This window comes from Mucilaginibacter sp. P2_A5 (assembly GCF_056404995.1).
On sequence record NZ_JBFUCY010000026.1, the window covers coordinates 1 to 56,815 of the forward strand.

The following is a 56,815-nucleotide window of genomic DNA, read 5'->3' on the forward strand; positions in this document are numbered from 1 at the left end:
TCAATACTCAATACCACATAATGCAGCGGCTATAGTAATTGTAATGATATCTGTTAGTAGATGTTGCTTTTTTCTGTCAATGCGGAAGTCTTGCATTTCGCTAAAATAAGCGAAAATAGTACTTGTCTTATTTTTTGTATCCATCTGATTGTCAGATAAATATACATAAATACAATCACAAAAACAACATAAATATCTGACTATCAGGTGTTTATTTAATCGCCAATTAGTGAATCATTTTAATGCGTTTGCCCTGCTGTTAATCCTGCAAAATCCTTAAATCGTGTAAATAAATACTAACTTTGTTAGCATGAAGCGATCTGGCAGTGCTGACTTACCTTTACACTACGGCTATGTACCCACATGGCTTGCCGAGCGTATGGCGAAATTGGGCCTGGCAGTTATCGAAAACATTGTAATGGATTATGGTAAGGACGAAGTTTTACGCCGCCTGAGCGATCCTTTTTGGTTTCAGAGCCTCGGCGCCGTGATGGGGATGGATTGGCATTCGTCGGGTATAACAACCTCCGTAATGGGCGCTTTAAAGCGATCAGTAAACCCCCATAGCCGGGAACTTGGTATTTACATTTGCGGCGGCAAAGGCAAACACTCCAAACAAACCCCTGCCGAGCTATTAAAAATTGGCGAAACTACGGGGCTTGACGGCAACTACCTTGTACGATGCAGCAAACTAAGCGCTAAAGTTGATAATACAGCCATTCAGGATGGCTTCCAGTTATATACCCATAATTTTATCCTGAGCGATACGGGCAAATGGGCCGTTGTACAGCAAGGCATGAGCGATGCCAGCAGCACCGCCCGCCGCTATCACTGGCATTCGGAACAATTAACATCGTTTGTTGATGATCCGCATACTTCGATCTATGGAAAAAACACGGGGATGATCCTGAACATGACAGATAAGCTGGCAGATCCATCAAGATGCGGGGTAATGCAAATAGCCGGGGAAAACCCGGAAATGATGATCCGTGAAATAGGCAAGCTGGTGATGCCCAATCATCATGAGGTAAAAGCAAAAGACGTTGATTTGAAACGCTTAGGCGCTGTTCTTTGGCTTGCCCATGAAAAACAGCCTGCCGATTTCGAAGATTTGCTGCTTTTGCAGGGATTAGGGCCACGCACCTTACAATCGCTGGCTTTGGTAAGCGAAGTAATTCATGGCACCCCCTCCCGGTTTAAAGATCCGGCAAGGTATTCTTTCGCCCACGGCGGCAAGGATGGTCATCCCTTCCCGGTACCTACCAAAGTATATGACGAAACCATAGGCGTTCTCCAAAACGCCATACACAAATCGAAACTGGGGGTATCGGAACAAAATGAAGCTATTAAACGCCTTCATAAAATAGCCGAGAATGCCGAAAAAGATTTTACACCCAACGCCAATTTTGACCAGGTAATAGCCAAAGAGCGCGAAGATTCCTGGAAATACGGCGGCCGGACAGTATTTGGAAAAGCAAAGCCGCCAGTACAACAGCAATTGAAATTGTTTTAAAACGTACGCTCCCGCGAGCTTCCAGCTCGTGGCTTACATGGTTTCAGCTTTCAGCTGAAGTAGTCAAGCCACAGACTTAAACAAACCGGTGCACCCCGAAAGTTAAGCAACCGCTAACCTCTCGTAAGTTAAAAAGCGAGTATTACTTATCATCAACATATTTCCACTCACCCGTTTTTACATCTATCTCCCAGGGCTGTGGCTTTGGCAGCCATAACTTGCCGTCGCCTATCTCCAAAGGCATCCACAGGTAACGCGAATCCCATTGGGCTTTTGGGCGCCACTGATCGGCCATAAAAATAACGGTGGTGCTTTTTGTACCAACAACTTTAACCATCATGGTAGATTGCGATCCATAAGTATTTGTTTCGGGCGGGGCGATATCCTTAAACTCCGACCATGGCCCGCTTAACGATGTTGCCGTAGCATATTTGTTAGGATTAGGATCCCAACCGGTGAGCGCCGAACCAATGGCATAATAAAGCCCTTTGTAATGCACCAGGGCGCCACCTTCTAAAGGTGCTTTAATTAGGCAAATCTCTTTTTCAACGCTCAGGTAATCATCTGACAACTGTGCTATATGAAAGCCCTTGGCCCTATCCTCAAATATAAGGTATGCAGAACCATCATCATCAACAAACTGGCCAATATCACGGCTTTGCTCACCCAAAGGGCGAAAGCTTTTGAGGTACTTATAGTCGCCGTCAACCTTATCACAAACCGCAACGCCAACACGGGCGGCTTTATAATTGGCGCTATCCATATGCAGGTACATCACATATTGCCTGTTCTTTTTGTTGTAAAAAACTTTCGGCCGTTCTAAAACAAAGCCTTTACCGAAGTTTGCCGGGTCGTCTGTTTTGATCACTTTGTTCCGGAATGTCCAATTCGTAAGGTCGGGCGACGAATAGCAGGCTACGTAGCGTTTAGCCGGATCATTATCCTCTGCCCTATCCTCACCAAACCAATAATACAACTTGCCAATTTTGATAATGCCGCCGCCATGGGCCTGCACATGTTCGCCCCGGTTATCGGGCCAAACTTCGCCCGGCTTAATTACAGAAATCTGTGCGGAAACCTGCACCTGGCAGGCCGTTAAAACAAAGAAAAAGGCTATAACGGTGCGTATTTTTGATTGCATCATTTAAACTTGTTTCCCGGCAATTTAAGCATTAATAAGTGAACTATTTTATTGCCGTCACGATCATTTTAGCCGAATCAAGATGTGCTTGTAACGACGGCATACTTTTGTGGGCAAAATCAGATACGTTAGGATTTTTATTAAGGGTGGCGGTTTTAAACAGGGCTATTTCCTGTTCATGTTGGTTTACAATAAGTTCCATATAAGCCTTATCAAAATCGGCTGCTTTTTTTTGTGCAAGGGCGGTAATTACTTGTTGATGGCCGGCATTTATGGTATCGTTGGAGGTTACAAAATTGTCAATCTCCAATTTTCTTAAATTATCGGCAAGCAAGGTATGATCGTCAATCATCGCTTTGGCAAACTGAATAACCTGTTGATTTTTTGAGTTGGAGATAGCCAAACCGGAAGCCTTTACAGTTGCCAGGCTGGCCTCGGTGCCATTTTTTAAAAAGAGCATTCCGCTATCGTCAACAAGCGCTTTGTTATTGTAATTATTTGCACGTTTGTTGCTTTCGCATGATGGCATCCAAATGAGGGTAACCAAAATCAATAATAAGCCGCTGAAATACTTCATTTATAAATTGATTATGACTTGTTTAGGTTTAACAACAAAAGTGATAACTGGTTTACCAAAGTAGCATAATTATATTGATTTACAATAAGTAAACAATATAACTATTATAAATAACCTAATAACATACAACAAAAAACCACGCTGCAATCCCATAACGGGGTATACAGCGTGGTTATATATCTTCAGCAGATACGGGTTTCTCTTAAAACACCTGGTCAAACTGATTAACGGCATCCTTGCTTTCCAGCAGGGAATGTCCCATTAAAAATTCATCTATTTTGCGGGCTGTTTCTCGGCCTTCAGAGATAGCCCAAACAACCAGTGATTGACCGCGGCGCATATCACCGGCAGCAAATACTTTACTTACATTAGTGCGGTAAACGCCTTCTTTGGCTTTAACGTTTTTACGGTCATCCAGTTCAACACCTAATTGAGCTAAGAGGCCGGCAGGCTGCGGATACAGGAAACCCATAGCCAGGAACACACGCTGACAAGGTATTTCGCGTTCTGATCCTTCAACTACATGGAATTTCACAGGGCGGCCCATAAAATCCTGCTCCCACTCTACATCTACCACTTTTAAAGCCCTCAGGTTACCTTCGTCGTCGCCTAAAAACTCCAGGGTATTTACGCCCCAGAAACGATCAGCCCCTTCCTCGTGCGAACTGGTGGTTTTAAGCACCATAGGATATGTTGGCCATGGCATGTGCTGTGTACGCTGTGCAGGTGGCTGAAACATCACCTCAAACTGCTTAATTGATTTTGCTCCCTGGCGGTTTGATGTACCAACGCAATCGCTGCCGGTATCGCCGCCGCCAATTACTACTACATCTTTGCCTGTGGCCAAAATATCATCACCATCTACAGTAATATTACTTACGCGTTTGTTTTGCTGTTTCAAAAAGTCCATCGCGAAATGGATGCCTTTTAATTCTCTGCCGGGGATCATCAGGTTACGAGGCACTGTTGAACCGCCAGCCAGTACTACTGCATCATTGCTGCGCAGTAATTCATCGGCAGCAACATTAACGCCTACTTCGCTGTTTAGTTTAAATACAACTCCGTCCTTTTCCATCACTTCAATACGGCGTTCCACAACAGTTTTCTCTAACTTAAAATCAGGGATACCGTAGCGCAATAAACCTCCCGGTTTATCATCGCGCTCGTAAACAGTTACCGCATGTCCTGCCTTTACCAATTGCGCTGCAGCAGCCAATCCGGCCGGACCAGAGCCTATTACAGCTACTTTTTTGCCCGATTTGACTAAAGGTGCCGTTGGTTTTACCAGGTTTTTCTGGTAAGCAATTTCGATGATATGTTTTTCAATCTCTTCTATAGCTACAGCCGGCTTATTAATACCTAATACACAGGCAGATTCGCAAGGTGCAGGACAGATACGACCTGTAAACTCCGGGAAATTATTAGTTGATGATAAAATATGGTAAGCTTCTTCCCAGTTTTGACGATACACCGCATCGTTAAACTCCGGGATGATATTACCCAGCGGGCATCCCGAATGGCAAAAAGGGATACCGCAATTCATACAACGGGCCGATTGCTGGTTAAGCTTCTCGTCGGTATATAAATTAACAAACTCTTTATAGTTTTTTACGCGTTCAGCAGCGGGAACCTTAGTTGGTAATTCCCTGTTAAACTCCTGAAATCCTGTTGGTTTTCCCATTGAAATTTAGCCTATTGTTTGATATTGTAACTTCTCTACTACTTTTTTATACTCTTTTGGATACACCTTCACAAACTGTGTAGATGCTTCGGCCCAGTTAGCCAGGATCTGCTGTGCAAGTTTGCTGCCAGTAAGGCTTACGTGCTTACGCAGTAAGGTAAGTATCTGCTCTTCATCCTGCAACGATAGCGGATCCAGGTCAACCATCTCGGTATTACAGTTCTCGGCAAAGCTGTTATCCGGGTTATAAATCCACGCTAAACCGCCGCTCATACCAGCCGCAAAGTTACGGCCTGTTTTACCAAGGATAAGTGCACGACCGCCGGTCATATACTCGCAACCGTGATCGCCGATACCCTCTACAACTGTAGTGGCACCAGAGTTACGTACCGCGAAACGTTCGCCTGCCATACCACCTATAAATACCTCACCGGATGTGGCACCATATAAAGCAACGTTACCTATGATGATATTATCTTCAGGTGTGAAAGTAGCTTTCTCTGATGGATAAATGGCCAGTTGCGCGCCCGATAAGCCTTTACCTACGTAGTCGTTGGCTTCGCCCTCCAACTCAAAAGAAATACCTTTGGTTGCAAAAGCACCGAAACTTTGCCCGGCCGAGCCTTTGAATTTGTAGTTAATGGTATTATCGGGTAATCCCGCAGAACCATAGATCTTCGAGATCTCGTTTGACAGCAATGTGCCTATGGTACGGTTAACGTTAATGACATCAAAAGATGCAAATACCGGTGTTTTATCTTCAAGGGCAGGTTTAGCTGCCTCTAACAACTGCCAGTCGAGTATCTCGGTCATTCCGTGGTCCTGCTTTTCGCTGTTATACAGCGTCATGCCTTTGGTATTGGTAACCGGGTGTAAGATGCCACTCAAGTCAATCTTTTTGGCTTTCCAGCTTTCCAGGTGATCTTTCACCTTCAGGAACTGAACACGGCCAACCATTTCGTTGATGGTACGGAAACCTAACTCGGCCATAATCTCGCGCAGTTCTTCGGCCATAAATTTAAACAGGTTCACTACGTGATCTGCTTTACCACTAAACAGTTTCCTTAATTCAGGATCTTGCGTAGCAACACCTACCGGGCAGGTATTCAGGTGACACTTACGCATCATGATACAACCACCGGCTACAAGCGCAGCTGTTGCAACACCCCATTCTTCGGCACCCATCAAAGCTGCAATGGCCAAATCGCGACCGGTTTTTAGCTGGCCATCTGTTTGCAATACCACACGGCTCCGTAATTTATTGCGTACCAATGTTTGGTGAGCCTCGGTTAAACCAAGTTCCCATGGCAAGCCGGCGTGTTTTACCGAACTTATTGGCGATGCACCTGTACCGCCATCATATCCGGCAATAAGGATAACATCGGCATGTGCTTTGGCCACACCTGCGGCTATAGTACCCACACCTGCTTTTGATACCAGTTTTACATTGATACGTGCTGCTCGGTTGGCATTTTTTAAATCGAATATCAATTGCGCCAAATCCTCGATAGAGTAAATATCGTGGTGCGGCGGAGGCGAGATTAAGCCTACACCAGGTGTTGAGTGACGGGTTTTAGCAATCCAGTCATCAACTTTATGACCCGGAAGCTGTCCGCCTTCCCCTGGTTTAGCGCCTTGCGCCATTTTTATCTGCAATTCATCGGCATTGGTCAGGTAATTTGAAGTTACCCCAAAACGTGCAGATGCTACCTGTTTAATAGCCGAACGCATGGAATCGCCGTTGGCCATTTTTTCATAACGCATCTCATCCTCACCACCTTCGCCGGTATTGCTTTTACCACCAATGCGGTTCATGGCAATGGCCATGGTGCTATGCGCCTCGTGAGATATCGAGCCGAACGACATGGCGCCTGTTGCAAAGCGTTTCATGATATTTTCGGCCGGTTCAACCTCATCAATGCTGATAGCCTCGCGGTGATGGGCAAAGTCAAGCAATCCACGGATGGTAAAGTGCTTTTCGGTTTGCTCGTTAATTACTTTAGCGTAGTTTTTATATACGTTGTAATCATTACTACGGGTGGCATGTTGTAATAAGTGTACCGTGGTAGGGTTAAACAAGTGCGCTTCGCCCCTGCGTTTCCATTGGTAAATACCACCTTCGGGCAATAAATTGTCGGCACCCTTGGTGTTAAAGCCCATACGGTGTTTGCATAACGCTTCGCGGGCTATTTCGTCAAGGCCCAAACCACCAATACGGGTAACAGCTCCGCAGAAATATTTATCTACAACCGTTTTATTCAAACCTAATATTTCAAAAACCTGCGAACCATGGTATGATTGTAAGGTTGAGATTCCCATTTTAGAGAAGATCTTCAACAAACCATCATTTACAGATTTTACGTAGTTTTTTTGTAATGTTTTAATATCATGGCTGGTTTCTAAACTGCCGTTGTTTTTAACGGTTTCGATAGTTGCCAAAGCCAGGTACGGGTTGATGGCAGTAGCGCCAAATGCCAGCAAACAGGCAAAGTGATGTACTTCCCATGCATCGCCGGTTTCAACAACCAAACCTACAGCGCCGCGACGACCTTTTTTAATCAGGTGGTGATGCACCGCAGATACCGCCAGCAACGTTGGGATAGGCGCGTGTTCCGAATCAACCGCACGATCCGACAGGATCAGCACTTCAAAACCATCATCAACAGCATCCTCGGCATAGCGGCAAAGCCTTGCAATACCTTTTTCTAACGAGCCGGGCATGCCGTCGGCCACAAAATAAGTTTGCAACGTTTTGGCATGGAAAAGGCCGGTATCAATACTCCGCAGTTTTTCTAACTGGTGGTTTTTTAATATCGGGTGCTTTAAAACTACGCAATGGCAGTGCATTTTATCTTCGTCCAGCAAGTTACCGTTGTTACCGATAAAGGTTGCCAAACTCATTACCAGGCGCTCGCGGATCGGATCGATAGGCGGGTTGGTTACCTGGGCAAAAAATTGCTTAAAGTAGCTTGATAAGTGTTGGGGCTTGTCGGACAAGATGGCCAAAGGCACATCTGTACCCATGGAGCCCACAGGTTCTTTACCATCAACAGCCATTGGCTTAATAATGGTATCAATATCCTCACGGCTGTAACCAAATACCTGCTGGTAACGGAATACAGAAGCTTCTGATAGCTGAGCGAATGCCAAACGGGGTTCGGTAAGTTCGCTCAGGTTTATTTTATAATTCTCCAGCCAGCGGCCGTAAGGCTGCCTTGAGGCAATTTGTTTTTTAATTTCATCATCGGTAATTATCCTTCCTTTTTCGGTATCTATCAACAGCATTTTACCAGGCTGTAAACGGCCTTTACGTACTACAGTGCTTTCGTCGATAGCCAGGGTACCAGCTTCCGATGCTGCTATAACGCGGCCATCATTGGTAATTACATAACGCAACGGGCGAAGGCCATTCCTATCCAGCAAAGCACCTACCAGTTTACCATCGGTAAAGGTGATAGCGGCCGGGCCATCCCATGGCTCCATCAATGTAGCATGATACTCGTAAAATGCCTTTTTAATAGGATCCATATGTACGTTGCCATCCCATGCCTCGGGTACCAGCATCATCATTACGTGTGGTAATGAGCGGCCTGAGTGCAACAGGATTTCGATGATATTATCCAAACAGGCAGAGTCTGACTGGTTGTTATCAATCACCGGCATAATCATTTCCATTTCTTCGGCCGTGAAGTACGATGAAGCATATGATTTTAAACCGGCATAAAACCAGTTTAAGTTGCCCGTTAAGGTATTGATCTCGCCATTATGGGCAATCAGGCGGAAAGGCTGCGCCAGTTTCCATGATGGAAAAGTATTGGTAGAGAAACGCGAGTGGATCATGGCGAAGCCAGATGCAATGCGCGGATCAGTTAAATCAGCATAATATTTACGCAGCTGGTAAGTAGTTACCTGGCCTTTGTAAACAATTGTTTTGCATGATAACGAGGTAAAATAAAAATATTCAGATGCACCCGGGATGGTATCTGTAATAGTTTTATTAATGTACCTGCGTAATATAAAAAGCTTACGCTCAAAGTCATCGGCATTGGTAATGTGGTGCGGACGGGCAATAAATATCTGCTCTACATCGGGCTCTGCCTGGCGGGCTGTTTCGCCAACCGCCATTGAGTCAACGGTTAATTTACGGTAACCTAATTTTACAAGGCCCAGCTTTTCAATCGCGTTGGTAATTACAATGCGGCAAGCCTTCTTTTGCGACGAATCTTTAGGGAAAAAGATCATCCCAACACCATACTCACCCGGTTCGGGCAGGCTGATCTCGAGGTTTGAGCATTCTTCCATCAAAAACTCATGGGGCAGTTGTATCAATATACCGGCACCATCGCCGGTTTCAGGATCACATCCGCACGCACCGCGGTGTTCCATGTTCTCGAGCATTGTAAGCGCATCATCAATAATCTGGTTACTTTTATGACCATTTATGTTGGTTATAAATCCAGTTCCGCACGAATCGTGTTCAAATTCTGGCCTGTAAAGGCCCTGGTTGTTATCAGTTTGATTCATTTTAAATTAAACCGTTTATAAAAGGGTGTAACAACGAAGTTACTGATATCTAAATAAATTATAAAATTTATCGGAATTTTTAAAGATTTCTAAAAAATCGATTATTTAGATCATATTTATTTAACAAAATGACAACATATACAACCAATTATTATGATTAAGCAAATGAAATATGTTGTTTTCTTATTTAGAATCGGTATAAAGTTGCACCAATTTACTGCTATTCATTTATACAATCGGTAAATATACCAATAACAGAATAAAATTTTGTTGGTTAAATCCATGTGAAGAGTAGACTATTTTGGGGGAGTTCATGGCTCATAGATCATAGTTCATAGCCTGATACATAAGACGGCAAATTTAGTTGTACCAAACCACTTACTTTAAGCAAAAACGGCCATGAACTATGAACCATTAACTATGAACAACTAAATCAACTATGAACAAACAAAAAACTACTAACTTCGCCAAAAAATTAAAATAGATGTCTGCAAAAGTTAAAGCCGTTTTTTTAGATCGCGATGGAGTATTGAACCAGGAAATGGGCGATTACGTTCGCCGTTTTGAGGATTTTCATGTACTGGATAATTTTGATGCCCTTAAAACTTTGCAGGACAGGGGTTATATGCTGTTGGTTGCCACCAACCAGGGCGGCCTGGCCAAAGGTTGGTATACTGAAGAAGAGCTGGCAAAAATGCACAACCATTTAAAAACAGTATATGCCGAGCATGGCGTGGTGATAACCGACTTTTTTTACTGCCCGCACCATCCTAACTTTACCGGCGACTGCGACTGCCGCAAGCCAAAACCAGGATTATTGCTGCAAGGCATCGCCAAATACAACATTGACCCTGCCCTATCCTATTTTATTGGCGACCGCGAGCGTGATGTAGAGGCCGGAACCCAGGCGGGTGTGAAAGGTATTTTGATCGACAGCGATCAACCGATTAGTACAGTGTTGGATTTGATAGCTTAACCTCAAAGCCCTACCCAAACCCTACCCGGTAAGGAGGGCTTAAAAAACTTACAAAGTTAAATCTACCCCAACGGAGGAGATTTAGAGGAGGCTTGGGCTGCGCTTTTTTACTATTTTTAAAACATTTTAGCCACTTCCAACTTTTACCAACATCCAACAGCAAAAAAAACGTATGCAATTAAACCGCTATTTAAAAAACTACGACACCTTTATTGCCGCGGTACTTGGTTTTATTGCTATTCAAATGTTTTGCAGTTATAGTGGCATTGGCGTATCGCCCGATTCTATTATGTACACCAGCGCTGCCCGGAGCCTGAACACTAATGGTACGCTGCAAACATTTAACCATATCCCTATTGTTGATTTCCCGGTTTTTTACCCCATGTTTTTAGGGGGAATTATGTTTATTACCCGTATTGATCCCGTTGTTTTTGGGGCAATATTGAACGGGCTGATGTTTGCCACGCTTATTTATACCGCCGGGTGGATCATGCAGCGTTTTGTGCCAACAAACCGCGTTTACAAATGGCTGATGCTGGTGGCCATTATATTAAGCCCGGCATTGCTGCAGGTATACTCCTATTTATGGTCAGAGACTTTGTTTATAGTCGAGACATTGTTTTTTATTGTAGCGTTTAGGAATTATCTTTTAAAACACACCGTTAACGCCTTAATTATAGCAGCGTTGATAGCCGCTATAGGCTGCGTTACACGTTATGCAGCTGTAACAATTGTGGGCACAGGTGGATTACTGTTACTTTTGGACAGAACGTTGCCTGTTAAAAAGAAAATAACGCATATAGTTATATATGGCTTTGTTTGTATCTCGCTATTGGTAAGTAATTTGCTGTATAACCGGTTCATGTCTGGCACGGTAACCGGGCCGCGGGAACCTTCAATTACTTCGTTTGGTAAAAACCTGTATTACTTTGGTAACGTGGTTTGCGATTGGATGGGACTTACGCCAAACCAATACTGGCTGTCTGTTCCCCTGGCAACCATCATATTTGTGGGCTTTATAGCTGCATTGGCTTATAACTACTACCGCAGGCATCTGGATAGCTTTGAAAACCTGGCCATTACATTTGCTTTAGTGTATGGCTTATTTATAGTGGTGTCGTCTACCTTTTCGCGGTACGAACGTATTAACCATCGCCTGCTGGCGCCTATGTACATCCCCGCGCTTTGGGGTTATACCAGTTGGGGATTGCTGCTGCTTAAAAAAACAGTTAATGATAATACCCGCAAAATAGTGGGCGCTATTATGATTGTCCTGATGCTGGGCTTTGTAACCAAAGAATTTTTTATCGACAAGCACCGCTATGACGACCAGGTGAGAGACGAGTACGGCAACCCGGGCTATACCGACGAAAGCTGGATGGATTCGCCATTTGCGGCTTATCTTAAAACCATGGACAAAAGCCAATTCGACCCGAAAGTTACTATTTATACCGACGCGCACGAGGCGGTTTACTTTTTCTCGGGCATGTCATCCTACCTGGTGCCCCACCGGTTCTTTAAAAAGGATATAGCCAAATTTTACACCTTTAAGCGGTATTACCTTATCTGGTTTAAAAGCCTTGAGAACCCCGAGCTGATCAACTTAAAGGATATCCAAAAGGTAAAACAGCTGAGGCTGATTAAGGATTTTGGGGAAGAGGGTGGCATTTATGAGTATGATGAAAGTCGTATTCAGAATCAGAATTTGCAGAATTAAAGAATGGACAGAATTAAAAAGACTTTAATTCCATAGTCCGTTGGATTCTGATTCTGACAAAATCCTGAAAATTCTCAAATTCTGTAAATTCTGATTCTGACAAATTTAATTTTGATTTAAAAAACATCTGTCTATATTTGCGCCAGACTTACCCGTATACTATAAAAAAATGAACGGTATCGCATTACATCATCTTCATCTGCATCACCACCATGTGGTGATCAGCTAAATGTATGTTTCTACGCGAAATAACAACCTCCGTTTGCACTCTTTTTATTTATAGTTCATAAATTCAATTCTTTTGAAAACACTTAAAATAGCGATCCAGAAATCTGGTCGTCTCAACGAAAAATCTGTCGAATTATTAAAAAATTGCGGCTTAAACTTCGAAAACTACAAAAGCTCACTAATCTCGCCCGTTTCCAACTTCCCTTTAGAGATCCTTTTTCTGCGCGATGATGATATCCCCGAATATGTTCAGGATGGCATTGCCGATTTGGGTATAGTAGGCGAAAACGTAATAGAGGAAACCGAAGTAGAGGTAAGCTACCTGCAGCGCCTTGGTTTTGGCAAATGCTCGCTTAAAATAGCGGTGCCAAACAATAATGATATTGCAACCCTTGCCGATTTAAACGGCAAAGCCATAGCCACCACCTACCCCGTTATATTAGGCAAATTTCTGAAAGCCCAGGGTATCGAGTCTGACATCCGTACCATTTCCGGTTCAGTTGAAATTTCTCCGGGACTGGGTTTGTCTGATGCTATTTGCGACCTGGTATCAACCGGTGGTACATTAAAAAGCAACGGACTGAAAGCGTTTGCCGATGTAATGTCGTCAGAAGCCATTTTGATTAGCAGCAAAGCTACCGAAGGCAACGACCTGGTACAGGAATTAATCCAACGTATCCAATCCGTTTTACGTGCCAAAGAAACTAAATACGTGGTACTTAACGTTCGTAAAGACAACCTCGATTCAGTGATCGCTTTATTGCCAGGGGTTAAAAGCCCGTCGGTTGTGCCATTGGCAGAAGCTGACTGGGTTGCGGTGCACACCGTTATCCCGGAGCGCGATTTTTGGGACAGGATAAGCCAGCTAAAACAAGCCGGCGCGCAAGGTATTGTAGTAATGCCGATTGAGAAGATAATTCTTTAGTTTGCAGTAGGCAGTTTGCAGTGGGCAGCAAGATATTTAGCACAAGTTTGCAATTAGATTGCAGTCTTGTAAGTCAAATACATGCTAAAAACTGTAAACAAACATGCCAACTGTAAACTGATAACTGCAAACTGAAATGAAGACATACAAGTATTCAGAACTTACATCATCGGATATCCAGGAACTGGTTCAACGTAATGTAGACCCGGCTAATGAGATTCGTGCCGTTGTGGAGGAAGTGATTGCCAACGTGCAACAGCATGGCGACAGCGCTTTGATTGATTATGCCCAAAAGTTTGATAAGGTAGCGTTAACTAAGCTTTTTTTGAACAAGGTCGAGTTGGAGGAACTGGCTGAAGCTATTACGCCAGAACAAAAAAATGCCCTGGAAACCGCTTACAACAACATCTATAAATTTCACCAAACACAGCTAAAAACCGAGGACAAGGTAGAAACCATGCCCGGCGTTACCTGCTGGCGCGAGTTAAGGCCGATTGAAAAAGTTGGTTTATATATCCCCGGCGGCTCGGCTGTGTTGCCAAGCACATTTTTAATGCTGGGCATCCCTGCACGCATTGCAGGTTGTCATGAAATTGTTGTTTGCTCGCCTCCGCAAAAAAGCGGCAAGGTAAATGCATTTATAGCCTATGTGGCGCTATTGTTAGGTATCGATAAAATTTATTTGGTGGGTGGTTCGCAAGCAATAGCAGCCATGGCTTACGGTACAGAAAGCATTGCCAGGGTTGATAAGATCTTTGGCCCCGGCAACCAGTTTGTTACCAAAGCTAAAACCCTTATCCAATCAACAACTACTACGGCCATTGATATGCCTGCCGGGCCATCAGAAGTTTTGGTTATTGCTGATGATACCGCTATTCCGGCCTATATAGCTGCCGATTTATTGGCGCAGGCCGAGCATGGCATTGATAGTCAATCGGTTTTAGTTTGCACATCGGCTGCTATTGCAGAGGCTACTTTGGCAGAAATAGAAAAGCAATTACCCGTGTTACCAAGGGCCGAAATTGCCGGTTTAGCGTTGGATAACTCCTACACTGTAGTAACATCCAGCCTGGCCGAAGCCATGGATTTCAGTAACCGGTACGCACCTGAACATTTAATTTTGGCAACCCATAGCTGGGAGCAGATAACCGGCAGTATCATTAATGCCGGCTCGGTTTTCCTGGGCAATTTAACGCCCGAGAGTGCCGGCGACTATGCATCGGGCACCAACCATACTTTGCCAACCAGCAGTTATGCAAGGGCTTATTCAGGCGTATCGGTAGATTCGTTTGTAAAAAAGATCACATTCCAGCACATCACCCGCGAGGGAATTCAAAATATCGGCCACACGGTTGAAATTTTGGCCGAGATGGAAGGGTTGCACGCGCATAGGAATGCGGTATCGATAAGAAAAAGTTAGTTAAAAAATAAACAGGCGTTTCCTTAAACAATATGTCATTGCGAGAAGGAACGACGAAGCAATCCCGTAGCCATGCATATTCGCCAGGCAAGCGACGAGATTGCCACGCTACGCTCGCAATGACATAGTATGAATAATGTACAATATCAATAATATACTCAGAGAGAACATCAAAAAGCTTGTCCCCTATTCGTCGGCACGTGATGAGTACCAGGGCGAGGCCAGTGTTTTTTTAGATGCTAATGAAAATGCCTACGGTTCGCCGTTGGATAAACAATTTAACCGCTACCCTGATCCTATGCAATACGCCATAAAGACGCGTTTAAGCGAGATCAAGGGCGTACCGGCCCGCAACATATTTATAGGCAACGGCAGCGATGAAGCCATCGATATCCTGTTCCGTAGCTTTTGTAATCCCGGTGTTGATAACGTGATCCTGGTGCCGCCTACTTATGGTATGTACGAGGTATCGGCCAACATCAACGATGTAGAGGCCCGCAAGGTTTTGCTTAGCGAAGATTATCAGCTGAACTTAGAAGGCATTGCTGAAGCTATTGATGAGCATACCAAGCTGATATTTATCTGTTCGCCAAATAACCCTACAGGTAATTCCATCAACCGCGCGGATGTTGAAACACTGCTGGCCAACTTCAATGGCATTGTAGTGGTTGATGAAGCGTATATCAATTTCAGCCGTCAAAAGACATTTATTCAGGAACTTACCGAATATGCCAACCTGGTTGTGATGCAAACCTTATCTAAAGCATGGGGACTTGCAGGCTTGCGCGTAGGTATGGCCTTTGCCAGCGAAGAAATTATCGAGGTGATGAATAAAGTTAAACCACCTTATAATGTTAACGAATCATCGCAGCAACTGGCTTTGGAAGCCTTGTCAAACGTTGACCAGGTAAACGGCTGGATAAAGGAAACCCTTTTGCAACGCGACAGGCTGGTACTTGCTTTAAAGGAATTTGGTTTTGTGGTAGATATTTACCCATCGGATGCCAACTTCATTTTGGTAAAAACCACTGATGCCAACGGCATCTATAAATTCCTGGTGGGTAAAGGCATCATTGTACGCAACCGCTCGAAAATTGAATTGTGCGAGGGCAGCTTACGCATCACTGTGGGCACCCCCGAAGAAAATTCGATTTTATTAGAGACCTTAAAAAGCTTTGATAAGCAGTAGAAAAACATATTCACTAATTCAATAATTCATTAAATCAATAATTATATTGATGAGCAAGCTGCAAAAAATACTCTTTGTTGATCGTGATGGCACCATGATTAACGAAACGCCAGATGAGCAGATCGATTCGTTCGAAAAACTCACCTTTTACCCCGGCGCATTAACCTACTTACCCAAAATAGCCAAAGAACTTGATTTTGAACTGGTAATGGTTACCAACCAGGATGGTCTGGGTACTTCGGTTTACCCCGAAGATACTTTTTGGCCGGTGCATAACTTCATCCTCAAGACGTTTGAAAGCGAGGGCGTAAAATTTGCCAACCAAATTATCGACCGCACCTTTGCAGCCGACAAAGCACCGACCCGCAAACCGGGAACTGCCTTGCTTACACAATACTTCGACATCCAAAAATATGACCTTAAAAATTCATTTACCATAGGCGACAGGAAGAACGATGTATTGCTTGCTAAAAACCTGGGCGCAAAGGCTATCTGGCTAAATAACCAATCAAATTTAGGCGGAGGTGAATTTACAGAAGCTGATCATATCGGCGATACAATTGCCTTGGAAACTACAGATTGGCAACAGATATATGAGTTCCTGAAATTGGGCGAACGTGTAATTGAGCACCGCCGCAGCACTAAAGAGACAGATATCTACATCAAAATAAACCTGGATGGTACCGGCGAAGCCAAAGTATCAACCGGTCTGCATTTTTTTGACCACATGCTTGATCAGATTGCCCGCCATGGCAGTATCGACCTGGAAGTTATAGCCAATGGCGATCTTCATATTGACGAACATCACACTGTTGAAGATACCGGTATCGCTTTAGGCGAGATTTTTGCCACGGCTTTGGGCAACAAAATGGGTATCGAACGTTATGGCTTTTGCCTGCCTATGGACGATTGCCTGGCGCAGGCAGCTATTGATTTTGGCGGCCGTAACTGGATAGTTTGGGATGCCGAATTTAAACGCGAAAAAGTTGGGGATGTACCAACCGAGATGTTTTACCATTTCTTCAAATCATTCAGCGATGCGGCAAAATGTAATTTGAACATAAAAGCCGAAGGACAGAACGAACATCACAAAATAGAAGCTATATTTAAAGCCTTTGCGAAAGCAATAAAAATGGCCGTTAAACGTGATGTAAATAAGATGGTTTTACCATCGACCAAAGGATTACTTTAAGTTGGCAGCAGGCAGTTTTCAGTAGGCAGTGATAAAGCATTGTCAATTAAAACTGCAGCTAAATGCAAACTGCCAACTAATAACTGCAAACTAAATGATTGGTATAATAAGATACGGCGCCGGAAATATTTTCTCACTCACTGCAGCGCTCGACAGATTGGGGATTGCGTATGGTATGGTGAATACTGTGGATGACCTTGAACTGTACGACAGGTATATCATTCCTGGTGTAGGGCATGCCGGGGCTGCAATGAAAAAGCTGGAATCTACCGGGTTGGTGCCTGCCATTAAAGCTTTAAAAAAGCCCACACTGGGAATTTGTGTGGGAATGCAATTGCTCACTTCGTACTCCGAAGAAGGAGATTCTACCATGCTTGGCCTGTTCCCTATTAAAACTTTAAGGTTTAAAGACAGCAATTTATACAAGGTACCGCATACCGGATGGAACCAGGTTTACGCCGAAAAGGAAAACCCATTATTTGAAAATATACCGTCAGGATCACATTTTTACTTTGTACATTCATACTTTATTGAGTATGATAAAGCGTACACTTTACTATCGGCCAATTATAACAACGAATTTTCGGCATCAATTTGGCGGGATAATTTTTATGGCGTACAATTTCACCCCGAAAAATCGGGTGCGTACGGCGAAACACTTTTAACAAACTTTTCAAAAATATAAAAGACATGTACATAATTCCCGCTATCGATATTCTGAATAAAAAAGTAGTTAGGCTACGTGAGGGTGATTACCAACAGGTAACAGAATATGATGTAACGCTTGAAGAAATGATTGAGCGCTACCAGAGCAATGGCACCAATTTCATCCATATCATTGATTTAAACGGCGCTAAAAACGATTTCAGCAATCAGCAATACCTGTTTGATGTGATCCGTAAAACCGACATGAAGGTGCAATACGGCGGCGGTATCCGCAGCATCGAAAAAGTAAAAGAGTTGATTGATTCGGGCGTTCACCGGGTTATTGTGGGCACACAGGCATTAACCAATCCCGAATTTTTACCCGAACTGAGCAAATCTGTTTGCGGCCGCGATAAATGTTCCGACCAGGTGGTTGTAGCTATCGATGTGCTTGATGAGGTTATCAAATACTCCGGCTGGATGGAAAGCTCGCCTATTAAATTGATGGACTATGTTGATAAATGCCTTGCTTTAGGCTTTTTCCGTTTTTTATGTACCGATATCAACAAAGACGGCAAACTGGGCGGCGCAGGAATTGAGCTTTACGAAAAACTGCTCGATCATTCACCGTTCATTAAACTGATAGCTTCCGGTGGTGTAAGTTCGATGGATGACGTAGAGAAACTGAGCCGTTTGAAGGTAGAGTCAGTTGTTGTAGGTAAGGCGATCTATGAAAACCGGGTTACTATCGAAGATGTGAAAAACTGGAATTTAGAAGCCCTTATTTCCATATAATATAAATTATTAGCACTGTCATTGCGACTTATAAAAGCCGTGGTCTTTGAAAGAAAAAACCACTTCAAACAATTCTGTCATGCTGAGGAACGAAGCATCTATTCGCGAACTTTTCTGGAGGCTATGTATGTCGGTGAATAGATTCTTCGCGATGCTCAGAATGACAAAATTTTTAATTGGGGATGGCTTCATTCCTCGCAATGACGATCTCATAAAGCAGTATGCTAAGTAAAAGAATTATCCCTTGTCTCGACGTTAAGGACGGCCGCACCGTAAAGGGTGTTAACTTTGTTGACCTGCGCGATGCGGGCGACCCGGTTGAACTGGCCTGGAACTACTCGAGGCAAGGAGCCGACGAGCTGGTATTCCTTGACATTACCGCAACAGTTGAGCGCCGCAAAACAATGGTGGAGCTGGTGAAATCCGTGGCCAGGCAAATAAATATCCCATTCACCATAGGTGGTGGTATTAACGAAATTGCAGATGCCGATGCGCTTTTAAACGCCGGCGCCGATAAGATCTCGATCAACTCGGCCGCAGTACGTAACCCGGCTTTAATTGATGAACTGGCTAAAGCCTTCGGCGTTCAGTTTGTGGTTATTGCTGTTGACACCCGCAGCATTGGCGACAAAAACGTTGTGCACCTGAATGGCGGCAGATTGCCTACTGAACGTGAAACATTGGAATGGATTTTGGAAGCTGAAAGCCGTGGTGCCGGCGAAATTTTGCTTACATCAATGGATCATGATGGTACTAAAGCCGGTTTTGATAACAAGCTATTAAAAATTGTTAACGATGCGGTACACATCCCTGTAATAGCCTCGGGCGGAGCAGGGTCGGTACAGCATTTTGTTGATGTATTTGAAAAGACAAATATTGACGCAGCTTTAGCAGCGTCGGTATTTCACTATGGCGAGATATTGATACCGGATTTGAAAGCGGTATTGAAGAGTAATAATATAGAGGTGAGGATATAATAGGCGTTGCGGGGAGCACGGTGTGGGTTGTGGGATTCGACTTGAATTTTGCCACCATGTCATTGCGAGGAACGAAGCAATCCCCGACGTGCGTAATCGCTTTGCATCCTTGCGATTGCTTCGTTCCTCGCAATGACATAGTTGGTTAACCCGCGTTAGGGATTGCAGCGGATACCGGCCCGTGATTAAGGCCTGTGCAGTATGAGCGTAAAGCCCGGGCCGGAGGTAACGCCATTGACACTAACAATTGGGGTAGCTGCCTGTGAGGACACAGGCAGCGGGACAGGCATGAATGCATGGTGTAGAACACACCCCTGCCAGCGCTCAGGGCTCACACGCCCCCTCTCGAGAGGGGAATTTAAAAAAAACACGAACCTGGCAACCCGCAACAGGAACCAGAACAACAGATATGAATATAGATTTTAACAAAACAGACGGTTTAGTACCGGTTATTATACAGGACGAGCAAACTTTAGAGGTGCTGATGCTGGGTTATATGAACCAGGAGGCCTATGATAAAACCGTACAGGAAAATATAGTTACATTTTTCTCCCGCTCAAAAAACCGCTTGTGGACCAAAGGCGAAACCAGCAGTAACTTTTTGCATGTAAAAAACATCAGCATTGATTGCGATAACGATACTTTGCTGATTAAAGTTAAAGCAGACGGCCCTACCTGCCATACCGGCTCGCGCAGTTGTTTTAACACCGGGTATAACCAAAACTTTATTTTGGAGTTGGAAAATATTATTGCCGATAGGTACGAAAATCCGGTAGAAGGATCATACGTAAACAAGCTGCGGAATAAGGGACTCAACAAAATAGCTCAAAAGGTTGGCGAAGAAGGCGTTGAAACCGTTATAGCCGCTTTGGCAGAAACAGAAACCGACTTGATTAATGAATCGTCCGACCTGGTTTTTCACCTGTTGGTTTTACTTCGCGAAAAGGGTATAACATTGGAAACCATTGCTAAAAACCTGGAAAAAAGGCATAAATAGTCATTAGTCATTAGTCATTAGTCATTAGTCATTAGTCATTAGTCATTAGTCATTAGGGGAACTTATGGTGAGGTCTGTTGTTTTTTATAGTTTGTTGTTATGCTTCCTTTTTATTGGCAATGCCAATGCGCAACAAGATGGGCTTAGGGGGAAGATTGCTGAAATTGCTAAGGATGCCAAAGGTACTGTTGGGGTTTCGGTATTAAACATTGAAACGGGTGACACGTTAACTTATAACGGCCACCTGCATCAGCCGATGCAGAGTGTGATGAAATTCCCGATTGCCATTACCGTTTTGCATGAGATTGACGAAGGCAAATTTACGTTAGATCAGCAGGTTCGCCTTGATAAAAGCGATTTATTTAAAACTTATAGCCCCTTGCAGGATAAATATCCGGACGCAAACGTGGATGTTTCGATAAGGGAGTTGTTAAGCTACATGGTATCGTTAAGTGACAATGTTGCCTGCGATAAGTTATTAAAAGTTTTAGGCGGAACGGATGTTGTAGATGCCTATATCCACCATATCGGCATCAAAAACTTTTCGATAAAAGCCTCCGAATATCAAATGGCGCAAGCCTGGGACGTACAGTTTACCGATTGGGTAATGGCTGTCGAACTTACTCATTTATTGAATGTGGCCTTTAAACCCAATTTCCTTTCGGCGGCAAGTCATGCCTATTTATGGAAAATTATGCAGGAAACATCAACCGGCCCCAACCAGATTAAAGGCTTGTTGCCCGTTGGTACAATAGTATATCATAAAACCGGCCGCTCGGGCACCAACGAAAAAGGAATTTCGGCAGCTACCAACGATACCGGTATTATTACGCTGCCCAACGGCAAACACCTGGCTATTGCCATTTTGGTTACCAATTCTCCCGTCGATTTAAAAGCCCGCGAATTGGTTATTGCCCGCATAGCAAAGACCGCCTATGACGAAGCCGTGAAATAGATTGCGTCAAGGCTAATATCAAAACAACTCATCTTCGTCAAAAATCTTACTTTTGCCTACAGCCCAATATCAACTGCAATTAAAAATCTTGCTACTTGATACTTGCTACTTGATACTAACAAAATGATTGCAGAAAAAATAGCCGAACTCACCGGGCATGGCAACCCTATTTTTACTTTGGAGTTATCACAAAAACCGGGGATATTGTTTACCGGCGGTAATGATAAAGGTTTAGTGGAGTGGAGCCTGAAAACCAATGCTTTCATCAAAGTAATGTTCCCGGTTAATGCATCAATTTATGCCATCCATTGCCCGGCGGGTTATCCGTTAATGTTTGCAGGCTTGCGCAGCGGCCAGGTGCTGGTTTTTGATTTTATCCAGCAAAAGGTTATTAAGTCGCTTAATCATCACCTAAAGCCGGTGTTTGATATCAAGTCTGTCAATAGTAAAAAAGAGCTGCTGATAGCTGCTGAGGATGGCACAGTGTCTGTTTGGAGCCTTGATACCTTGGATATGGTGCACAGCATCAAAATATCGGCCGATACGGTTCGTTGCATAGCAGTTTCGCCGGATGAAAAACAGGTTGCTTTTGGCTGCAGGGATAATACGATCAAAATTTACGACTTGGAGGATTACACCTTGGTTAGAGCACTGCATGGGCATACCATGTCGGTTTTTGCCTTGGCTTACAGCACCGATGGCAGTTACCTGGTATCCGGCGGTCGCGATGCACAGGTAAAAATTTGGGATACAGCATCTTACCAGCTGGTTAAAAACATCCCTGCGCATTTGTTTGCTGTTAACCATATCCTCTTTCACCCTACACAGCCCTATTTTGCTACAGCCAGTATGGATAAAAGCATTAAAATATGGGGAGCCGATGATTTTAAACTATACAAGATCATCAGCCGCGAAAAAGGATACCCAAGCCATCCCCTGTCAATAAATAAGCTGGCATGGAACGGTGACCAGTTGTTATCTGTAAGCGATGATAAAAATATTTTTATTTGGGATATAAAATTTTAACGTATAGCCACGTCTAAAAAAACCGCCTGATACTATGCAATTTGTGGGTGTGTCGCTTTAATTCTTCCGAATAAATGCCATCGTTATCAATAGGGTCTATTTTCACCTTTCCCGATGCATGAATTATTTGTCCGTTATTTAATAATATACCCACATGGGTTACACGACCTTCGGTATTGTTAAAAAAAGCCAGGTCGCCCAGGCGGGCATTTTTCAAACTGTCAACTTTTTCGCCTTCCAGAACCTGTTGGCTTGCATCGCGTTTTATTTTTATTCTATTAAGATTAAATACTACCTGTGTAAAGCCAGAGCAATCGATGCCAAAGTGGGTGCGGCCGCCCCACAAATAGGGCGCATTCAAAAACGATTTTGCAGTTGTTGCTATATCTTCCCTTTCGCCTATTTCGCCAATGATTTCAAATTTATCATTCCCTATTTTGCAGGTTGTTCCTTTTAAACCGGCAAGCGAGCTGCCCGCAGGCAAATAAAGTATAGAGTTATCAATAATTTTCCATGCCTGGGTTACCGCCCTGTAAGTTAGCGGGGCTGGGGTATTTTGCTGGTGCTTATAAGCTACGTGGCCCAACATGGCAAATTGCAGCCTGCCTATCCAACCTGTATAATTATCATTTGTGGTAACAATTTTAACCCAGCGCTCTGTCCACTCTTTAATTTCAAATGTCTCGCCAAATAACACCTGCGATACCTGTTCGCTCCTGTCATCAGGCAGGGCGCGAAGCGGGATTACAGCAAGGTTACAAATACCATATTCCATAGATCAGATTAAATGCAAAAATTAATGTAATTAAGATGCAATAAGCGCTCAATAATTACACCGTTTTTAATTGGTTTTCAAGGTATATTTTAGCCTGTGGAGGAGATAAAGCTAAAATTTATGACGCTAATTTATTAAAATATTAAAAGTTAGTTAATTTATTTCGAAATAAATTACAAAAAAAGGGAGCAGCAAGCTGTTCCCTTTTTAAATATTTTTCAAAAAGCGTATTACTCATTCATATGCAGCCAATCCTTTTTGGCTAATAGTTCTTCCTGTGTTTCTCGGATATCTTCATCATCCACACAGCAATCAACCGGGCAAACGGCAGCACATTGCGGCTCGTCATGAAAACCAACACACTCGGTACACTTATCAGGTACTATATAATATATCTCGTCGGATAAGGCAGCCTGAGTTTCCTCGGCATTTAAAGTATTGCCATCTCCAAAATCAATAATTCCTTTAAGGCCGGTACCATCGCTAAAACGCCATGCCGCACCTGCATCATAAATTGCATTATTCGGGCATTCCGGCTCGCAGGCTCCGCAGTTTATGCATTCATCGGTGATTTTAATCGCCATATTTCTAAATATATAATAATCTCAATTAACTTTGCCCGTAATTTACAAGCGCACAAATATAACAAAAAAAGGCTTTAGGGGTTTCAATCCTCACCATATATATGTCAAAATTTAACATAAAAAATTCCATAAATTCATTTTCGGCTTTAGGAAAGCAACTAATTACACCCGATGCGCAGTTAATGGCCATCATTGAAGATGAACGTTACCACAACGCCTGGTTTACACCCGAAAGTGTTTTGCAAGCCGTAACCGCCATCGGCAAAATGCTTAACGAGGATGATTTGCAAACCTGGCTCTCAAAATACAACCTTGATAATGACGCCCCAGGCAAAAAAGTAGGCCTTATTTTGGCAGGCAATATCCCGCTGGTTGGCTTTCACGATGTATTATGTGTACTGGCATCCGGCAATCACGCCCTGATCAAAGCATCGTCACAGGATGCACGGCTGATAAAAACTGTTTTAGAACGATTGGTAGCCATTGACGATAGCTTTGCCAACCGGTTTAGTTTTATAGAGCGGTTGGCCGATTTTGACGCCGTTATAGCCACCGGAAGCAATAATAGTTCGCGCTATTTTGACTACTACTTTGGTAAAGTGCCCAATATCATCCGCAAAAACAGGAACAGCATTGCCCTGCTTACCGGTGACGAAACCGCAGAAGAGTTGTTTAACCTCGGTCATGACATTTTTGATTATTATGGCCTTGGTTGCCGCAATGTGAGCAAACTGCTGGTGCCAAATGATTATAATTTCAATTTCTTTTTCGAATCTATAGAAGATCACAAGGCCATCATCCATCATCATAAGTACAATAACAATTACGATTACAACAAATCCATCTACCTGGTAAACAGCGACAAACATTTAGACAATGGCTTTTTAATGGTAAAGCAAGATGATAGGCTGGCATCGCCCCTGGCCGTGCTGTATTTTAGCTATTATGATGATCTTGCCCAGGCGCAGGAATTATTACAAAAACAAAGCGACAATATTCAGTGTATTGTTACCAATGCCCCCATCAGCGTACCCAGCCAGGTAGTTACGTTTGGCCAAAGCCAGCACCCCGCCTTATGGGATTATGCCGATGGGATTGATACAATGGATTTTTTGTCAAATCTTTAAAATAACAATACCTTTGGTTTTTGAGGCGAAAGCCGAAAGGTAAAAGGCAAAAGGTTGTACCGGGTGCTTTTACCTTTCTCCTTTTACCTTTAACCTTTCACCTTAAAAAATGTATATTATAAAAGTTAAAGGCGTTGCCAAAATACCCGATTATGTACAGCTGCGGGATGATAAGTTTACGCTGCTGGCTTATTTCAGGGTAGACAGGCCCGATAAATCGTTGGATAAGGTTGGGCTGGCGGATAAGTCGGAGTATATTATGAATATTATTAAGGATTTACCTTTTGGGCAGATCCTGAAATTAGAGCTATAAAAAAGATGATTGGGAACTCTATTATAAAGCTAAACGGTGTTGATATATTTCAGCAGACGCACCTGGTACTGTCAAACGTAAACCTGCATGTTGATAAAGGCGATTTTGTGTGGCTGATAGGCTCTACAGGATCGGGCAAGAGCAGCCTGCTTAAAGTTATCTACGGCGACCTGGGCATAAAAGCCGGCACCGGCCATGCCTGCGGGTACGAGTTAAGTAAATTATCGGGCCGTGATGTGCCTTATTTACGCCGTAAGCTGGGTATAGTTTTCCAGGATTTTCAATTACTGACAGACCGCTCCATAGAGCAAAACCTGCTTTTTGTAATGCGCGCCACCGGTTGGAAAGACAAAAAGCTAATAGCCGAACGTACCCTTGACGTACTGGAAAAAGTTGGTCTGCGTTCTAAACTTAAAAAAATGCCGCATGAGCTATCCGGCGGCGAACAGCAACGCGTGGTAATTGCCCGTGCCCTGCTTAACAACCCCGAAATTATATTGGCCGACGAACCAACCGGTAACCTTGACCCGGAAACATCCGAAGAGATTGTATTGCTGCTAAAACAAATCAGCCAATCGGGTACTGCGGTACTGATTGCTACTCACGATTACCACATCATCCGTACTTTCCCATCGCGCATTATTAAGTGCGAGAATGGTAAGGTTTTGGAAGATGCGGAGATATAATTGGGAGATTTCACTGATTTATTTTGATTTCGCCGATTATTTTCTGAACTCGGATTCAACTGATTTATCAGATTTTTTGGATTTGATTTGCAAAATCCTGGCAATCCATTAATCTGCTTCATCCGAGTTCAGACAAAAATAATCAGACAAATAATCCTGCCAGCCTTGCGCATATTGCGTCACTCCTGCCTGTTATAAAACATACCACTGACACCTTGTCGGCTTTCCGGCTATGGCAGGATACTTGATTGGCACTATCAGCTATGAAATTTAACGACATGTTGAAGAAAAAGAAGAAAGAAAATATGGATACCCCTGAAAATATAAATGAGCCTACGCAGGAAAATTTAGCACAAGAGCAACAACTGAAAGACCAGCAGGCAGAAACTGTTGAGGCTGTTGAAACCGAGGAAATAGCAGGCCCTACTGCCGAAGATAAGTTAAAAGCCGAACTGGCGCAGGCCAATGATAAATATTTACGTTTGTATGCCGAATTTGACAACTTCCGCAGGCGCACCCAAAAAGAACGCGCAGAAGCCCGGGAAACTGAAGGTAAAGATTTAATTATCGCCTTGTTACCCGTATTGGACGATTTTGAGCGCGCACAACGTGCTATAGAAAAAGCAGTTGATGTCGCTTCTGTTAAAGAAGGCGTTACCTTAATACAAAATAAATTAAAAAACATACTTGCGCAAAAAGGTTTGGCAGAAATGGGATCAATCGGTTCGCCTTTTGATGCTGATATACATGAAGCTATTACAAATATACCCGCCCCTACTGATGACCTTAAAGGCAAGGTTATTGACGAAATGGAAAAAGGCTACACCTTAAAAGACAGGGTGATCCGTTTTGCCAAAGTAATTGTAGGAGCGTAAATTAATTAGTGATTTGGTGAGTTAGTGAATTAGTGAATTTTTATCAGCGAGGTTTTGAATTGTTGACCGGTTATAAACCGAGTCTCTTCAATCGCTAATTCGCTAACTCGCTAATTCACTCAATAAAAAACTCACTAATTCACTAATTCAACTATTCAATAATTAAAAAATATGGCTAAAAGAGATTATTACGATGTACTGGGCATTTCAAAAGGATCAGATGCTGATGAGATAAAAAAGGCATATCGTAAAATGGCTATTAAATACCACCCCGATAAAAATCAGGGTGATAAAGAGGCGGAAGAGAAATTCAAGGAAGCGGCTGAAGCTTATGAGGTTTTAAGCAGTCCCGAAAAACGCCAGCGTTATGACCAGTTTGGTCATGCTGCCAATGCATCATCGCCAAATGGCGGCGGTTATGGCGGCGGCGGTATGGATATGAACGACATATTTAGCCAGTTTGGCGACATTTTTGGCGGCGGCAGTCCGTTTGAAGGTTTCTTTGGCGGCGGTGGCCGCCAGGGTGGCGGTGCCGGCGGCAGGCGTGTAGCCCGTGGCAGCAACCTGCGCATTAAAGTACGTTTAACGCTTGAAGAAATTGCCAACGGCGCCGAAAAGAAAATAAAAGTTAATAAACAAATCATCTGCAAAACCTGCGATGGCAGTGGCGCAAAAGATAAAGCATCGTTCCAAACCTGTAAAACATGTGGTGGCTCGGGCGCGGTGCGCAGGGTAACCAATACCATTTTGGGCCAGATGCAAACAACCAGCACCTGCCCTACCTGTAACGGCGAAGGCTCAACCATACTGTCAAAATGTAATGTTTGTCATGGTGATGGCGTAGTGCGTGGTGAAGAACTGATCACCATCAACGTACCTGCCGGTGTAAGCGAAGGCATGCAATTAAGCATGAGTGGTAAAGGCAACGCGGCCCCACGTGGCGGTGTCCCCGGCGATTTGATCATTTTGATCGAGGAGATTCCGCATGAAACTTTAAAACGCGATGGTAACAACGTGATATACGATTTGCATGTAAACTTTGTTGATGCAACATTGGGCACCACTGTTGAAGTACCTACTATCGATGGCAAAGCCAAGATAAAAATTGACCCCGGAACCCAGGGCGGCAAAATACTGCGCCTGAAAGGCAAAGGCGTACCCGAAGTAAACTCCTACCATCGTGGCGACCAACTGGTGCACATCAACATCTGGACGCCAAAAATTGTAAGCCGCGAAGAGCGCGAGATACTGGAAAAATTACAAGCAAGCCCCAACTTTAAACCCAATCCGGGCAAAAACGAGAAAAGCTTTTTTGAGCGGATGAAGGAATATTTTGAGTAACTATTGAGGTGAAAGGATAAAGGTGAAAGCTGAAAGGTTTGAGCCGCAAAATAGGAAGGCCCGGAGTTTTATGACTTCGGGCTTTTTGTTATCAGCGATTTCCGTTATCGTTTTTTGATGAGTATATTAGAATTTTGATTCCTGCTAAACATTCATCAAAATGAAGTCGCTCGCATTAACATTTTTTTTTATATCGACCATTTCAGTCGCCACCGCCCAGCAACGTGCCCGCGATCTTGGCATCAAATTTAACGGCACTACCGGCCAATACAACGCAATTACCGACGTTAAAGGTGTTTTGGTGGGCTACAAGACATTAATAAGTGGCGACGGGCCCTTGGTTACCGGCAAAGGCCCGGTGCGCACTGGTGTTACGGTTATTATGCCAAACGGCAAATCTATCGATCCATTGCCTGCCGGATGGTTTAGCCTTAATGGCGACGGTGAGATGACCGGCACAACCGTAATTGACGAATATGGATTAAACTACGGCCCTATCGGCATTACCAATACCAATAGCGTTGGTGTGGTAAGGGATGCTATTGGCGAGTGGAATGTAAAAAACTTCAGCAAAGGCTCGTTGGTTGATTTCTCCTTTGGCCTGCCTGTGGCTGCCGAAACTTTCGATGGCGTATTAAACGACATTAACGGTTTTCACGTAAAAAAAGAAGACGTATTTGAAGCCCTGAATACAGCCCATGGCGGTAAAGTGGAGGAAGGCAACGTTGGCGGCGGTACTGGAATGTCGTTATTCCAATTTAAGGGCGGTAGCGGTACGTCGTCGAGGGTGATCAGTATAGATACAGCTACCTATACGGTTGGGGCCTTTGTACAAGGCAATTTTGGCAGGCGAACAGACCTGATCATATCCGGCGTACCTGTTGGTAAAGAGTGGAAAGGCGATTTGCCTGTTATTAACTCCAAACCCAAGGATGGCTCTATCATCATCATCATTGGTACCGATGTCCCTTTATTGCCAGCCCAGTTAAAACTTATAGCCAAACGCGCATCCTTAGGCGTTGCCCGCTGCGGAGGTGTGGGGCGCAATAGCTCGGGCGATATTTTCCTGGCATTTAGCACCGTACCACCAAAAGATAACGCCAAAGGCACCCTGCAAACCTGGACGGTATTACCCAAAGAACAAATGGACAAAGTTTACCAGGCTACCGTTGAAAGCGTGGAAGAAGCTATCATAAATGCGATGATAGCCGCCAAAGATATGAAAGGCATTAACAGAAATACGGTTTACGCTATACCGCATGATAAGTTGATGCAGGTGATAAATAGTTATAGCCATAAAATGCAGTAACAGGTTTATTAATCAAGTTTATTTGCTAATTTAAGGCAACCTTACAACAATGAAACCAACAATTGGCAAAAGCATTTTTTTTATAGCCATGGCGCTTGCCTATTTAGCCTGGCTGCCGATCGTTAACCTGACCAAGATCATGAAGTGGTCTATCAATTTCTATCTCGATGGCACGCTTTCAATCTTATTTTCCGTAGTACATTGCCTGGTGTTTTTTTACCTGGTATGCATTTTAAGATCAAAGCAGGAAAAGCGTTTAATAGTCATTTCATTTGCTGTTTTTGTTTGTTTTAGTGCGGTTACTATCCCGTTTTCTTTTACTGGCTTCGGTAACCAGGGTATTACTATAGCAATCGGCATTTCAGTTTTAATAATGGTACTTAATATGATTATCCAATGTTTCAGGGTGACTGACGAAACCACCGGAACTGGCTTTAAGCTATTGGGGATCGTACTGATACTTAAAGTTATCGCGCAAATGGGGCTGCCTTTTATCTGGGGCTACTTAGCCGACGCCTTTTCCTTCAAGTTCGACTACCTCGGTTACATTCCACCGGTTTTGGAAGCGACGGTATTGTTAAGTATCATTTTTATTTTTTGCCAGTTGCTTACCGAACAAAAAGAGCAACACTACAGGCTGATACATGCCAGCTTGAGTGAAACTTACACGTCCGAACAATAACATGAAGAAAAATGATAGTAACAATCAAAAATACTTACTATACGATGGCTGTAAACCTACTTTACACTATTTCGGTTATTTCATCTATCGCATTAAGGTTTAACGATATACCGGTAGGCAAACTACACCTTGTCTCTAATGAAATAGTATACATAATCCCGTTAATTTACCTGGTTTTAGTTTTAAAATACTTAAAGGAAGATACTTCCATCATCACAACTTGCAAAATCTTTATCGGTGTTGATGTTTTTATTTCGTTATATTTTGTGGTTGTTAAAATCACTGCAAAAAATATATCCTTGTATTATCTTCTTTTTTTATTATCCATTATTGTTGCAATTATTTTTATAATCCAATCTGCCAGGATACAAAATAAGTGGCTTGCGTACCCCATGTTCACTTATGGCCTTGCGTTTCTTTTTATCACTTTGTTACAACTGGTGGCAAGCATCATTTACTCGTCGATGATGTTCAAATATGTTAGACTTACCGAAGTATTAATCCCGGGCATAACATTCTATATCCTATTTAAGATTGCAAAGTACCTGGCTATCGACAAGGGCGTAAAAGAGCAAATTATATGAAAGTAAGCGTTAAAACAACCAGGTTTATTATAGCCATTAATGCCGTTTACTTTATTACAATCATTGGGGCACTCCTATTTGCGCTAAACCAACAGCGGCCACCGTTTTACTTCACGCTTATCAGGGAGTTACTTTTTGATGCGCAGCTTATATACCTGGTTTATGTGTTAAAACATTTTCATGAAAAAAAAGTGTACATCACAACGTTGATAGTTTTCATCGTATTTAACTTTGTTATAACCCTTTTGTCGGATATTGCCACCCCAAATACCAATGGGGCCATGTTATTATTTCTCCTATCTATTTTTATGATGATAATGAGCATCCTCTTAATTATTCAATTTTTCGGATTGCGCAACGACGAGCTTAGATTGCCTTTCGGTTTGTTCCCACTTGCTTATTTAACTTACCTTTTGTTTTATATAACGGCCGGTGTTATGATGGCGCTTATTGGTCGGATATTTATACAAATAGGCATGTTTAGCCTGTTGTTTATACCCGCTTCCTTGTGTTATGCATTGATAGGGATAACTAAATATTTAAAAGCGCAGGATGAACTTAGCCGCTCAATTTCTGAATTTCGAACACCATAATGAATACTATTCTCAAACAGTCACCAGGTTATTACCCATCCGGCAGCATGGCAAATAAATGTATCGTTGCCGCTATTATTCTGTTTATCCAATTTGCGTTATACAATACTTACGCCCAGGCCCAAACCATCCGCAACACCTACAAAACCGAAGCTGATGTTCCTAAATTAAACATCCAACGGTCAATGATCTATTCGCCGGAGAAGGAATGGCTGTATAATCATCACCCTTCCATCATCCATTTTAAAGATAAATTCATCGCGATATGGAGTAACGGTTTGGTTGACGAGGATTCGCCGGGCCAGCGGGTGATTTATGCTACATCGAAAGATTTTGTACATTGGTCGGCACCGGTGGCGTTAGCATCCCCGGGCAGGGTTAATGACACATTGACCGTACTTACCGCCGCAGGACTATACCAATACAAAGGCACCCTGGTTGCCTATTATGGCGAATACACCAAACACCGCCAAAACACCCATCTTTGGGGCAAAATCAGCAAAGATGGTCTCCACTGGAGCAATCCTATCGACATGCACGTGCCGCTGATCCCTAACCACGGCCCCGAGGCTACCAAAAGCGGCAGGCTCATTATCAGTGGTAATTTCCTGTTCCCGTACACAGATGATCCGCGCGGAACCTCCGGCTGGAAACTAAGCAGCATTTATCCCGATTCGCTTTATACTCAAGATAATTCCGCCGCCTTTTATGCACCGGCGGCTAAGCTGGGGTTGCCCCCACTTTGCGAAGGTTCGTTTTTTCAGACTGATGATAATGTGCTGCACATGCTGCTACGCGTAACCGGCAAAGGCTGGAAAGGTAAATTATGGCTTACCGAAAGTAAGGATAATGGCACTTCATGGTTGCGCCCGGCAGAAGCGCCTTTTTCTGATAACGACAGCAAATTCCATTTCGGCCGCCTGCCCGATAAGCGTTTTTACTACGTGGGTATCCCCGATACGCTGCACCATTACGATCGTAATCCGTTGGTATTATCCCTATCAAATGAAGGTAAGTCATTCGATAAAAACTACATCATCGCAAACGAACTTTATCACCTTAAAAAAGAAGGGCTTTGGAAAGGCGGTCAATACGGTTATCCGCATACCATCATCTACAATGGCTATATGTATGTGATCATATCGAGGCAAAAAGAGGCTATTGAGGCGCTCAGGTTCGATCTAAAGCAATTGGAAGCACACTAATTTCTGTGCACTAATTTCACGGATTTAAGCTAATTATCTCGAATGCAGAGTGTATACAATTTTTACAAATAGAAGCCTAAATTGCACCTGGATAAAGAATTACATTGAATTCGTTTAGGCTTGATTCGTGTAATCCGATAAAATTCGTGAACATTTGTGTGTATCAATTCGTGTAATTCGAATAAATTGGTGTTCATTCGTGTGTAACATTTTAAATTCCCCCGTATCTAAACCGTACTATTAACGCATCAAACCTTTATCAAAACATGTTAAGCATCCGCAATATTGTTAAACAATACGCCGGTCACCGGGCATTAGATGATGTAAGCCTGGAGGTGCAAAGCGGCCAGGTTTTCGGTCTGCTTGGCCCCAATGGCGCCGGTAAAACCTCGCTTATCCGCATAATAAACCAGATAACCGCGCCAGATTCAGGCGAAGTTTTCTTTAACGGCCAAAAGCTCAACCAATCGCACATCGAACGTATTGGCTACCTGCCCGAAGAACGCGGCCTATACAAAAAAATGGAGATAGGCGAGCAAATGATTTACCTGGCCCGCCTGAAAGGCCTTAGCCGCGCCGAAGCCCAAAAACGTTTAAAGTTTTGGTTTGATAAGCTGGGCATGGAAACCTGGTGGAAAAAAAAGATAGAAGAACTATCAAAAGGTATGCAGCAAAAAGCCCAGTTTGTGGCTACCGTGTTGCATGAGCCCGACCTGATTATCCTGGATGAACCCTTCAGCGGTTTCGACCCGGTGAATGCCGAAATCATTAAAGAAGAGATACTGGAACTGAACAAAAAAGGCGCTACCATCCTGTTCTCTACACACCGCATGGAATCGGTAGAAGAACTTTGCGATGCTATTGCACTCATCCATCAGTCGCATAAAATATTGGATGGTACCGTTAAAAACATCCGTAACTCCTACCGCAATGAAACCTATATGGTTGAATATGCAGGCCAGCGTTTAAGCTTTAACGGCGCACAGCCCTTCGACATCATTGGCGATACCATAACCGACGATGATAACCATACCATCCGCATAAAGCTAAATGAAGGTTATACCTCAAATGATGTATTGCAATACCTTATACCCCAGGTGCGCATCAATATGCTGCAGGAAGTTATACCGGGCATGCATGAAATATTTATCGAAAAAGTAAACGCAAACAACAAAAGCCATGCATAAAGTATTACTCATCATCCAGCGCGAATACCTTACCAGGGTACGGAAAAAGTCGTTCATCGTCATGATCTTTGTGGTGCCGTTGTTAATCCTTGCAATGGGGGCCATTATCGCTTTAGTAGCCAAAGACAGTAACACCCTATCAACACTCCAAATAGTTACGGTGGTTGATGACAGCAAAATTTTTGTTGATAAGTTCCGTGATGTGTCCAACATCAAATTTGTGGTAAATCATAAAGATTTAAATGCAGATAAAGCTGAATCGAAAAAGGACGAAAATATCTCGACCCTATACATCCCTGCTGACTATGCTAAAAAAGGAAGCGTGCAAATCTTCTCTAAAAAGAAATCGCCCATGCAGCTTACCGATGAGATTGAAAAGCAAATGGGCAATATCGCTTTCGATTACAACATGATTCAGCATCATATTGATACGGCGGTAATTCATTCCATCAAAAAATCTGACATCAATATTAAAACGGTAGAAATTACCGAGACCGGCGATAAGAGCAGCGACCTTGGCGCAAACATTGCTGTTGGCATTGCCTGCGCTATATTCATTTACATATCGCTGTTTATTTACGGCGGCCAGGTTATGCGTGGAGTAATTGAAGAGAAAACAAGCCGCATCATCGAGGTGATCATATCATCTGTAAAACCCTTTCAATTGATGCTGGGAAAAATTATAGGTGTAGGCCTGGTGGGGCTAACACAGTTTAGCGCCTGGATAATTTTATCAGTGATATCATCAAAAATAGCCGGGCATGCGTTTAATACGCCGCAAAGCTTTATGGCGGGCATTATTGCAACATTATCCACCATCCCATTCGGCTATATTTTGGGCTGTTTCTTGTTTTACTTTCTCACCGGATACCTGCTATATAGTGCCCTGTTTGCAGCTGTAGGATCGGCGGTTGACAGCGAAACCGAAACACAGCAATTCATGTTCCCGATAACCTTGCCCCTGTTGTTTACTTATATGCTATCGGTAACGGTTTTATTCCGGGCTCCTGATAGCGCACTGGCCGTATGGTTATCTATTATACCATTTACAGCACCGGTTGCCATGATGGTACGTTTACCATTTGATCCGCCCATATGGCAGGTTGCTTTATCCATGTTTATGATGGTAGTGGGCTTCTTGTTTACTACCTATGTGGCAGCACGTATTTACAGAGTTGGAATTTTAATGTATGGCAAAAAAGCCAGCTATAAAGAACTGAGTAAATGGTTTTTTTATAAGGAATAATTGGTTCATAGTTCATAGTTCATAGTTCATAGTTCATAGTTCATAGTTTGGAACACCATTATTTATAGGTTATTGTATAAAAGAATCGGGTATATCTTTTTTATCATCACTACCACCACCCATGAACCATTAACCATGAACTAAATATCAAACAATTTTGAGGGATTATCTATTTTAGCAACATGAGTAAACGCGTTGCCGTAATGGATTTGGGTACAAATACCTTCCACTTATTGATTGCCGATGGCGAAATACACAATTACCAGGAGATTGTACACTACCACGAAGCCGTAAAGCTTGGCGAAGGAGGTATTAACAAGGGCTATATTTTGCCCGAAGCCTACCAGCGGGGTATAAATACCATGCAGCAATTTGCTGATGAAATAAACGCAAGGAGAGCAACCGAAACTCGCGCCATAGCAACATCTGCACTGCGCAGTGCATCAAACGGGAAAGATTTTATCAGCGAGGTTAAAGCCCAAACCGGCATAGCTATCGAAATTATTAATGGCGAGCAGGAAGCGGGTTTTATTTACCAGGGCGTAAAGATCAGCGGTTGTTTATCGGCACAAAACTCGCTGATTATGGATATTGGCGGCGGTAGTGTAGAGTTTATTTTAGGGAATACCGATGGCATCATATGGAAGCAAAGCTTTGAAATTGGCGCCGCCAGGCTGATGGATTTGTTTCATCGAACAGATCCTATCCCACCGGCATCCATAGAAGCCTTAAACCAATACCTTGACGAAAAACTGGCCGATTTGTTTGCCGCCGTAAAAAACATCCAAATTGACACCCTTATTGGCTCGTCCGGCGCTTTTGAAACTTTTGCCGAAGTGATAGAAGTTGAAAAAGGGCACGACTTCGACTTAAAAACCACCAAAAATTACAATTTTGACGAAGATGAGCTATTAACGCTCATTGGTAAATTTGTAGCATCCAGCCATAAAGAGCGGGCCGCCAATAAAGGCATTATCCCGGTTAGGGTTGATATGATAGTTGCCGCATCATTAATTACCCGTTTTATTATGCATAAGCTGGGGATTAGCAAGGTAAGTATGTGCAGTAATTCGTTAAAGGAAGGCGTTTTGGCGGAGATGTTGGGGGAATAAGAATCAAGGGCCAAGAGTCAAGTTTACCCACCCTGAACACTTCATTTAAAAAAGCGATGAGCAAATACTTATCAGGTTCGCTGCCAAAATCTTCTTAAAAGCAAAATCAACTAAAGGGTCAATATATTTACCTGAAACGGGAAGGGGTATTATCTGGCATAATTGTTACGTATTATTTCAATTATAAAAAACGCCCCAACAGGTTGAAAAACCTATCAGTAATACCACCAGAGCGCTTAATAAAAACTCTTTCCGGCAAACAAAAATGGCTGTTATCAAACATATTATAATTTGAATGGCAATTAAAAATGCTTCGCCTATTACTATGTATCCGTCATGATCTCTATGAACACTATTATATATCGTATAAGTTGCAAGCACTGCAAGATTAATCCCCACTATCATTATTTTATAATCAGGTCGTGGTTTTTGCGGTTCGTTTATTGCTTCCATTGTTGTTACAATTTATTTCATTCCTGCAAAAGTAACACAGGTAGAAAACCCAATTATTAAAACTAACAGGCCGCTTAACAGCCATAGCCGGCTACGTTTGTCAATAGCTAAACCCAAACAAAGCAGCACATGAAAAAACAAGATAAACGCATCCAATACAAACCCTCCGGATAAAGACAGACAAACCAAAGAGTACAGCGCAAGCGCCAACAGGTTATAACCAACAATTTTCATCCCATCGCCCGGCTTGTTTTGTTTGGGGGCGTACTTTGTCAAAAAGTCATCTGGCTTGGGAGTGGAGTTGTTTGGGTTTTCTTCTTCTGTCATGCTATTATTTCATTTCGTAGTTGTTGTAGATACCACTGTGATTAATTACCGCAGGTTACTTTATTTTTGCTGTAATACCTTTTTAGCGCATACCTTCTATTCCCACACAAGTAGAAAACCCGATAATCAAAACAAGGAACCCGCTGAGTAACCACATGCCGCTTCTTTTTGCGATAGCCATACCAATGCAAACAAAAACCTGTACTCCGATGAACATAGCTTCAAATGCCAGGCTATCTAAATTGTTTGCCATTTTGCATAACAAGGTATAAATTATCAGGATCATCAGGTTGATACCTAAAATTCCAATGCCAGGGAAAGGGTTGTTTTTGTTTTTCCCTGCGATATCGTTTTCCGGCTGTACTTTATCTTCTTGACTGTTATCTTCCATCATACCGTAATTTCATTTCGTAACTGTTCCAAATATTCCCGTTTATCGTCCCGGTAAAAAATGTTCATAGTTTCAAAAGGGATGATCTGCATATCCTTGTTAACAATGTGCACGCATGATTTTTTGATCGCGCGTACGTCAAAATTATGGGCATCAATGAATTGCATAATAATAACCCTGAACAGGTTATCATAACTCAAACTCGGTGCGTCAATCTCGGGCAGGCAACATAATATCGAATGCAGGTGCTCTTTAGCTTTATCAACCGAATTACCGGTGCTGAACATATTGAGCAAATGGCCTTTCAGCTGTTCGTCCTGCTCGTATACAATAGTATTTTTGGAGTTATCCAGCAAATCGTCAGGATTTATCATCCGGGTGAGCGGGAATACCTGGTCGCCCAGTTTTAAGGCGTAGGCCATTACCAGCGCGTCGGGGTTGCAGGGTACCGGGATCAGGTCGTTTTTATTGAAGATGTTGGTTTGCTCCAATATAGCGGTGCGCACTTCAGTCAGCGTGTAACGATCTGTTTGCTCATTAAAATTCTCTAACCGGCCGGCCTGCTGTGTTGGCTGGAAGGTTACCCCGCGGATGCAGGGCTGTTTCAGGGCATATTCAATAATTTCGCCTATCTCGTCGGTATTCAGTCCTTTTTGCAGGGTTACTACCAAAGTAGTTGACAGGTTATATTTATTCAGGTGCTCTATAGCCTTTGTGCGTACCTCGCGCAGATCCTCGCCGCGCAATTGTTCCAAAGCTTCTTTTTTAAAGGAATCAAATTGCAGGTAAATTTCAAAATCGGGCGCGTAAGTGGCCAGGCGCTTTACAAAGTTCTCGTCCTTGGCTATGCGGATGCCGTTGGTGTTCAGCATCAGGTGTTTAATGGGTTTTGTTTTGGCTATGTCCAATATCTCAAAAAACTGGGGATGCACGGTTGGCTCTCCGCCGCTTATCTGTACCACATCGGGTTTGCCTTCGTTTTCTACAATCACGTCCAGCATCTGCTCAATTTCCTGCAAAGTACGGTGACGGCCATAACTTGGCGACGACATGGCATAACAGGTGGGACAGCTTAAATTGCATCTATCGGTAACTTCAACCACGGTAAGGCAGGAGTGCTGTTCATGATCCTGGCACAGGCCGCAATCATATGGGCAGCCGTAATGCGTTTTGGCGTTGAATTTGAGCGGCATTTCGCTACGCTTCGCATAGTTGCGGCAGTTTTTATAATACTCAATATCGGTGGCTATCAGTACTTTTTCGAAACCATGCTGGCGGCAGTTTTTAAGCATGTACACCTTATCGTCTTCAAACACAATTTTGGCATCAACCCGGCGCAGGCAGGTAGAGCAAATGCTCAAGGTAAAATCATAATAAATATAAGGGCGTTCAGGCATCGGTTTTTATCAGTTTAGATGGGTGTATAAATACTTTATAATAATACAAAATACCCGCCAAACAAACTAATTGAATTACCGAAAGCCCGAAACTAAAAAAGTAATCGGGCTTAATAAACTCGTCCAAAAACCTGAACAGCAGGTAACTCAGCATAAAAACTTTAAATTTTGAGCCATCTGTAAACTGGTGCCGCCCTTCAATCGCCTTTAAAATGAGCCAAAGCAAAATCCAAAACACAATCTCGTAAAGGTTTGTGGGATGCCTGCGGATACCGTCGCCAAAATTAATAGCCCATGGCAGGTTTGAGGCTATACCATAAGTACCATCTTCCAATCCCGCCAGGAAACAACCTATACGGCCGATAATCATGGCCAGTATCAGCGGATAAACCATCAAATCGCCGGATGATACAGTTACACCTATTTTCTTCTTGGTAAGCTCCACTCCTATCAAACCGCCTAGCATCCCGCCTACTATGGTTTTATTGCCCATAAAGTAAATGAGGTTGAACTTTGACAGCAGCGCAGGGTTCTCCAAAACCCCAACCACATGCGAGCCTACAAAAGCACCAAATGCCGCGCCTATAAAAATAATAAGCCGGTTTTCGGTGCTGATCTGGTCGCGAGTATTCCGGCGCAGCCAGGCATAGTAGCGGTAGCCTAAAAAATAAGCCAGCGTTTCGCACACAAAATGTACGGGGATAGATGATTTGCCTATGGGGATGTTTACGGGGAAGTGCATTGGGCAGCAATGTACCAATCTGCCGGTTATTTTATGTGAATAAAAAGCAGCAGTGCAGAATTGCAAATCATTTTTCTGTTGCAGTGGCCAGCTAACCACATTCAAAGCCTGACAGAAGTTTTATTATATTTGGTCAAATTGAATATCAATGAATAAAATTTGGTTTACTTCTGATCACCATTTTGGCCATCACAATATTATCGAACATGCCAAACGGCCTTTTAATAATGTTGAGGAAATGGATGAAATAATGATTCAGAAGTGGAATGAAAAAGTAAGCCAAAACGATTCTGTATATTATTTAGGGGATTTAGCACTCAACAAACCAGAACGGCTTAAAGAAATTCTGAAACGCTTAAACGGTAGTATTTTTCTTATAAAAGGAAACCATGAAGCTTCGGCCCTATCTTGTAAAAACAGATTTGAGTGGATAAAAGATTATTATGAATTAAAAGTTGCAGACGATGCCGTAATATCCGGAAAGCAAAAAATCATCTTGTTTCATTATGCTATCAGGCAATGGAACGGAAAATACGGAGGTAGTTTTCATTTGTACGGTCATTCACACGGAACCTTAAAAGATGATCCGGATTCGTTGTCATTTGATATTGGAGTAGATAACCATCACTTTTATCCATTGGAATACAACGAAGTCAAGGTTCTTATGGCAAAAAAGAATTGGCGACCGGGTGACAGTATCGGTGCTGAGGGATAATAGCGGCCTTCACTCTTATCCGCCGCCCAGCATCCCACCGACGATTGTTTTTTCCCGATAAAATGATTTAATAATCTGGTCAATTAAATATCCTCCTTATCGGCCTTTTTATACAACGGTAATAAATCCGCTTGATAAGGGGCGTTCTGGTTACCACTACCTCGCCCAGCCAGGCATATTGTTCGGTAGTAAGTTTTACCTGGTAGTTTTCATCTGCACAAATGTTAAGCAGCAATGGTTTGTATCCTATAAATGAAACCTGTACTTGTTTTGTGTCTGCCGGTATGGTAAGCCTGAATTTACCGGCTGTATCGGTGAGGGTGCCTGTTATACCCGATAACATTTTGACTATCACACCCGGCATGGGCACATTCTGGTCATCATATATGCGCCCGGTAATTGTCCTGGTTGCAGCAGTATTGACTGTAACTACCTTACCCAACATAAAACTGTCTGCGCTTGTGTCGCCGGTTGCCTTAGGGGTTTGCACTATTATAGCCGGTTTGTTTTGCGCTACAGCTTTAAATGATAAGGCCGAACTTGCTATGCCCATTATCACAGCCAGCCTTTTCCATCCCCTTGCAGTGGTTGCCGGGGTATCCGCAGCAAACTGGTGATTGAGGTTATTTAGCTGTTGCTCATTAAACCTGCCGCAAACATTGCCAGCATCGCTTAGGTAAGCAATAACCTGGCTATTGGTCATGGTTGTAAAATCGGTAACGGTTTTGCAACATTGGGCACAATGCCTGCCGCTTTCGGCAGGCATCATTTGCTGCCACGATTGGTGACAAGGTTTAGGTATGTTGATGCTTTGGATGTTCGACATATCGGGTGCGCTTTTTAACAGGATGCAATTTTAATTGCCATTCCATAAATGGTGTAAAAATTTTAGTTGCCGCCGAAAACCCATTTTGTTTTATCCCAGGCACGATACCAAACACGACGAATGGTAATACGCCCAACTGAAATACCACCCAATACCTCAAATCGCACATGATCTTCGGTAGAAATCGGCTTCACGCTAACTGCCTGTAAAGATGGCCCGATAATAATATTTGCAGCGGTATAACCTTTTGCTTTAGCCAAACCAGCACAATGCTGTTTCGATTTGCCTGGCGCATGCTCTGTCTTATGTTTTGTTTGTGCGTTTATACGGGCAAAGGGTATAGCCATTACAACCGCTGCCGCCAAACCTATCTTTTTAAATAAACCATTTGATTGCCCGTTGCTTTTAAGCTGATGATTTATCCTCCTTAGCTGATTGCCGTCAAATCGTCCGCATACGTTGCTTTGCCTGCCAAGGTAGTTGATGATGTCCTTATCCGACATTACCGAAAAATCGGTAACCCTTTTACAACAGCTTTGGCAGTGCCGCCCATCGTCAACCGGTGTCATTTGTTGCCATGGCTCCTCGCAAGGTTTAGTGATATTGATGCTCTTAATGCGCGCCATGTTAAGATTTTTGTTAAAGGATGCATTTATTTGAACATTTCCACAAATCCATTTAACTTTTTTAGTTTTTTTCTGATTTTATGACGGATTGTATCGGGCAATCACTTAAGGTAGAGTGTGATACAGTGCGTAAAGCCATCAGTGGTATGGTAACTATCAACTACGTAAATAACGGCCCCGATGCGCTAAGGCGCGATTCTAAAGCTGCAAATCAAAACGCCGCTTTCTTGGAAGGGGCTGTGTAAGATTTCTTACCCTTTCAAAAACGGGTTAAAATTTCTGGTACCAATTTCCATTCCCGCGGCCCGGCAAACGGTTTTATCGCCAAATTTAAAGTTGATGTTATCCATGGCCTGGTATAACCTGATGCGTTCCTCATTATCTTCAAAAAGATTTATCTGGTACCTGCCGCTGGCCAGGTTGCTCAGCCTCACCCCTATCAGCCTGATGGGCCGGTGCTGGTTCCAGGCTTTTTTGAGCAAATTTTTAATACCCGGTAACAGGATATGCTCGGCAGCGGTAAGTGCAATTTTCTGTTGTTGGGTATGGGTTTCAAAATTGGCATACCTGATTTTGATAGCCAGGCACGATGCCAGCTTATTTTCACGGCGAAGTTTAGACGACAGCTCCTCGGTCATGGATATTAATATGGTTTCAATTGTGCGTTGATCATTTACATTAAAATGAAAAGTATGCTCTGTCGAAATAGATTTACGATCTGAATGAGGTACAATCTCGCTATGATCTATTCCATGCGCCTTCTCCCACAAAAAAATACCCGCCTTTCCAAATACGCTTTCTAAAAACCGAAGATTGGTGCGTTGCAGGTCGCCAATTTTTTCTATGCCATATTGATACAGCTTTTGGGCGGTACTTTCGCCAAGGCCCGGAATCTTGCCAATTGGCAACGGCGCCAGGAATTGAAGTTCTTCGCCATGTTTAATAAATAACTGACCATTTGGTTTTGAGGCATTGGTAGCCATTTTAGCTACTGTTTTGCCAGATGCCATCCCGAATGAAATAGGCAAGCCGGTTTCCTTAATAACCCGTTGCCTAAGGTTTGACGCTACCTGGTAACAATCATGAAACCTATCCATACCGGTAAGGTCTATATAGAACTCATCAACGGACGATTTCTGGAACAATGGTACCGAATCCTGGATGATGTCTGTAACCTCGCGCGATGCCTCGGAATAACGCCCGTGCGAACCACGGATAATAGTGGCATGCGGGCAAAGCTTCATGGCCAGTTTCATAGGCATTGCCGAGTGGATGCCGAATTTACGGGCTTCATAGCTGCAGGAAGCTACCACACCCCTATCTGCCGAGCCACCAATAAGCACCGGGATGCCTATAAGCGCCGGATTGAACTTACGTTCAACCGAAACAAAAAAAGAATCGAGATCGATGTGAACGATATACCGCTTTTGATCCATGAAACAAAAATGCTAATTAATTTGGTATTTTACTAATTATATTAGTAATTTTGATTCATAGAAAATTTAGAAACATGAGGATGTACGAAGATCATTTAATGCTGCTTTCGCCGCCGGAGATAATCGGGGCCGAAATTGCCCGCTATAAAAAGGCATCGGCAAGGCTCATTGGAGATTATCAAGGCATGAACTCGCCTGGTCATATTTCTATCCAGCATAAGGAACGTCAGAAGCCGTTTATGACTGATAAAAATATTGAACTAATGGAGGCCGAATTAAAGCAGCTGCCGCCGGTATTATTACACGTTGATGGTTTCGCATATTTCCCGCACCTCCATGATAAGTTTACGATATATGCCAATATCCGGTCGACGTCGGCTGTTGATGACTGGTTTCACCTGTTAAAGAAAAAACTGAAGATAAAAAAGGCGCTGGCCCCTCATATTACGATAACCAGGAATATTCCTAAAAAGGACTTTGACGTGCTGTGGCCACATTTCAGGCATAAAAAGCTGGTTGAACCTTTCTGGATAAATTCCATTAATATATACAAACGCGACACCTTTGATCCTTACGCCAAATGGGAATTTTTTAAGGCATTTGAGTTTAAAAACAAACAAGGCTTCATAGGCATCGAAAACATTCAGGATGGCCGGATTAGCCACGTTAACCGGGAGCAGATAAATCTTTTTTAAACCTAAACCTTATCACTATTCCGGATAAATATTTTTTTAAACCTAAACCTTATCACTATCACTTTTATTAATTAATCCTAAAATCACAATGAAAAAGTTTTACTTAACCCTTATGTTATCAGTTGGTTTAGCCACGGCAGTATTGGCTCAAAAATTAGAAAAACCCGAGATCGATAAAATTAAAGGCGATACAACGTGGAAAACATCCGACGAAAGAATTTACACGCAGTTGGGCTTTGCTACAGGCAGGCTGTTATATGTTTACGCGCAAAAAATAGGAACGAGTTACGTATTATGTTTCCGGATAGATAATATGAACGGTCCCCGGGTATGGTCTGTAGGACCTGCCAACATTACCAATATTAAGTTTACTGATAACAGCGTACTTGATTTAAAGCCAGATGCCGGTGGCGACGCCCGGGTTACATACGGATCGCAGGCCGACCGGATTATCAACCTGGTATATTATAGACTGGAAAAAGAAGATATAGAAATACTTAAAACAAAATCAGTTTCAATTATCCGAATCGCGACTGATGGCGCGGCTAATTTCGATTACGAGATCAAACCAAAAAATTCTGAGCTGATCAAAAAAGATCTTGAATTGATACTCACTAAATAGTAAACTGTTTATACTTTTTTAACATAGAAAATCAACCGGGCTTTATTACCAATACCAAGGAAAGCCAAATTTTTTTTTAACCTTTTAAAATTGAAGTTATGATATCGTTCCATTTTTTATTGGATTTGCCAAATCATATTAATACAGAAATTTACCGGTTAAAAAACCAGGCAAAACGAGTGATAGGGAATTATCCAAGTATGAATGCTATTCCGCATATTACCATCAACAATTATCACCCCAATCCGGGCGATTTTCATGAAGCGGGCTTCGCACATTTTAAAAGGCCAATAAACCATTTGCCACCGGTTACTTTTGAAATTGATGGTTTTGATTGTTTTAACGATCAAAACGGTCACAGTAAAACCATTTATGCTAACGTTCAGTTAAATGCAGAAAGCCGGTTTTGGCTAAAAGAACTATGGAAAACCACGGGTAAGGGAAGCGGTAAGCCACATATCACCATTGCGAGGTCGTTAACAGCAGAGCAGTTTAATTTGCTGTGGCCGTATTTTCAGCGCCGTGAACTAAAACTTAGTTTTACAGTTTCAAAATTCACAATATTGAGGGTAAAATACACCAAGGGAGAATTTTTGTCGGAATTTTACCGCGAGTTTGAGTTTCTGGGGCCGCCGGATGCATTGGCCGAAAGCTATCGTAACCATCAAGCAACGCAATTAAAATTTTATAGCGCTGTAAGCCAGCAGGTAAGCCTTTTTTAACAATTTATTAACCATACACGCGCTATTTTTCTATATTTGCGCCGGGGTAAGTCTTTTACGGCCAGCTCCTCTTGAACTCCCCCAGGGTGGGAACGCAGCAAGGGTAGAGAGTTGAGCGGCGCGATAAAAGTAGCTTACCCTTTTTTTGTGCCTATATTTTTCCTGCCAAAAGCAGATTCTTTTATTGTGAACCAAACGACAGAAATCAAGTTACCTTCCGGCCAGACAGCCGTTTGCTCTTTATAGCTAAAAAGCATAACAGCGTAAAGCGCAAGTAATAAATACCCAAAAAAGTACGCCTAAGGCTTCGTAGGCTAAAAAAATTAAATATTATTGCCAGATAATTGTCTGCTTAACCATGTACGGAACATTATTGGCATTGCACTCCCTCACCCGCTGGCTGGTATTGATTACCCTCCTGTTCGCTATCTTTCGTTCGTACCGCGGCTGGTTATTACGAAGTCCTTATTCGAAATTCGATAACATTGTAAGGCATACCACAGCCACTGTAGCACATCTTCAATTAATATTGGGCATCTGGCTATACTTCATCAGCCCAATTGTTGCTTACTTCTTACATCACTTCGGCACCGCAGTACATGAACGTGCAATCCGTTTTTTTGGCATGGAACACATTACCATGATGCTGATAGGGATAACCCTCATCACCCTTGGCTCTGCCAGAAGCAAACGACAAACGAATGACCGGCAAAAATTTAAAACAATGGCGATTTGGTTAACGGCAGCCCTCTTGGTGATACTAAGTTCGGTGCCCTGGTCGTTTTCACCGCTCATCAGCCGGCCAAATTTCCGGCCATTCTAAAAAAATAGTCGATGGCATTACCGGGTGACCCTTACAAACTATGTAAATACCATCTGGCATCGCAAAAAGGCCTCAAAGGGGGGCTTTTCACTATTCATGTCGTTATTACCAATTTAAACGGGTAGTTTTTCATGTGCCTATACAAAAAAGGTACCCATTGGATTCTTGTTCTGCTAGGTGTGCGGCAAGGATGCTAATTTTTTGTTGGTATTTGAATCGTCCTATTATTAGTCGGCTATGCAAAAAAAAGATACGGCTTACCGCTCATATCCCTGCTTTTACCGGCAAGCGCCCCCGGTTTACCTTTTTTGCTTTGCCGTCGTTTAGTCATCTCTCTACATTTGTTTAAAATGGTTTTAAGTGTTAATCGTCTATACTACTATGGAAAATAATTATTTCATGCTACCCCCGATGCCTGCTCCCCCAGACAAGGAACAGGAACTTGCCATCCTGTTTCTCGATATCCGAAATTTCACCGGCTTGTTGGAAGCCCAGTCTGGTAAAACCGTCATTCAAATTGTACGCCGTTTATTCACCGCATTCAACCAAATCATCAGGAAATTCGAAGGCAAGGTGGTAGAGATCGCCGGAGACAGTTTATATGCGGTGTTTGGCTTACAAACCGGGTTGAAAGAATCTGTGAACAACGCCTACCAGGCTGCCAAAGTGATGTTCCAAACGGTTGGCCTGTACAACGAAGCTTATGACGAACCTTATTATGGAGGCCCGCTCGAGATTGGCGTCGGTTTGCACGCTGGTAAAGTTTTTGTTGGCCAGTTTGGATTGGATAACGCTCCGCAACTATCAGTAATGGGCCTCCCCGTCAACATTGCATCCCGGCTACAGGCCAAAACTAAAGAGCTGGATAACGACATGATCATTTCAGAGCATGCGTACCAGTTGTTAGCAGATGACGGGGCTATCGCCCATTATCAAACCGTGCAGTTGCAGGGGATCAGCCAGGGACAACAGGTCCGCCTGGCAGGAAGGCCATACAGTAATCGCACCAAACCTGGACTATTTAATGGCTATTTCTGGTTAACACATAACAGCCGCTGATTCGTCCTGGACATTTTACTTATCTAAGCAAAATTGGCACATGTGCAGATCGATGCACAATTGTCTCTCAAAAACTGCCTATCTTAGCAGCATGCTCGATATACTCATTATAGGTGGCGGCCCCATAGGTTTAGCATGCGGACTGGCAGCCCAAAAAGCAGGTTTAAGTTTTGTAATCGTCGAAAAAGGCTGCCTGGTAAACTCGTTATATAACTACCCTTCTACCATGACGTTTTTCTCAACTTCAGAGAAATTAGAGATTGGCGGCGTACCTTTTGTAACCGTTCATAACAAGCCTACCCGCAACGATGCATTGGAATATTACCGCAGGGTAGCGCTATCAAACAACCTGCCGCTCCATTTATTTGAGGAGGTAACCAGCGTAAAGGCCGAAGATGATGGCTATACAATAGCAACAAGTAAAACAACTTACCAGGCAAAAAGGGTTATTGTATCTACCGGCTTTTATGACATAGCGGTTAATTTAAATATCCCCGGCGAAGACCTGCCCAAAGTAAAACACTATTACCAGGACCCACATTATTATACCTCGCAAAAAGTGGTGGTGGTTGGTTCCAGTAATTCGGCCATTGATGTGGCGCTGGAAACCTTCCGCAAGGGCGCCGATGTAACCCTTGTGGTACGTGGGCCTGAGATTAGCAGCAGGGTTAAATACTGGGTGCGGCCCGATATCATTAACAGGATAAAAGAGGGCAGTGTGAAGGCTTATTTCAACTCCAACCTCGAAGCAATCCGCGAACACGAGGTTGATATCAAAACGCCCGATGGCCTGATCACCATTCCCAACGATTTTGTAATGGCCATGACAGGCTATAAACCCAATTTTGATTTCCTGAAAAAACTGGGCATTATCCTGTCCGAAGATAAATTTGTCCCTCAATACAATCCCGAAACGATGGAAACCAACCTGCCCGGTTTATACCTTGCAGGCGTAGTTTGCGGAGGATTGGATACGCACCTATGGTTCATCGAAAATTCGCGGGTGCATGCCGATATGATTATGAATGATATAGTTGCAAAAAGAAGCAAATAGATCAATAGCGTAAAATTCAACTCATCAACATCTCCGGCCCGATTCGCTTCCTGTTGGCCAGGCCGGAGATTTATTACTGGGCTTTTACCGGATTCCTCCCACGGGGAGCACCCTTCAGCCGCCGACTACTTCTTCCCTATTGCATATTGAATTCCCCCCAGCAAATGCTTGAGGTATAGCGGATCGGCATATGACTCGTCGGTATGTCCAAGCTCAGTATAAAAGGCACGGCCACCATCGAAGCTGTGGTACCAGGCCATGGGATGGTTATCACCGTTTTCGCCACCTGTGTAGCTTTTCTCATCTATCTTGATCAGTACATGCAGGTCATCACCTATCCATTTATAGTTATACCATTCGTCCCAGCGTTTCCAGTCTTCGGGCAGGTGTTTGGTTGCAATAAAATTACGGTCAACCACATGCAAAACCGCCTCTTGTTGTTTAGGATGACTTTTAAAATAAGCGCCAACCAGCTTGCCATACCAGGCCCAGTCATATTCGGTGTCTGTAGCAGCATGTACGCCAACAAAGCCGCCACCGGCTTTAATATACCGTTCAAAGGCTATTTGCTGTGCATCGTTCAATACATCGCCGGTAGTACTTAAAAATATTACAGCGGCGTATTGCTTTAAATTGGCAGTTGTAAATTTTTCGGCATTGGTTGTGCTATCTACTTCAAAACCATTTTCGGCGCCCAACTTCATAATAGCCGGTACGCCCACCGCGATAGAATTATGATGGAACCCGGCTGTTTTGCAAAATACCAGCACTTTGGTTTTCGCAGCTGCATCAATAATAGATAAACCTGTTAGCAGGCAAATGATGATTAATTTTTTCATAATTTAAGTATCAGTTGGTTAGTACCTGGAATTTAATTTCCATCGCAAATTAGCACTTATGTTTTATGTAACAAGGTTTCTTTTAATTGAAATTTTATATCGGCATCGGCGACAGTCGTTGTAACATGGATATGTAAAAACTTTTTTACTTAAACGTAAATTCCAACAATATCACATTTAATCTTTTATTTAGCAGGCGTATGTATGTTAGCTTAACCATAATACGTTACCGCAAAGTGTTTATACCTTTTGCCCTGCTGGCCATGGCTCTTCACCGGCTACCCTTGCTGCTGCAAAAAGGCTGCACATTTTACAAGCTGCTTGGATCGGGCAAAAACGGAACTTTTGATTTACAACCCGACTGGCGGCAATGGGGTTTATTGGCCTGTTGGGAAAGCCGTGAAGATTTCGACCAGTTTTATAACCGGTCTTTTGTATCGGGCTGGTGGAAAATATTTGGCCAAGAAGGCTACACCGTACTATGCCAGCCCCTGCAAAGCCATGGTAAGTGGAGTGGCAAAGAACCCTTTGGCAATCCCGAGGCTACAAATTATACCGGGCCAGTGGCTGTGCTAACACGGGCCACCATCCGCATAAGCAGGCTTAAAAATTTCTGGAGCCATGTAGATGAGGTAGCCGGGCTGATGACATCAGCCCCAGGTTATGTTACATCGTTTGGTGTTGGCGAAACGCCCGTTTACCGGCAGGCAACATTTTCTGTATGGAAAAGCATTGATGATGTAAAAAACTTTGCCTACAAAAGCCGGGAGCATGCCGAGGTGATAAAACTTACCCGGAGCGAAAACTGGTATAGCGAAGAGCTATTTGCCCGCTTCCGGCTGGTGGCTAGCTTTGGTTCGCTGGATGGTAAAGACCCTTTAGATGATTTATTGAAAAATTAAAATATGAGAATTATTGCCGAACTACCGCACCCAGATTTTAAAGTTACTATCATGAACATGAACCAAAAGTTTATTGTAAAGATAGAACAGGGGACCCTGGAGCAAAGTTTTAAAATTGCCGAAATGGATTTAACCGATGGCGTTAACAGTGTTTTTGAATTACTTGATGAGGAGTTTTTAACCAAAGTTGGCGCACGGTTTATTGAGATGCGCACTGATTTTAAAGATGCATATTACCGGTACAATTTCTAAACAAGCTTCAACCTAAGTAATTGATTAATAAATAGATATATTTAAATCACTCGAGGTGCAGAATTTTATTCTGTAAAATTACAAATCCCCCCTCCTGACAGACTAAACCATCCTTTAAAATAAAGTAAAAGTTAAGATAAATTGACATAAATTGTTAAAAATTAATAATTTATACTTTTTATAATAATTTTATTTGGCAACAAAATCAGCCAAATAAATGGGAAGTTAAGCTGAAATAAGGTCGCAATACCAAAACCCGGCCGGTTTTTGATCGGAGTTTGTGATACACGAATCGTCAGTGTTTTTAGGTGCCTGGTATTCCTTAAATACCTTAATCCCGGTTCTGTAATTTATCTCTTTTTTAAAGATGGGGCCCTTAAAAGTGAAAGTATGAAACTCGCCGTTCTCGCCGCAAACATCTACATCATCTGGCAGGGCATCAATCAATTCGGCGCTTATCTCCTGCCCTACTATCTGTTCAAGGCGTGCCTGGGTGCAGGCTATCACCGTTCCAAATCCAAGGCTTAAAAATTCGCCGATCAATTCGCGGGTGTCACGTTTCCATAATGGGTAAATACCGGTAAGGCCAACTTCGCTCAGCCTTGCATCACGATAGTCTTTCAAATCCTGCAAAAAGATATCGCCAAAAATAGAATGCGTTATGCCCTCACTTTTGAAATGTGCCAGGTGGTAATGCATAACTTCGTCATACTCCTTCATGCCCGGCATCTCGGGCAGGCGGATCTGGTATAATGGTATACCAATACTTTCGGCCTGTTTTATCAATAACTCTGTGCGTACGCCGTGCATCGAGATCCTGTCGGCAGCATCGTTAACAGTTGTTACCAGGTACTTTATGTCAAGGTCTGGATTTTGCAGGCAATGATACAAAGCCAGTGCGCTGTCCTTGCCGCCGCTCCAATTGAAAATAGACTTCATTTTAATTAGTGAATTAGTGATTGATAGAATGCCATATTTTATTGATCTTTTAGCAATTCATCCACCAGGGCCACTACCCCTACTGTCGCTTTTTCCTGGATCTTGATAACCGGGCCACGCACATTTATATCGGGTATTTTGGGATCGATAACATACCGGGGCACATCGTGGTTTACATAGCCTATCAACCCGGCCGCCGGGTATACAGCTAATGAGGAACCTACAAGCATAAAAATCTCCGCCCGGCTACAAATCCTTGCTGCGGTTTCAATCATGGGCACAGCCTCGCCAAACCAAACAACATGGGCACGTAGCGGCGATCCTAACTCGCATACCTCGTCCATACCAATCTCCCATCCATCAATAGGGTAAGTAAGTTCAGGGTTAACACTCGATTGCGAACGGGTGATGATGCCGTGCAGGTGTACCACGTTGGTAGAACCTGCCCTTTCATGAAGGTCGTCTATGTTTTGTGTAATAATGGTTACGTCATATTTCGCTTCCAGTTTGGCCAGGGCGTAGTGTGCGGCATTGGGTTTTGCATCCATTACATTTTTACGCCGCTCGTTATAAAACTGCTGCACCAGGGCCGGGTTACGTTGCCATGCTTCGGGCGTTGCCACATCTTCTATATTGTAGCCCTCCCAAAGGCCATCGCTGTCTCTGAAGGTCTTTAAACCGCTTTCAGCGCTTATGCCTGCTCCTGTTAATACTACCAACTTTTTCATAAAGTAAATATTAGTTCATAAAAAAAGCGACCTGTATGATGGCAGATCGCTTTTCAATTTTATCAATTTTAATTAAAGTGCCAATTGTTTTTCTGTGCGTAAAAAAGTGTACCTGGTTTTAGCCAGCTCAAAGCCGCCAAATAGCAGGAAACCAAACACCAGATTGCCATATACCATATTCTTCTCGAATGGAACAGCTGCCACCAACGATTTGCCATAGCCCGCTAATGTATTAGGGTAAAGCTTAAGCTCGGTATAAAACCAGGGCATATCTGTAATTAACCAGTGGATAAGCACAACACCGATAGATGCAAATAATACATTAACAAAATTTACCTTTTTTATCAAAGTACCGGCCAGCACCATAATGGCGTAGCTTATGTAAACGCCAATGATACCATCGTACATTATTGAAAACTTTGAGGTATAAAGATAATTAATCACCACATCTGTACATAAAAGCGTAAGCAATACAATTACATACCCCTTCCATTTATCAACAAAGTAAACGCCGCCAAATAAAGCAATTGCCCCTACCGGGTTAAAGTTACTCAGCTCTTTATATTTAAAAGCTAAAAGCCTGAAAGCTGCAGCAACAATTATCATTAAAATAAGGATAATGTTCCTGTTGATGGTATCTTTTTTATTCATGGTTTTATTTATGATGTAAAATTACTCATAATCATGTTAAATAAAAACTACTAATTAAACTGGTATTTTGCACCAAGCATAAAGTTTATACCACGTGTGTTATACCCCAGCCAATCGGTATATTTTTGATCGAGTACGTTATTTAAATCGCCAAATACATTCAGGTTTTTGGTGGCTTTTAACTGCAGGTGCAAATCAACCAGGTTATAGCTTTTCAAAGTAGTGATTGTAGATGGATAAGTGGCGAAATTTTGATCGGCCCTGTTGCCGGTATACTTATAATTTAAACCGATCAGGAAATCAGTACAGGCCTGGTATGAAACATTAGCGCCAAAAGTGTTCTTGGGTCTGCGGTATAAGTTAGCCGTTTGTTTGCCAGCTTCATCCGTTTGCTTACCCGTTATATAAGCAAAGTATGCCGATGCAGTTAGCTTTTTTGAATTGTATTTCAGCTCAGTTTCAAAGCCCTTATCTTTTTGAAAAGATCCATTTTTATAGAATGAACTATAAGGAGGCACAGATTCAGAGAAGAAATAAATTACATCTTTTGTATTGCGTTTGTAAAATGCGGTGTTAAATGATAATGCATTTTTTACGATCTCCCAATCAAATCCGGCTTCGTATGATGTAGTTGTTTCAGGATTTAATTTACTATTTCCGTATTGAGAAGACAGTTGGTATAAAGATGGTGATTTAAAAGCCGAAGCAATAGTTCCGAACACTTTGAACTGATCTGCTAAATACAGCGAAGGGTTAATGGTATAGGTGAAGTTATCGCCATATTTGCTATGGTGATTGTACCTGCCGCCCAGCTCCATATGGAAGATATTTGACTTGAAAAATAACGACGAGTAAACACTGGTAATGCTATTATGCGCTGTATCATCGCTTATAACACTTGCACCGGGATGATAACCTGTTTGTTCAAACAAACTGTATTGATTAGTGCTGCTGTACTTATAACCCGCGCCACTCGTAATATCAAAGTACTTGCCCAGGTTATAATTCAATACAGCTTCCAAATTGCTTATGCGGCCAATATTTTTTGTTACCTGGTTGGTTTCGTAATTATCGGGTGGCAGGTTTTTAAAGTTGTTACGAGCTGTATTTTGGCTGGCATTAAACACCAATGTTCCTTTTGGTAATTTCACTTTAGCTCCTAAACCACCAAATATAAACGTATTGTTGTAGGTGTAGTTGTTATCGTTAGTAAAAGCGCCATAAGGCAAATCGCCGGTATTATAGCTACCCTGGAAATTACCGTTCAGGCTAAATTTTTCAGAAACATATTGATTGATGTTTACACTTGCCGAACGTTGGTGAAAACCATCTTTTTTAAATCCGGCTTTATTTGTAGTATCGGTAGCGGCTGCAAAACCCCTGGAATCTGTATTAGATAGGTTAACGGCAATCCCAGTATGGTTTATTACACCGGTCAACCCGGCCGATTCCTGGAAGGTGCTATAACTGCCACCCGTCAATTGCACGTTGCCTTTGAAGCCTTGTCCTTGCGGATGTTTGGTAATAATATTAATAACACCAGCCACAGCGTCGGATCCATAAAGTGTCGATCCGCTTCCTTTTAATATTTCAATTCTTTCTACCTGGTTTAACGGGAAAGCGTTAAGATCGTAGCTGCCGTCAATTGAACCCGCATTGTTAACCGGGAAACCATCTACTAATATTAAAGTATTACCCGATGAGGCGCCCCGTAAAAAAACGGATGTGCTAATGCCGGGCGCATTTTGTGCGCCAGAGAAAGTTATACCGGGTACAGTGTTCAATAACTGCGGTAATGTTTTGCCTTGCGAGCGGTTAATCTGCTCTGCAGATATTACGGTTACTACCCTACCTATATCGGCTAATTTTTTAGGTGACCGGGTTGCAGTAACTACCACGTCATTTAATTGCCGGGTGGTATCCTGTGCTAACGCGGCAGTGTTGCATAATGCCACTTGCAATAATCCTAATCCTAAAACAATTTTAAAGTACTTTTTTTTCATGTATTTGCTATAGCGTTAAATAATAATGCAGTTTAAATAGCGCAACACGGACTGATAAAATGAAAACACACCACCAAAAGAAGAGCATTCGCATTCAAGCTTCAATCCACGAAAGCTATGAATAATTTATAATGCTCTGGCAGGTCTTCTGACTTACTCCCCTTTCGTTCTGTCTTCCCTGCGCTTAAGCGCAAGTGACTTTAATAGAATGAACTATGGTTATGGAGCTTACAGCTGCGGGACAGTTCCGGATTTACACCGTATTCCCTTTTAATCCTTTATGATATGCTATAAAGGAACCTAAAGCGCCGTAAAGGTAGTTTATGTATAGCAGATACGCAAGTTGTTTAAAATGCCCGGCGCTGGTTTAAAGCCGTCCGTTCAGCCACTCCGTTCGTTTTTGTATGGCTTTACCATAATTTTTGTGGATTTTTGAACACAAAATCATGCGCTATTTTTTTCATATTGGTTATCACGGCACACAATATAGCGGCTGGCAAAAACATGCCGGTGTTGTAAGTGTACAAGCTGTTTTTGAAACCGCTTTAAGCCAAATACTAAAAACGCCCATAACTGTTAACGGCTGCGGCCGTACCGATGCGCACGTGCATGCCAGTCAATTTTTTTTCCATATCGATGCAGCGAAGGAATGGGATTTCGATCTGCTTTTCCGCCTTAATAAAATGCTGCCGGATGATATCGCGGTATTTGATATCATCCCGATGCAGGGTCTGCCCCACGCGCGGTTTGATGCTGTGCAGCGCTCATATGATTATTTTATTCATACTTATAAAGACCCTTTTTTAAGTGCTTTTAGCGCGTTATATCCCGAAACCAATCTCAACATTGATGAAATGAAAAAGGCGGCGGCGCTGCTCCCTCTTTATAACGATTACCGCGCCTTTTGTAAAATGCCCGACAGGATTGACCATACCATTTGCAACGTGAGCTCAGCAAGCTTATTTGTTAGCAATAATGGCGACAGGCTCCGGTTCAATATATCGGCTAATCGTTTTTTAAGCAAAATGATCAGGATCATTATTGGCCGCCTGCTGGAGATTGGCCGTGGCGAAATGAGTGTTGATGAATTTGAAAGCCATCTCATCAGTAAACAAACGCCCCCAATTATTATCCCGGCTTATCCCCAGGGATTATACCTGTCAAAAGTTACGTATCCTTACCTTGATATTCCCGCCAAGCCAACCTTTACCGGCCTGCTCCAAAAGGATGAAAGTATCGTGTGGCACCCACTATCCCATCAATAACTACTGCGGTCTTGACTCTTAACTCTTGATTCTTGACTCTTTTCAAGGAAATTTAGGTAAATTCGCCCTCTTAAATACTTAATAAAGTTCTCAGATGGTGTGGTTTGAAAAATTGAAGCTGAAAAAACAGCTGGTTCGGTCGGTAAATGAAGCTGGTTTTACAAATCCTAAAGAACTGCAATTAAAAACCCTTTCAAGAATTGTAGGTGGTCAGGATCTCATCGCCATTGGTTACGAAGGTAGCGGCAAAACTACCACCTATGTACTGGGGGTTTTAAACCGCTTTAATTATGCCCCGGAAGGCGTTCCGCGTGTGTTGGTTTTAGTGCCGGATAAAGAGGATGTATTTGGCGTGATTGAACAATTTGACCGCCTGAACAAAAATAAATCAATCAAAATTGTCGGCCTGTACGTGGCTCCGGGCATTGAAGCCCAGATGGACGCATTGGCTGATGGTGCCGATATTGTAGTTGCTACTCCTGATAGGGCACGCGCAATTTACCTGAAGCTTGCCCTTAACCTTAATAAGGTTGATATGTTTGTGGTTGATGATGCCGATGAGATGATAAAAAGAGGCATGCAGCTACCTGTTGTAGAACTGGCGAACAGCATCGGCAAAAGCCAAAAACTGGTATTTACCGAAGTAATGCACAACAAACTGCAAAAAATGCTTGATCCGTTCATGAAAGACCCTGCTATTGTAGAAGTAGAAGCATTAGCTGAGCAGCCCTTAGAAACGCATCCGCAGTTTTTATATAACGTACCCAATTTCGGCACAAAGTTAAACCTGCTGAATTTGTTCATGTACGACGAAGAACTATTTACCAAAACCGTAGTTTTTGTAAACACCCGCGCGACAGCCGATAAAGTTTATAAAAGCCTGCAAACACGTTTACGTACAGCAGTGGCTTATTTAAACCCCCAGTTTTTTGATAGCCCGGGATTTAAATCGATAGATGATTTTAAGGCTGATGGAGGTGCCAGGGTACTGTTGGTTGCTAATGAGCAGGAAGAAGCTTTTAGCCTGGCTGATATCCCTTTTATCATTCATTTTGACGTACCGGCAGAAAAAGAACTATTTATTGATCGTGTGACAAACCATTACCCTGAAAGCGGGAACGAGACAATGGCTCTTACTTTTGCCACCGACCTGGAGCTTAGCCAGGTTAAAAAGATTGAGCAAGCCACGGGCAAAAAAATAGCCCTTGCCGAATTACCCGAAGAGCTGATTATTGAAAAAGAGGTAAAAGC

58 protein-coding genes, 1 other RNA gene, 1 pseudogene and 1 riboswitch (1 of these 61 cut by a window edge) are annotated in these 56,815 nt (G+C 42.9%); of the genes and pseudogenes, 39 read left to right on the forward strand and 21 right to left on the reverse strand.

What is annotated here, in order from left to right:
* Complete coding sequence (locus AC1DXF_RS21055) at positions 1-144, reverse strand: transposase family protein (protein ID WP_477450675.1); 144 nt, start codon at positions 142-144, stop codon at positions 1-3.
* 166 nt (positions 145-310) lie between these two features.
* Here AC1DXF_RS21055 and AC1DXF_RS21060 point away from each other — a divergent pair, with 166 nt between their 5' ends.
* A complete protein-coding gene (locus AC1DXF_RS21060; RefSeq protein WP_477450676.1) occupies positions 311-1,513 on the forward strand; it encodes a DUF763 domain-containing protein in 1,203 nt (400 codons plus the stop codon).
* 142 nt (positions 1,514-1,655) lie between these two features.
* Here the strand turns inward: AC1DXF_RS21060 and AC1DXF_RS21065 are convergent, their stop codons facing one another.
* The 4 genes from AC1DXF_RS21065 to gltB form a co-directional block, all read right to left on the reverse strand.
* Positions 1,656-2,657 carry a family 43 glycosylhydrolase gene (locus AC1DXF_RS21065; RefSeq protein ID WP_477450677.1) on the reverse strand — a complete coding sequence of 334 codons (1,002 nt, stop codon included), beginning with the start codon at positions 2,655-2,657 and terminating at the stop codon, positions 1,656-1,658.
* A 40-nt stretch (positions 2,658-2,697) separates the two neighbouring features.
* On the reverse strand, positions 2,698-3,231 hold the full coding sequence (locus AC1DXF_RS21070) for a DUF4142 domain-containing protein (protein WP_477450678.1): 534 nt from the start codon (positions 3,229-3,231) through the stop codon (positions 2,698-2,700).
* Between the two features lie 202 nt (positions 3,232-3,433).
* Positions 3,434-4,912, reverse strand: a complete 1,479-nt coding sequence (locus tag AC1DXF_RS21075) for a glutamate synthase subunit beta (protein WP_477450679.1) — start codon at positions 4,910-4,912, stop codon at positions 3,434-3,436.
* Between the two features lie 6 nt (positions 4,913-4,918).
* On the reverse strand, positions 4,919-9,436 hold the full coding sequence (gene gltB / locus AC1DXF_RS21080) for a glutamate synthase large subunit (protein WP_477450680.1): 4,518 nt from the start codon (positions 9,434-9,436) through the stop codon (positions 4,919-4,921).
* Between the two features lie 484 nt (positions 9,437-9,920).
* Between gltB and AC1DXF_RS21085 the strand changes: the two genes are divergently transcribed.
* From AC1DXF_RS21085 to AC1DXF_RS21140, 12 genes are all read left to right on the forward strand, one after another.
* On the forward strand, positions 9,921-10,412 hold the full coding sequence (locus AC1DXF_RS21085; RefSeq protein WP_477450681.1) for a D-glycero-alpha-D-manno-heptose-1,7-bisphosphate 7-phosphatase: 492 nt from the start codon (positions 9,921-9,923) through the stop codon (positions 10,410-10,412).
* A 172-nt stretch (positions 10,413-10,584) separates the two neighbouring features.
* Positions 10,585-12,129: a hypothetical protein gene (locus AC1DXF_RS21090; RefSeq protein ID WP_477450682.1), complete on the forward strand. Its 1,545-nt coding sequence runs from the start codon at positions 10,585-10,587 to the stop codon at positions 12,127-12,129.
* A gap of 301 nt (positions 12,130-12,430) precedes the next feature.
* Positions 12,431-13,282, forward strand: coding sequence for an ATP phosphoribosyltransferase (hisG, locus tag AC1DXF_RS21095; protein ID WP_477450683.1), 852 nt, complete (start codon positions 12,431-12,433; stop codon positions 13,280-13,282).
* Between the two features lie 136 nt (positions 13,283-13,418).
* Complete coding sequence (gene hisD / locus AC1DXF_RS21100; RefSeq protein WP_477450684.1) at positions 13,419-14,702, forward strand: histidinol dehydrogenase; 1,284 nt, start codon at positions 13,419-13,421, stop codon at positions 14,700-14,702.
* 136 nt (positions 14,703-14,838) lie between these two features.
* Complete coding sequence (gene hisC, locus AC1DXF_RS21105) at positions 14,839-15,891, forward strand: histidinol-phosphate transaminase (RefSeq protein WP_477450685.1); 1,053 nt, start codon at positions 14,839-14,841, stop codon at positions 15,889-15,891.
* 49 nt (positions 15,892-15,940) lie between these two features.
* Positions 15,941-17,083, forward strand: a complete 1,143-nt coding sequence (gene hisB, locus AC1DXF_RS21110) for a bifunctional histidinol-phosphatase/imidazoleglycerol-phosphate dehydratase HisB (RefSeq protein ID WP_477450686.1) — start codon at positions 15,941-15,943, stop codon at positions 17,081-17,083.
* 94 nt (positions 17,084-17,177) lie between these two features.
* Positions 17,178-17,768 carry an imidazole glycerol phosphate synthase subunit HisH gene (hisH, locus tag AC1DXF_RS21115; protein WP_477450687.1) on the forward strand — a complete coding sequence of 197 codons (591 nt, stop codon included), beginning with the start codon at positions 17,178-17,180 and terminating at the stop codon, positions 17,766-17,768.
* 5 nt (positions 17,769-17,773) lie between these two features.
* The gene (locus AC1DXF_RS21120; protein ID WP_477450688.1) at positions 17,774-18,523 is read left to right on the forward strand and encodes a 1-(5-phosphoribosyl)-5-[(5-phosphoribosylamino)methylideneamino]imidazole-4-carboxamide isomerase; all 750 of its coding nucleotides are present in this window, start codon (positions 17,774-17,776) and stop codon (positions 18,521-18,523) included.
* A gap of 221 nt (positions 18,524-18,744) precedes the next feature.
* Positions 18,745-19,500 (forward strand): imidazole glycerol phosphate synthase subunit HisF, encoded by a 756-nt coding sequence (gene hisF, locus AC1DXF_RS21125; protein WP_477450689.1) that lies wholly within the window; start codon positions 18,745-18,747, stop codon positions 19,498-19,500.
* A gap of 409 nt (positions 19,501-19,909) precedes the next feature.
* Entirely contained in the window at positions 19,910-20,497 is a 588-nt protein-coding gene (gene hisIE / locus AC1DXF_RS21130; RefSeq protein ID WP_477450690.1) for a bifunctional phosphoribosyl-AMP cyclohydrolase/phosphoribosyl-ATP diphosphatase HisIE, read from the forward strand.
* 64 nt (positions 20,498-20,561) lie between these two features.
* Entirely contained in the window at positions 20,562-21,452 is an 891-nt protein-coding gene (gene bla / locus AC1DXF_RS21135; protein ID WP_477450691.1) for a class A beta-lactamase, subclass A2, read from the forward strand.
* Positions 21,453-21,575: 123 nt separating this feature from the next.
* Positions 21,576-22,478 carry a WD40 repeat domain-containing protein gene (locus AC1DXF_RS21140; RefSeq protein WP_477450692.1) on the forward strand — a complete coding sequence of 301 codons (903 nt, stop codon included), beginning with the start codon at positions 21,576-21,578 and terminating at the stop codon, positions 22,476-22,478.
* Positions 22,479-22,491: 13 nt separating this feature from the next.
* On the opposite strand, the gene AC1DXF_RS21145 is transcribed toward AC1DXF_RS21140, so the two are convergent.
* Entirely contained in the window at positions 22,492-23,253 is a 762-nt protein-coding gene (locus AC1DXF_RS21145; protein ID WP_477450693.1) for a C40 family peptidase, read from the reverse strand.
* 230 nt (positions 23,254-23,483) lie between these two features.
* Positions 23,484-23,837, reverse strand: a complete 354-nt coding sequence (locus AC1DXF_RS21150; protein ID WP_090647487.1) for a 4Fe-4S dicluster domain-containing protein — start codon at positions 23,835-23,837, stop codon at positions 23,484-23,486.
* A gap of 101 nt (positions 23,838-23,938) precedes the next feature.
* Here AC1DXF_RS21150 and AC1DXF_RS21155 point away from each other — a divergent pair, with 101 nt between their 5' ends.
* The 13 genes from AC1DXF_RS21155 (at position 23,939) to AC1DXF_RS21215 (ending at position 36,097) form a co-directional block, all read left to right on the forward strand.
* Positions 23,939-24,964, forward strand: a complete 1,026-nt coding sequence (locus AC1DXF_RS21155) for an acyl-CoA reductase (RefSeq protein WP_477450694.1) — start codon at positions 23,939-23,941, stop codon at positions 24,962-24,964.
* Between the two features lie 109 nt (positions 24,965-25,073).
* Positions 25,074-25,277, forward strand: coding sequence for a fructose-6-phosphate aldolase (locus tag AC1DXF_RS21160; protein WP_090647478.1), 204 nt, complete (start codon positions 25,074-25,076; stop codon positions 25,275-25,277).
* 5 nt (positions 25,278-25,282) lie between these two features.
* Positions 25,283-25,963: a cell division ATP-binding protein FtsE gene (locus AC1DXF_RS21165; protein WP_477450695.1), complete on the forward strand. Its 681-nt coding sequence runs from the start codon at positions 25,283-25,285 to the stop codon at positions 25,961-25,963.
* A 263-nt stretch (positions 25,964-26,226) separates the two neighbouring features.
* A complete protein-coding gene (locus AC1DXF_RS21170; RefSeq protein WP_477450696.1) occupies positions 26,227-26,838 on the forward strand; it encodes a nucleotide exchange factor GrpE in 612 nt (203 codons plus the stop codon).
* Between the two features lie 171 nt (positions 26,839-27,009).
* Positions 27,010-28,179, forward strand: coding sequence for a molecular chaperone DnaJ (dnaJ, locus tag AC1DXF_RS21175; protein ID WP_477450697.1), 1,170 nt, complete (start codon positions 27,010-27,012; stop codon positions 28,177-28,179).
* 160 nt (positions 28,180-28,339) lie between these two features.
* The gene (locus AC1DXF_RS21180) at positions 28,340-29,488 is read left to right on the forward strand and encodes a DmpA family aminopeptidase (RefSeq protein ID WP_477450698.1); all 1,149 of its coding nucleotides are present in this window, start codon (positions 28,340-28,342) and stop codon (positions 29,486-29,488) included.
* A 49-nt stretch (positions 29,489-29,537) separates the two neighbouring features.
* Positions 29,538-30,170, forward strand: coding sequence for a hypothetical protein (locus tag AC1DXF_RS21185; protein WP_477450699.1), 633 nt, complete (start codon positions 29,538-29,540; stop codon positions 30,168-30,170).
* Positions 30,171-30,181: 11 nt separating this feature from the next.
* Positions 30,182-30,754, forward strand: a complete 573-nt coding sequence (locus tag AC1DXF_RS21190) for a hypothetical protein (protein ID WP_477450700.1) — start codon at positions 30,182-30,184, stop codon at positions 30,752-30,754.
* The gene (locus AC1DXF_RS21195) at positions 30,751-31,347 is read left to right on the forward strand and encodes a hypothetical protein (protein WP_477450701.1); all 597 of its coding nucleotides are present in this window, start codon (positions 30,751-30,753) and stop codon (positions 31,345-31,347) included. The genes AC1DXF_RS21190 and AC1DXF_RS21195 overlap by 4 nt, the downstream gene beginning before the upstream one ends.
* Positions 31,347-32,552, forward strand: coding sequence for an exo-alpha-sialidase (locus tag AC1DXF_RS21200; protein WP_477450702.1), 1,206 nt, complete (start codon positions 31,347-31,349; stop codon positions 32,550-32,552). Before AC1DXF_RS21195 ends, AC1DXF_RS21200 begins: the two co-directional genes overlap by 1 nt.
* A gap of 266 nt (positions 32,553-32,818) precedes the next feature.
* A complete protein-coding gene (locus tag AC1DXF_RS21205; RefSeq protein ID WP_477450703.1) occupies positions 32,819-33,739 on the forward strand; it encodes an ABC transporter ATP-binding protein in 921 nt (306 codons plus the stop codon).
* Positions 33,732-34,985, forward strand: a complete 1,254-nt coding sequence (locus AC1DXF_RS21210; protein WP_477450704.1) for an ABC transporter permease — start codon at positions 33,732-33,734, stop codon at positions 34,983-34,985. The genes AC1DXF_RS21205 and AC1DXF_RS21210 overlap by 8 nt, the downstream gene beginning before the upstream one ends.
* 182 nt (positions 34,986-35,167) lie before the next feature.
* Positions 35,168-36,097, forward strand: a complete 930-nt coding sequence (locus tag AC1DXF_RS21215) for a Ppx/GppA phosphatase family protein (RefSeq protein ID WP_477450705.1) — start codon at positions 35,168-35,170, stop codon at positions 36,095-36,097.
* A 31-nt stretch (positions 36,098-36,128) separates the two neighbouring features.
* On the opposite strand, the pseudogene AC1DXF_RS21220 reads toward AC1DXF_RS21215, so the two are convergent.
* The 6 genes and pseudogenes from AC1DXF_RS21220 to AC1DXF_RS21245 all read right to left on the reverse strand — a co-directional run.
* Positions 36,129-36,257, reverse strand: a pseudogene (locus AC1DXF_RS21220) (PD-(D/E)XK nuclease family transposase); the annotation flags it as partial.
* A 17-nt stretch (positions 36,258-36,274) separates the two neighbouring features.
* Complete coding sequence (locus AC1DXF_RS21225) at positions 36,275-36,550, reverse strand: hypothetical protein (RefSeq protein ID WP_477450706.1); 276 nt, start codon at positions 36,548-36,550, stop codon at positions 36,275-36,277.
* Between the two features lie 12 nt (positions 36,551-36,562).
* Positions 36,563-36,877 carry a hypothetical protein gene (locus AC1DXF_RS21230; protein ID WP_477450707.1) on the reverse strand — a complete coding sequence of 105 codons (315 nt, stop codon included), beginning with the start codon at positions 36,875-36,877 and terminating at the stop codon, positions 36,563-36,565.
* An 82-nt stretch (positions 36,878-36,959) separates the two neighbouring features.
* The gene (locus AC1DXF_RS21235) at positions 36,960-37,271 is read right to left on the reverse strand and encodes a hypothetical protein (protein WP_477450708.1); all 312 of its coding nucleotides are present in this window, start codon (positions 37,269-37,271) and stop codon (positions 36,960-36,962) included.
* Complete coding sequence (locus AC1DXF_RS21240; RefSeq protein ID WP_477450709.1) at positions 37,268-38,665, reverse strand: radical SAM protein; 1,398 nt, start codon at positions 38,663-38,665, stop codon at positions 37,268-37,270. The genes AC1DXF_RS21235 and AC1DXF_RS21240 overlap by 4 nt, the downstream gene beginning before the upstream one ends.
* On the reverse strand, positions 38,658-39,407 hold the full coding sequence (locus AC1DXF_RS21245; RefSeq protein WP_477450710.1) for a prolipoprotein diacylglyceryl transferase: 750 nt from the start codon (positions 39,405-39,407) through the stop codon (positions 38,658-38,660). The genes AC1DXF_RS21240 and AC1DXF_RS21245 overlap by 8 nt, the downstream gene beginning before the upstream one ends.
* A gap of 148 nt (positions 39,408-39,555) precedes the next feature.
* Between AC1DXF_RS21245 and AC1DXF_RS21250 the strand changes: the two genes are divergently transcribed.
* Complete coding sequence (locus AC1DXF_RS21250) at positions 39,556-40,122, forward strand: hypothetical protein (protein WP_477450711.1); 567 nt, start codon at positions 39,556-39,558, stop codon at positions 40,120-40,122.
* Positions 40,123-40,201: 79 nt separating this feature from the next.
* Here AC1DXF_RS21250 and AC1DXF_RS21255 read toward each other — a convergent pair whose 3' ends face one another.
* Both AC1DXF_RS21255 and AC1DXF_RS21260 read right to left on the reverse strand, forming a co-directional pair.
* A complete protein-coding gene (locus AC1DXF_RS21255) occupies positions 40,202-40,948 on the reverse strand; it encodes a carboxypeptidase-like regulatory domain-containing protein (protein ID WP_477450712.1) in 747 nt (248 codons plus the stop codon).
* Positions 40,949-41,010: 62 nt separating this feature from the next.
* Positions 41,011-41,574 carry a hypothetical protein gene (locus tag AC1DXF_RS21260; protein ID WP_477450713.1) on the reverse strand — a complete coding sequence of 188 codons (564 nt, stop codon included), beginning with the start codon at positions 41,572-41,574 and terminating at the stop codon, positions 41,011-41,013.
* An 80-nt stretch (positions 41,575-41,654) separates the two neighbouring features.
* Between AC1DXF_RS21260 and AC1DXF_RS21265 the strand changes: the two genes are divergently transcribed.
* Positions 41,655-41,819 (forward strand): hypothetical protein, encoded by a 165-nt coding sequence (locus AC1DXF_RS21265; RefSeq protein WP_477450714.1) that lies wholly within the window; start codon positions 41,655-41,657, stop codon positions 41,817-41,819.
* A 6-nt stretch (positions 41,820-41,825) separates the two neighbouring features.
* Here AC1DXF_RS21265 and dinB read toward each other — a convergent pair whose 3' ends face one another.
* On the reverse strand, positions 41,826-43,010 hold the full coding sequence (gene dinB, locus AC1DXF_RS21270) for a DNA polymerase IV (RefSeq protein WP_477450715.1): 1,185 nt from the start codon (positions 43,008-43,010) through the stop codon (positions 41,826-41,828).
* 74 nt (positions 43,011-43,084) lie between these two features.
* Here dinB and AC1DXF_RS21275 point away from each other — a divergent pair, with 74 nt between their 5' ends.
* The 7 genes from AC1DXF_RS21275 to AC1DXF_RS21305 all read left to right on the forward strand — a co-directional run bounded on the left by AC1DXF_RS21275 (position 43,085) and on the right by AC1DXF_RS21305 (position 47,985).
* Positions 43,085-43,705 carry a 2'-5' RNA ligase family protein gene (locus tag AC1DXF_RS21275; protein ID WP_477450716.1) on the forward strand — a complete coding sequence of 207 codons (621 nt, stop codon included), beginning with the start codon at positions 43,085-43,087 and terminating at the stop codon, positions 43,703-43,705.
* 88 nt (positions 43,706-43,793) lie between these two features.
* Positions 43,794-44,327: a hypothetical protein gene (locus AC1DXF_RS21280; RefSeq protein WP_477450717.1), complete on the forward strand. Its 534-nt coding sequence runs from the start codon at positions 43,794-43,796 to the stop codon at positions 44,325-44,327.
* Positions 44,328-44,425: 98 nt separating this feature from the next.
* On the forward strand, positions 44,426-45,049 hold the full coding sequence (locus AC1DXF_RS21285; RefSeq protein ID WP_477450718.1) for a 2'-5' RNA ligase family protein: 624 nt from the start codon (positions 44,426-44,428) through the stop codon (positions 45,047-45,049).
* Between the two features lie 44 nt (positions 45,050-45,093).
* Positions 45,094-45,192: signal recognition particle sRNA small type (gene ffs / locus AC1DXF_RS21290), an RNA gene on the forward strand.
* Positions 45,193-45,407: 215 nt separating this feature from the next.
* Positions 45,408-45,872, forward strand: coding sequence for a hypothetical protein (locus AC1DXF_RS21295; protein ID WP_477450719.1), 465 nt, complete (start codon positions 45,408-45,410; stop codon positions 45,870-45,872).
* Between the two features lie 411 nt (positions 45,873-46,283).
* Positions 46,284-46,931, forward strand: coding sequence for an adenylate/guanylate cyclase domain-containing protein (locus AC1DXF_RS21300; protein WP_477450720.1), 648 nt, complete (start codon positions 46,284-46,286; stop codon positions 46,929-46,931).
* 91 nt (positions 46,932-47,022) lie between these two features.
* A complete protein-coding gene (locus AC1DXF_RS21305; protein WP_477450721.1) occupies positions 47,023-47,985 on the forward strand; it encodes a YpdA family putative bacillithiol disulfide reductase in 963 nt (320 codons plus the stop codon).
* Between the two features lie 125 nt (positions 47,986-48,110).
* Here AC1DXF_RS21305 and AC1DXF_RS21310 read toward each other — a convergent pair whose 3' ends face one another.
* Complete coding sequence (locus AC1DXF_RS21310) at positions 48,111-48,824, reverse strand: ThuA domain-containing protein (protein ID WP_477450722.1); 714 nt, start codon at positions 48,822-48,824, stop codon at positions 48,111-48,113.
* A gap of 200 nt (positions 48,825-49,024) precedes the next feature.
* Between AC1DXF_RS21310 and AC1DXF_RS21315 the strand changes: the two genes are divergently transcribed.
* Both AC1DXF_RS21315 and AC1DXF_RS21320 read left to right on the forward strand, forming a co-directional pair.
* Positions 49,025-49,726 carry a DUF3291 domain-containing protein gene (locus AC1DXF_RS21315; RefSeq protein WP_477450723.1) on the forward strand — a complete coding sequence of 234 codons (702 nt, stop codon included), beginning with the start codon at positions 49,025-49,027 and terminating at the stop codon, positions 49,724-49,726.
* A 3-nt stretch (positions 49,727-49,729) separates the two neighbouring features.
* Positions 49,730-49,978, forward strand: coding sequence for a hypothetical protein (locus AC1DXF_RS21320; protein WP_477450724.1), 249 nt, complete (start codon positions 49,730-49,732; stop codon positions 49,976-49,978).
* Between the two features lie 225 nt (positions 49,979-50,203).
* Here the strand turns inward: AC1DXF_RS21320 and AC1DXF_RS21325 are convergent, their stop codons facing one another.
* The 4 genes from AC1DXF_RS21325 to AC1DXF_RS21340 all read right to left on the reverse strand — a co-directional run bounded on the left by AC1DXF_RS21325 (position 50,204) and on the right by AC1DXF_RS21340 (position 54,299).
* The gene (locus AC1DXF_RS21325) at positions 50,204-50,917 is read right to left on the reverse strand and encodes a Dph6-related ATP pyrophosphatase (protein ID WP_477450725.1); all 714 of its coding nucleotides are present in this window, start codon (positions 50,915-50,917) and stop codon (positions 50,204-50,206) included.
* A gap of 38 nt (positions 50,918-50,955) precedes the next feature.
* Positions 50,956-51,645 carry an SIR2 family NAD-dependent protein deacylase gene (locus AC1DXF_RS21330; RefSeq protein ID WP_477450726.1) on the reverse strand — a complete coding sequence of 230 codons (690 nt, stop codon included), beginning with the start codon at positions 51,643-51,645 and terminating at the stop codon, positions 50,956-50,958.
* Between the two features lie 72 nt (positions 51,646-51,717).
* Complete coding sequence (locus AC1DXF_RS21335; RefSeq protein WP_477450727.1) at positions 51,718-52,296, reverse strand: DUF6580 family putative transport protein; 579 nt, start codon at positions 52,294-52,296, stop codon at positions 51,718-51,720.
* A 50-nt stretch (positions 52,297-52,346) separates the two neighbouring features.
* Complete coding sequence (locus AC1DXF_RS21340; protein WP_477450728.1) at positions 52,347-54,299, reverse strand: TonB-dependent receptor plug domain-containing protein; 1,953 nt, start codon at positions 54,297-54,299, stop codon at positions 52,347-52,349.
* A 121-nt stretch (positions 54,300-54,420) separates the two neighbouring features.
* Positions 54,421-54,619, reverse strand: a riboswitch (cobalamin riboswitch).
* A gap of 126 nt (positions 54,620-54,745) precedes the next feature.
* Between AC1DXF_RS21340 and AC1DXF_RS21345 the strand changes: the two genes are divergently transcribed.
* Positions 54,746-55,564 carry a tRNA pseudouridine synthase A gene (locus AC1DXF_RS21345; RefSeq protein WP_477450729.1) on the forward strand — a complete coding sequence of 273 codons (819 nt, stop codon included), beginning with the start codon at positions 54,746-54,748 and terminating at the stop codon, positions 55,562-55,564.
* A gap of 94 nt (positions 55,565-55,658) precedes the next feature.
* On the forward strand, positions 55,659-56,815 hold the 5' portion of the coding sequence (locus AC1DXF_RS21350) for a DEAD/DEAH box helicase (RefSeq protein ID WP_477450730.1). 136 nt of this gene lie beyond the right edge of the window; the window shows 1,157 of its 1,293 coding nt (coding positions 1-1,157); the start codon lies at positions 55,659-55,661; the stop codon falls past the right edge of the window.

Bases quoted from the DNA above. Each gene is read 5' to 3' on its own strand.
- AC1DXF_RS21145 (WP_477450693.1), bottom strand. From the start codon at position 23,253: ATGGAATATGGTATTTGTAACCTTGCTGTAATCCCGCTTCGCGCCCTG.
- AC1DXF_RS21170 (WP_477450696.1), top strand. From the start codon at position 26,227: ATGAAATTTAACGACATGTTGAAGAAAAAGAAGAAAGAAAATATGGAT.
- AC1DXF_RS21230 (WP_477450707.1), bottom strand. From the start codon at position 36,877: ATGACAGAAGAAGAAAACCCAAACAACTCCACTCCCAAGCCAGATGAC.
- AC1DXF_RS21200 (WP_477450702.1), top strand. From the start codon at position 31,347: ATGAATACTATTCTCAAACAGTCACCAGGTTATTACCCATCCGGCAGC.
- AC1DXF_RS21205 (WP_477450703.1), top strand. From the start codon at position 32,819: ATGTTAAGCATCCGCAATATTGTTAAACAATACGCCGGTCACCGGGCA.
- AC1DXF_RS21285 (WP_477450718.1), top strand. From the start codon at position 44,426: ATGATATCGTTCCATTTTTTATTGGATTTGCCAAATCATATTAATACA.
- AC1DXF_RS21060 (WP_477450676.1), top strand. From the start codon at position 311: ATGAAGCGATCTGGCAGTGCTGACTTACCTTTACACTACGGCTATGTA.
- AC1DXF_RS21330 (WP_477450726.1), bottom strand. From the start codon at position 51,645: ATGAAAAAGTTGGTAGTATTAACAGGAGCAGGCATAAGCGCTGAAAGC.
- AC1DXF_RS21275 (WP_477450716.1), top strand. From the start codon at position 43,085: ATGAGGATGTACGAAGATCATTTAATGCTGCTTTCGCCGCCGGAGATA.
- AC1DXF_RS21335 (WP_477450727.1), bottom strand. From the start codon at position 52,296: ATGAATAAAAAAGATACCATCAACAGGAACATTATCCTTATTTTAATG.
- hisH (WP_477450687.1), top strand. From the start codon at position 17,178: ATGATTGGTATAATAAGATACGGCGCCGGAAATATTTTCTCACTCACT.
- AC1DXF_RS21315 (WP_477450723.1), top strand. From the start codon at position 49,025: ATGTATGTTAGCTTAACCATAATACGTTACCGCAAAGTGTTTATACCT.
- AC1DXF_RS21320 (WP_477450724.1), top strand. From the start codon at position 49,730: ATGAGAATTATTGCCGAACTACCGCACCCAGATTTTAAAGTTACTATC.
- AC1DXF_RS21180 (WP_477450698.1), top strand. From the start codon at position 28,340: ATGAAGTCGCTCGCATTAACATTTTTTTTTATATCGACCATTTCAGTC.
- AC1DXF_RS21255 (WP_477450712.1), bottom strand. From the start codon at position 40,948: ATGTCGAACATCCAAAGCATCAACATACCTAAACCTTGTCACCAATCG.
- AC1DXF_RS21325 (WP_477450725.1), bottom strand. From the start codon at position 50,917: ATGAAGTCTATTTTCAATTGGAGCGGCGGCAAGGACAGCGCACTGGCT.
- AC1DXF_RS21165 (WP_477450695.1), top strand. From the start codon at position 25,283: ATGATTGGGAACTCTATTATAAAGCTAAACGGTGTTGATATATTTCAG.
- AC1DXF_RS21240 (WP_477450709.1), bottom strand. From the start codon at position 38,665: ATGCCTGAACGCCCTTATATTTATTATGATTTTACCTTGAGCATTTGC.
- AC1DXF_RS21155 (WP_477450694.1), top strand. From the start codon at position 23,939: ATGTCAAAATTTAACATAAAAAATTCCATAAATTCATTTTCGGCTTTA.
- AC1DXF_RS21250 (WP_477450711.1), top strand. From the start codon at position 39,556: ATGAATAAAATTTGGTTTACTTCTGATCACCATTTTGGCCATCACAAT.
- AC1DXF_RS21185 (WP_477450699.1), top strand. From the start codon at position 29,538: ATGAAACCAACAATTGGCAAAAGCATTTTTTTTATAGCCATGGCGCTT.
- AC1DXF_RS21235 (WP_477450708.1), bottom strand. From the start codon at position 37,271: ATGATGGAAGATAACAGTCAAGAAGATAAAGTACAGCCGGAAAACGAT.
- AC1DXF_RS21345 (WP_477450729.1), top strand. From the start codon at position 54,746: ATGCGCTATTTTTTTCATATTGGTTATCACGGCACACAATATAGCGGC.
- AC1DXF_RS21305 (WP_477450721.1), top strand. From the start codon at position 47,023: ATGCTCGATATACTCATTATAGGTGGCGGCCCCATAGGTTTAGCATGC.
- AC1DXF_RS21150 (WP_090647487.1), bottom strand. From the start codon at position 23,837: ATGGCGATTAAAATCACCGATGAATGCATAAACTGCGGAGCCTGCGAG.
- AC1DXF_RS21215 (WP_477450705.1), top strand. From the start codon at position 35,168: ATGAGTAAACGCGTTGCCGTAATGGATTTGGGTACAAATACCTTCCAC.
- dinB (WP_477450715.1), bottom strand. From the start codon at position 43,010: ATGGATCAAAAGCGGTATATCGTTCACATCGATCTCGATTCTTTTTTT.
- dnaJ (WP_477450697.1), top strand. From the start codon at position 27,010: ATGGCTAAAAGAGATTATTACGATGTACTGGGCATTTCAAAAGGATCA.
- AC1DXF_RS21070 (WP_477450678.1), bottom strand. From the start codon at position 3,231: ATGAAGTATTTCAGCGGCTTATTATTGATTTTGGTTACCCTCATTTGG.
- AC1DXF_RS21120 (WP_477450688.1), top strand. From the start codon at position 17,774: ATGTACATAATTCCCGCTATCGATATTCTGAATAAAAAAGTAGTTAGG.
- AC1DXF_RS21210 (WP_477450704.1), top strand. From the start codon at position 33,732: ATGCATAAAGTATTACTCATCATCCAGCGCGAATACCTTACCAGGGTA.
- hisIE (WP_477450690.1), top strand. From the start codon at position 19,910: ATGAATATAGATTTTAACAAAACAGACGGTTTAGTACCGGTTATTATA.
- AC1DXF_RS21295 (WP_477450719.1), top strand. From the start codon at position 45,408: ATGTACGGAACATTATTGGCATTGCACTCCCTCACCCGCTGGCTGGTA.
- AC1DXF_RS21310 (WP_477450722.1), bottom strand. From the start codon at position 48,824: ATGAAAAAATTAATCATCATTTGCCTGCTAACAGGTTTATCTATTATT.
- AC1DXF_RS21090 (WP_477450682.1), top strand. From the start codon at position 10,585: ATGCAATTAAACCGCTATTTAAAAAACTACGACACCTTTATTGCCGCG.
- AC1DXF_RS21280 (WP_477450717.1), top strand. From the start codon at position 43,794: ATGAAAAAGTTTTACTTAACCCTTATGTTATCAGTTGGTTTAGCCACG.
- gltB (WP_477450680.1), bottom strand. From the start codon at position 9,436: ATGAATCAAACTGATAACAACCAGGGCCTTTACAGGCCAGAATTTGAA.
- AC1DXF_RS21160 (WP_090647478.1), top strand. From the start codon at position 25,074: ATGTATATTATAAAAGTTAAAGGCGTTGCCAAAATACCCGATTATGTA.
- AC1DXF_RS21065 (WP_477450677.1), bottom strand. From the start codon at position 2,657: ATGATGCAATCAAAAATACGCACCGTTATAGCCTTTTTCTTTGTTTTA.
- AC1DXF_RS21340 (WP_477450728.1), bottom strand. From the start codon at position 54,299: ATGAAAAAAAAGTACTTTAAAATTGTTTTAGGATTAGGATTATTGCAA.
- AC1DXF_RS21140 (WP_477450692.1), top strand. From the start codon at position 21,576: ATGATTGCAGAAAAAATAGCCGAACTCACCGGGCATGGCAACCCTATT.
- AC1DXF_RS21075 (WP_477450679.1), bottom strand. From the start codon at position 4,912: ATGGGAAAACCAACAGGATTTCAGGAGTTTAACAGGGAATTACCAACT.
- AC1DXF_RS21195 (WP_477450701.1), top strand. From the start codon at position 30,751: ATGAAAGTAAGCGTTAAAACAACCAGGTTTATTATAGCCATTAATGCC.
- AC1DXF_RS21085 (WP_477450681.1), top strand. From the start codon at position 9,921: ATGTCTGCAAAAGTTAAAGCCGTTTTTTTAGATCGCGATGGAGTATTG.
- AC1DXF_RS21190 (WP_477450700.1), top strand. From the start codon at position 30,182: ATGATAGTAACAATCAAAAATACTTACTATACGATGGCTGTAAACCTA.
- hisB (WP_477450686.1), top strand. From the start codon at position 15,941: ATGAGCAAGCTGCAAAAAATACTCTTTGTTGATCGTGATGGCACCATG.
- AC1DXF_RS21260 (WP_477450713.1), bottom strand. From the start codon at position 41,574: ATGGCGCGCATTAAGAGCATCAATATCACTAAACCTTGCGAGGAGCCA.
- hisD (WP_477450684.1), top strand. From the start codon at position 13,419: ATGAAGACATACAAGTATTCAGAACTTACATCATCGGATATCCAGGAA.
- AC1DXF_RS21265 (WP_477450714.1), top strand. From the start codon at position 41,655: ATGACGGATTGTATCGGGCAATCACTTAAGGTAGAGTGTGATACAGTG.
- AC1DXF_RS21300 (WP_477450720.1), top strand. From the start codon at position 46,284: ATGCCTGCTCCCCCAGACAAGGAACAGGAACTTGCCATCCTGTTTCTC.
- AC1DXF_RS21245 (WP_477450710.1), bottom strand. From the start codon at position 39,407: ATGCACTTCCCCGTAAACATCCCCATAGGCAAATCATCTATCCCCGTA.
- AC1DXF_RS21225 (WP_477450706.1), bottom strand. From the start codon at position 36,550: ATGGAAGCAATAAACGAACCGCAAAAACCACGACCTGATTATAAAATA.
- hisC (WP_477450685.1), top strand. From the start codon at position 14,839: ATGTACAATATCAATAATATACTCAGAGAGAACATCAAAAAGCTTGTC.
- bla (WP_477450691.1), top strand. From the start codon at position 20,562: ATGGTGAGGTCTGTTGTTTTTTATAGTTTGTTGTTATGCTTCCTTTTT.
- AC1DXF_RS21055 (WP_477450675.1), bottom strand. From the start codon at position 144: ATGGATACAAAAAATAAGACAAGTACTATTTTCGCTTATTTTAGCGAA.
- hisF (WP_477450689.1), top strand. From the start codon at position 18,745: ATGCTAAGTAAAAGAATTATCCCTTGTCTCGACGTTAAGGACGGCCGC.